Origin of the sequence: Mycolicibacterium austroafricanum, from assembly GCF_902705885.1 — a bacterium.
GTDB classification, from domain to species: Bacteria; Actinomycetota; Actinomycetes; order Mycobacteriales; family Mycobacteriaceae; genus Mycobacterium; species Mycobacterium vanbaalenii_A.
In genome coordinates, this window is sequence record NZ_CACSIP010000036.1 from 1 (window position 1) to 55,882 (window position 55,882).

Genomic DNA, 55,882 nt, shown 5'->3' on the forward strand with positions numbered 1-55,882 from the left:
CTCGGCGATGTGAAACACCGACAGGCATCAGGTGGCGGTGGGGTCACCGCGGCTGCGACGGGCGCGGCGTGCACAGGGGCGAAGGTCAGCGCCGCCACGGTCAGCAGACGGCAGACCCGTGCGGTGGCGCTCATGACAAGCTCAGCCCCCGGACCATGCTGTACACGCCGGTCAACCAGGCGGCCAGGGGCACCACCGCGACAAGCGCCAGGTATTCCGCAACCTGAACACCCTGTCGAACAATGGGATTCGATGGCGCACGGCCCACCTGGCAGTACAGTACGGTCACGCCGGCGATGACGGCGGCCGCGCCGAGCCAATAGGTGTGCTCGGTCACGGTACGCAGTGCCACAATGTGGGCGGCGAGCAGTGCGCACAGCCCGGCGGCACTGGATACCACCCGTCGTCTGGGATCGACGTGGGACCGTTGACGCAGCAGCAGCAGGATTCCGACGTCGGCGGCGAACGCGACAACTACGGCGGGCGAGGTCTGTGGCTGAGCGGTGACCGCGGCGACCCCGGTGGCGGCTGCGCAAGACCACCCCGCGACCAGGCCGGTCAGGACGAGGTGTGCGAGTGCCGCCCGCGAGGCGGTGACATCCGAGCGCGCCGGGCCCAGGCCGGCCGCCACGATCGTCAGCTTCGGCGCGAGGGACAGGCCGGCCAGCGACAGCACGGTCAGCGCGACGCCACCCTCCGCCAGCGTGGCCGCAGTGGCCAGGGTGATCGCCCCGACCGCGGCGACCGTCGCCGTCGCCGCCGCGAGTGCCGTCAGCACGGCGATGTCGCCACACGCCAGGCGCAGCAGCAGGATCGAGGCGGCGAATCCACAGGACGCGGCGAGCAGCACTGCGGCCGGCCATGGCGCGTCGGGCACCGCGAGAAATCCGGACGTCACCGCCAGCGCAACCACGCCCGGGCTCAACACGGTGACCGCCCAGGACGTGATGGGCGAATCCGCCGCGGCGTTCTCGACGGCCATCCGGGCCACGACGCCGCCGGGATCACCCACGGTCCTGCAGGGCGCAGGCGGTGCCTCGGTGCTGAGCAGGATCAAGTCGCCGTCCTCAACGGCGTTCTGCTGCAGGGACATCGAAGTATCGACCCGGGTGCCTCCTATGCGGGTCAGATACCAGTGCGCTGCGTCCGTCGTCGCGACCTTCTCGCCGACAGCGGCGTCGACGATCGACGGGAGCAACACGCCGACCGGGCAGTCGGCGGGCAGCATCAGGTCGACCGTCGTCGGTTGCTGCAGTCCCGTGACGTGGACGGCCAACCTGCACAACGTATCCGGCACACCGTCAACGTAACCCGGTCCGCGGCCGCGGCTGCGCAGAACTTCGTCGCCTGTGGATGGAACGAAGTCGTCACCCGGTGCGTCTATTCGTCAATGGATCCGCACGCCACGTCGCCTCCGCGGCCTCCGGTCATGCCGGGAGGTCAGATCGTCCTGGACGCACCTCCGGAGCTGCCGAACCCGACACCGGTGAGCCCGATGGCGCGGCTGATGCCCGTGGTGATGCTCGCAGCGATGGCGGGGATGAGCGTGCTGTACCTGACATCCGGCCACTCCGCGGCGCGCAATCCGATGTTCCTGTTCTTTCCGGCGATGATGCTCGTCTCGGTGATCGGCACCCTCGCCTACAGTGCCCGTGGGACGGGTCGTATCACCGAGATCAACGTCCAGCGCGCCCAGTACCTGCGTTACCTGGTCACCCTCGATGACACCTTGGCGGACTGCGCGCAGCATCAACACCTGACTCTGTACCGAATCCACCCCGACCCCGGGGCGCTGTGGACGCTGGCCGGCACCGAGCGGATGTGGGAACGGACCCCAGAGCACCCGCAGTTCGGTTCGGTGCGGGTCGGGGTGGGAGAGCAACCGTCGGCCACCACCGTGGTGGCACCCGAACTCGACTCCGATGACAGTGCAGACCCGGTCACCACCGGCGCGGCTCGCCGGTTGGTGAGCCGCCGAGCGACCGTCGGTGGGGTCCCTGTCACGGTGCAGCTGCGGTCGACCGCCGTCGTCGCCGTCGCGGGTCCGGCCGCGCACGCCCGTGCGGTGGTGCGTGCCCTGGTGTGCCAGGTCGCGGTGCTGCACCACCCGTGCCTGATCGGCATCGCCGTGATGTCCGGACCGGGGGCGCGCGCAGCCTGGGACTGGCTGAAGTGGCTCCCGCACCACAGCGCGACCGCCACCGGCAGGCATCGCGTGGTGGTCGTCGACGGTTGTGAGGCGCCGGCACCGGCCGACGGGCTGACCGTCGTCGAGATCGACGCCGACGACGGCGGGGCGGCGGTCGCCATGACTGCGGATGCCGACGGACTGGCCGTCGCATGTGACGTGTTGTCCCTTCCGGATGCGCTGGCGTGTGCCCGGCGGTTGGCGCGTCACCTCCCGTCGACAGCCACCGCGCACCATCAACGGGGCGCGGCAGACTGGTTGGGATTGCTCGGCATCGACGACGCCGAGCGGATCGATGCGGACCGGATGTGGTCCGCCGCCCGTGGGCAGCCGCCACTGCGCGTGCCCATCGGCACCGCGGAGGACGGCACCGTCGTCGAGTTGGACATCAGGGAGGCGGCCGCGGGTGGAGTCGGACCACATGGGCTGTGCGTGGGCGCTACCGGCTCGGGCAAGTCGGAGTTCTTGCGCACCCTGACGCTGGGCATGATCGCCACGCACTCTCCAGAGGTGCTCAACCTCGTTCTGGTCGACTTCAAGGGTGGCGCCACCTTCCTCGGCATGGAGCAGGCCCGGCACGTCTCTGCGGTGATCACCAATCTCGCCGACGAGGCGCCACTGGTGTCCCGGATGCGCGAGGCGCTCTCCGGTGAGGTCCATCGTCGCCAGGAGATACTCAGGGCTGCCGGAAATCTCGCCAACATCAGCGAGTACGACAACGCCCGCGCCCGGAACCGGGGCCTGCCCGCGCTGCCCGCCTTGTTCGTCGTGGTCGACGAGTTCTCCGAACTGCTCAGCCAGCACCCGGATTTCGCAGAGCTGTTCGTGGCGATCGGTCGGTTGGGCCGATCGCTGGGCATGCATCTGTTGCTGGCGAGCCAGCGTCTCGACGAGGGCAGGCTGCGCGGACTGGAAACTCACCTGTCCTACCGGGTGTGCCTGAAGACGTTCTCGGCGAGCGAATCCCGCGCGGTCCTCGGTGTGGCCGACGCCTACCATCTGCCGTCGCAGCCGGGAGCGGCGTACCTGAAAACCGCCTCCGGGGCGGTGACCCGGTTCCAGGCCGCGTTCGTATCAGGAGGGTACACACCCCGGCGTCCACCGGGCGGGACCGTCGACCGGCCGGCGGCGGTGCTCTTCACGCCGTCGACCGCGGCGCCTCCGCGCCACCCGGCCACGCCTGCGGACACCGCGCTCCCGCAGCGGTCGGTACTGGACACGGTGCTGTGCGGGCTGGCCGGTCAGGGCCCCGCCGCGCACCAGGTGTGGTTGCCGCCGCTCGGCCGGTCTCCCCGTCTCGGGGAACTGTTGCAGTGCGCACCCGCGGCGCACCTGCGGGTACCGATCGGGTTGGTGGACCGCCCGTACGAACAGCGCCACGAGCAACTGGTCGTCGACCTCTCGGGCGCGGCAGGCAACGTCGCGGTCGTCGGTGCGCCACGGTCGGGCAAGTCGACGACGCTGCGGACTGTGCTCAGTGCGCTGGCCGCCACCCATGACGCCGGCGACGTTCAGTTCTACTGCCTGGACTTCGGTGGCGGGGCGCTGGCTGCGCTCGCCGGACTTCCGCACGTCGGTTCGGTCGCCGGCCGTCGTGAGCCCGACCGGTGCCGGCGCACGGTGGCCGCGTTGGAGGCGGTGCTGCGCCGCCGGGAGGCGGCTTTCCAGCGTCTGGGTGTCGACTCATACGCCGAGTACCGCCGGACCCGCGAATCGGCCGACGACCCCTACGGCGAGGTGTTCCTGGTGATCGACGGGTGGGCTGTGGTGCGTCAGGAGTTCGACGCGCTGGAGGCGCCGGTCACCGCCCTTGCCGCACAGGGGTTGTCGTACGGCCTGCATGTGATGATCGCCGCGGGCCGCTGGGCGGACCTACGGCCGGCGTTGAAGGACCAGATCGCGACGCGGATCGAGCTGCGGCTCGGTGATCCCGCAGAATCCGAGATGGATCGCCGGCGCGCCCGCGAGCTGGCCGAGCGCGCGCCGGGGCGGGGGATCACCCGTGAGGGACGTGAGTTCGCGATCGCGCTGCCGCACCTCGACCCGGTCGGTTGCCGGGCCGGCGGGGCCGCCCCGCCGGTCGAACTGCTGCCCACACTGGTGGAGCACCGCAGCCTGGTCGGCGCAGCGGCCCCGCACCGGGCGCTGGAAGTTCTGCTGGGAGTCGGCGAACGCGACCTCGCGCCGGTGCTGCTGGACTTCGCCGAACACCCCCATCTGCTCGTGCTCGGCGAAGGGGAATGTGGCAAGACGGCGGTGCTGCGACTGCTGTGCACCGAGCTGGTCCGCACCCGTACCCCGAGCCAGATGCAGCTCGAGATCGTCGATTTCCGTCGCACCCTGCTCGGGGTCATCGAGTCGGAACACCTGCGCGGTTATTCGGTGTCGAGCACGGCGCTGACGTCGCGGATGACGGCGCTGACCGACCAACTGACCGAGCGGATGCCCGACGAGCACGTCACGCAGCAACAGCTGCGGGACCGCTCCTGGTGGGCCGGACCGGAGATCTACGTCGTCGTCGACGACTACGACCTGGTCGCGGGTGCCACCGGCAACCCGTTGACGCCGCTGGCCGACTTCTTGCCGCACGCAAAGGATCTCGGTCTGCACGTCGTCGTCGCCCGCCGTTCCGGTGGGGCCGCTCGGGCGATGTTCGATCCCGTCCTGGCCCGGCTACGCGACATGGGATGCTCCGGGCTGATGATGAGCGCCGCGCCCGACGAGGGGGTGCTGCTCGGCACCTCCCGGCCCGGCCCGCTGCCCCCGGGACGTGGCACGGTCACCGCCCGCGGCAGACCCGAGGAACTGCTCCAGGTGGGCTGGGTGCCGCCACCATGACGACGACCGTGATCGAGATCGGTCCGCAGACCGTCCGCGGGTCCGACGCCGACGCACCGCAGGAATGGGCCACGGTCGCTATCGAGTGCATCGACGACCGGTTGGCGCTGCTCGGCGAGCGCCTCGTCGAGGTCCGGTCGCTGTGGTCGCAGGTGCTCGACGTCGTCGCCGCCGAGTGCACCGGGACACTGGTGCTGATCTTCCCGACCTGGTGGTCCTCGGCGCGCATCGAACTCGTCACTGATTCGGCATCCCGCGGTGCGACCGAAGTGGTGGTGTTGAAACGGTCTTCGATTCTGGCGCTGGACGGTGCAGCCGTAGTCGAGTTCGCCGAGGACTTCGTGGTGATCACCTCCGGCGCAACCACCACGGTGTTGCCGCGCGCCGGGAGCGACGTCGCGCCTTACCTTCGCGCGTCGAGTGCGGTTGTGTTCGATGTGCCCGCGGGCGTGGCACCGCCGGAGCCGGTGTTCACCGCGTGCCTGCATACCGCGGCGGTCACGGTGGAACACAGCGACCGACAGCGTGTACTGGCCGCGGCGAATACCGCAGTGCCACATCCTGCCCCGGACCGCCCGGTGGGCATGACGCTCCACCACAGGCGGCGACTCGTCGCGGTGCTGGCCGGGGCCGCCGTGTCGGTGGCCGCGGCCGGCGGGGGATGGGCAGCGCAGGCGCTGTCGGGTCAGCAGCCCGCCGGCTCCGCCACCGCGCTGATTGTCGAGGGCCGGGTAGCGGTTCGGGTGCCCGCACGGTGGACAGTCGAACGCATCACTTCCGGCCCCGGGTCGGCCCGGGTACGGGTGGCGGCACCCACCGGTGACCCGACCGCCCTGCACATCACCCAGTCTGTCGGCCAGGTGTCCGAGACACTGCACGATCTGGCCGAATCGCTGAGTCGGGCAGTGCAATACGAGACACCCGGGGTGTTCACCGACTTCGATCCGGACGGCAGTGTCGGCAGCAGGCCGGCGGTGACGTATCGCGAACGGCGAGTGGGCAGTGAGACCGCCTGGTCGGTGGTGATCGACGGCGCGACCCGTATCGCCATCGGATGCCAGGGATCTCCGGCGCAGCGCGACGTGATCGACACCGTGTGCGTCCAGGCCGTCGAGTCCGCACGGGTGTTGCCCTGAGAACGCGGGAACCGAACCGGCCTCCGTCGCGTCGTAACTACATACCGTTCGTCACATCACGAAAGGACCGCCATGACCAGCCTCTCAGGCCCCTCGAGTACCTCGGGTTCCGCGCTCACCACCGACTTCGACCTGATGGTCTCGGTTGCCGGCAAGACCGATGCCCGCAACGAGGAGATCCGGGCCATGCTGAAGTCCTTCATCGGCAGGATGAACAGCGTGCCGCCGTCGGTGTGGGGCGGTGTCGCCGCCGGCCGCTTCCATGACGTGATCCAGCGTTGGGACGCCGAGTCACTTCGGCTGCACACGGCGCTGCAGCGGATCTCGGAGACCATCCGGGACAACGAGCGGCTGCTGCGGGAGGCCACCGACAGTCACGCGCAGCGCATCGGCGCCGTCGCCGGAAACCTCTGAGGAGCATCCCTGTGAACCCGATGCTGTCCTATGACTTCGGCGAGATCGAATACACCGTCCGCCAGGAGATCCACTCCACCTCGGCCCGACTGAACGCGGCGCTCGACGACCTACGTGCCCAGATCGCGCCGCTGCAGGCCACCTGGACGCGGGAGGCGGCTGACGCCTACCGCATCGAGCAGGGACGCTGGGAGCAGGCCGCGGCGGCGCTCAACGACATCCTGCTGAGTCTGGGCAATGCAGTACGCGACGGCGCCGACGAGGTGGCCGCCGTCGATCGCAGTGCGGCCAGGGCCTGGGGCATCTGAGTCCGGCCACGGATTTCTGTGCGGCCCCCGGGCGGAGGAGAGCCGGTCGGGGGCCGCACAGTACTGCCGGCGGCCGGTGTGGACTATGGTGGCGGCACAGCCGACGGTGAGGAGCGTGGACGCCGGTGGCAACTCCGGACACGGCGCACGAACAGACCGGCGCGAGGCTGACGCCTTCGCCGTCGCGGCTGCGTGCGGTCCACGAGTTGTTCGTCGCCGGTGAGGTCGACGCGAGCTACCTGAACTCGAACGCGGTGCGGCCGATCGTTGCCCAGAGCTGGCAGCGCAGTCTGGCCGGGGGTGTCGATCCCGATCTCGGCGGAGCGCGCCCGTCGCCCGCCGTCACCGCGGTGGACCGGTTACGCGAGACGCACCCGCTGGCACCCGCGATCCCGGTCATCCGCCGGTTACTCGTCGACGAAGCCGTCGACTCCGGTGTTGTGGTGGCCGTCAGCGGCGCCGACGGGACGCTGTTGTGGGTCGAGGGAGACCCGACCGCCTGTCGCAGGGCCGAGGCGATGAACTTCGTGCCCGGCGCCGACTGGAGTGAATCGGGCACCGGCACCAACGCTCCGGGGACGGCGCTGGCTCTGGACACCGAACTGCAGATCCGGGGTTCAGAGCATTTCTCGCGCGTCGTGCAGACCTGGAGTTGCACTGCCGCGCCGGTGCACGACCCCACGACCGGCGCGCTGCTGGGCGCCATCGACCTGACCGGAGGTCCCGCGGTGGCGACCTCGCAGACGCTGGCGCTGGTGCGCGCGACGGCGGTGGCCGTCGAGAACCACCTCGGACTGCTGCGGCTGGCCGGCGCCGGCGCCCAAACCGCGGCCCGTAGGCCACATCTCGTCGTCCTCGGTGGTGATCGGCCGCGCTGGGTGACCACCGACAGCTACGGACACCTGCGGACCAGCCCGCTCACCGGCCGCCACGCCGACATCCTGGTCCTGCTCAGCAGGCATCCGGAAGGACTGTCCGCCGACCATCTGGCTGTGCTGCTCGACGACAAGGACCTCGACGTCGTCACGGTGCGTGCCGAGATGTCGCGGTTGCGCAAGGTCATCGGAGCCGAGAATCTCGGCTCCCGCCCCTACCGGCTGCTGGCGCCCATCACCAGCGATGTCGCCGAGGTCTTCGACGCGCTCGACGGCGGCGACGTGGAGTCGGCGCTGACCCGCTACCCCGGTCCGTTGCTGGCGCACTCGGTGTCTCCGGCGATCGCGCGGCTGCGCACCCAGCTGTCGGCGACGCTGCGCGGCGCGGTGCTCGCCGAGAGCGCCCGGGGGCGTGCGGACCTGCTGCGGCGCTGGCTCGATCTCCCCGAAGGCCGCGACGACCGGGACGGCTGGCAGGCGCTGTGCGACAACGCCGGACTCGACGCGTTGGCCCGGGCCCAGGCCGACGGGCATCTCGCAGGCCTGGACTTCGAGCTGGGCGGAACCTGAGCAACTCCCGGTACGGCGCCCGTGAGCTGCGAACACTCCGGGTGTAAACGCGAGTTGTCAAGAGCGACAACCTGTTCGAGGATCGGAGTATGGACTTCCGGACCTATGCCGAGTTCCTCCCGTCGGCCTACACCGCCGACATGACGGCGCCGGCCAGCACCTGGTGGCAGTGGCGCCAGACGCGGGTGCACATCGCCCGGGCCGCGGTGCCCGGGGCGGCGGTGCGCGCGATGGTGATCCACGGGGGCGGCGGGTACAGCGGCGCCCTCTGGCCCGCGGCAGCGGTCGCGGCCGGCGCCGGCGTCGACGTCCTCGCCCCGGACCTGCCGCTCTACGGCGACACCATCGAACCCGACCCGGCCCGGGTCCGATACGACGACTGGATCGACCTGCTCTGCGATCTGGTGCGCGCCGAACGCGCTGCCGACCCCCGGCCGCTGATCCTGTTCGGCGCCAGCATGGGCGGGATGCTCGCCTACGAGGTCGCGGCGCGAACCCGGGAGGTGGCCGCGGTGGTGGCGACCTGTCTGCTCGACTTGTCCGACGCGCGAGCACGTGCCGCCGCCACCCGGTTCCCCTGGATGGGACGCTCGGCGCCGGCTTTGCTGCGCACGATCGATCCCCTGCTCGGTCGGGTCCGGCTACCCATCCGATGGCTGGCCGACATGGCCGCCATGAGCACCGACCCGCGGCTGTCGCGGCTGTGTGCGACGGATCCACGCGGTGGCGGGGTGAGCGTTCCACTGGGCTTTCTGTCCAGCTGGATGAACTACCCGCACACCACCCCGGAGTCGTTCGACGCGGCGCCGGTCACGCTGGTCGCGCCCGCCGCGGATACCTGGACCCCGCCGGCGCTGAGCATCCGCTTCCTGCGCCGCATCGGCGCACCGACCCGGTTGGTCATGCTGGACAACTGCGGACACTTCCCGATCGAAGAACCGGGCCTGGCACAGCTGCGCGCCACGATGTCGGAAACGGTCACCGCGGTGGCGGCGCAAGCCGATCGACCGTGAGCACCAGCGCCTCGACGTCGAAACCGTGCCGGGTCATCACCCGATGCACCTGCGCGTCGATCGTGTGGACCAGCATCCGGGCCGTGCCCTCCACGTCGTCGCCTCCGCGGTCGCAGCGCTTCAGATGGAACGCCACCTCGTCAGCGATCCGGTCCTCGAAGACGCGTAGCTGCTCGAGTTGACCGGCGGTCTGCGGCGCCATGCGGTGCAGTAGGGCGTGCAGCCGGGGCCGCTCGCTGTGTAGTCCGACAATCGTCTCGAGCAACGTGCGCATGGTGGCGTCGAATGGGCCGGCGTCGTCACGAAGCTGTGCGAACACCTCGGTCAAGCGGCGGTCCGCGTCGCGCACATGACGCTCGGCCACCGCGTGCAACAGCGAGAGCTTGTCGGGAAAGTACTGGTAGAGCGTCCCGATCGACATTCCTGCACGCTCGGCGATCCGGTTGGTCGTCGCCGCCAAGCCTTCCCGCGAGAACACCTGCGCGGCCGCCTCCACGAGCGTGTTCACGGTTTCCCGAGAGCGCTGCTGGCGGGGCTTGCGGCGTGGTTCGGCGATACCTCGAATTCTGCTCGACGATGCAACCGTGGTGCAACGGTTGTCGGCGTAGGTTCAGTGACACACGACACACACTGTGTGTGACGACCGGACACGTCGACGAAGACATCGACCAAAACCAGGGAGATTCACCATGACCGTGTACGCACGCCCCGGCGCCGAGGGCTCACTGATGTCGTTCAAGCCCCGCTACGAGAACTTCATCGGCGGCGAGTGGGTGGCGCCGACCGCCGGACGGTACTTCGAGAACCCGACACCGATCACCGGCCAGACGTTCTGCGAGATCCCGCGCTCCGACGAATCCGATGTCGAGAAGGCCCTCGACGCCGCCCACGCCGCCGCCCCGGCCTGGGGCAAGACGTCGGCCGCCGAGCGTGCGGTGATGCTCAACAAGATCGCCGACCGCATCGAGGAGAACCTCGAATCGATCGCGCTCGCCGAGGCCTGGGACAACGGCAAGCCGATCCGCGAGACGCTCAACGCCGACATCCCGTTGGCAGTGGATCACTTCCGGTACTTCGCCGGGGCGATCCGGGCGCAGGAAGGTTCGCTGTCGGAGATCGACGGCGACACCGTCGCCTACCACTTCCACGAGCCGCTCGGCGTGGTCGGGCAGATCATCCCGTGGAACTTCCCGATCCTGATGGCCGTCTGGAAGCTGGCGCCGGCGCTGGCCGCGGGCAATGCGATCGTGCTCAAGCCCGCCGAGCAGACCCCGGCTTCCATCCTGTATCTGCTCGAGGTGATCGGTGACCTGCTGCCCGCAGGTGTGCTCAACGTGGTCAACGGATTCGGCGTCGAAACGGGCAAGCCGCTGGCGTCGAGCAACCGCATCGCCAAGATCGCGTTCACCGGCGAGACCACCACCGGCCGGCTGATCATGCAGTACGCATCCCAGAACCTGATCCCGGTCACGCTGGAGCTGGGCGGCAAGAGCCCGAACATCTTCTTCAACGACGTGCTGGCTGCGGCCGACAACTATCAGGACAAGGCGCTCGAGGGCTTCACGATGTTCGCCCTCAACCAGGGCGAGGTGTGCACCTGCCCGTCGCGTTCGCTGATCCAGGCCGACATCTACGACGAGTTCCTCGAGCTGGCGGCGATCCGCACCAAGGCGGTGCGCCAGGGCGACCCGCTGGACACCGAGACGATGATCGGCGCCCAGGCGTCCAATGATCAGCTCGAGAAGATCCTGTCCTACATCGAGATCGGCAAGAGTGAGGGCGCCAAGGTGGTCACCGGTGGTGAGCGCGCACAGCTCGGCGGTGACCTCAACGGCGGTTACTACGTCGCCCCGACGATCTTCACCGGCAACAACAAGATGCGGGTGTTCCAGGAGGAGATCTTCGGACCGGTGGTGGCGGTGACGTCGTTCACCGACTACGAAGACGCGATCGGCATCGCCAACGACACCCTGTACGGTCTCGGTGCCGGTGTGTGGAGCCGTGACGGCAACACCGCCTACCGCGCCGGCCGTGACATCAAGGCCGGCCGCGTGTGGACCAACTGCTACCACCAGTACCCCGCGCACGCCGCGTTCGGCGGATACAAGCAGTCCGGCATCGGCCGCGAGAATCACAAGATGATGCTCGACCATTACCAGCAGACGAAGAACCTGCTGGTGAGCTACAGCGACAAGGCCCAGGGATTTTTCTGACCCCTGACCCCCGCGGGACCCGAATCGAAGTAGAGGAGCAGCGTGGCCGAATTCGTCGTGTCCATTGACCAGGGCACCACCAGTACTCGGGCAATGGTCTTCGACCACGCCGGCGCGGAAGTCGGCCGTCATCAGCTCGAACACGAGCAGATCCTGCCGCGGGCGGGCTGGGTGGAGCACAATCCGGTCGAGATCTGGGAGCGCACCGCGTCGGTGCTGACCTCGGTGCTCAACAACACCAACCTGCAGCCGAGCGACCTTGCGGCACTGGGTATCACCAATCAGCGTGAGACGGCTCTGGTGTGGAACAAGCGCACCGGGCGGCCCTACTACAACGCGATCGTCTGGCAGGACACCCGTACCGATCGGATCGCGACCGCGTTGGACCGGGACGGCAGGGGTGATGTCATTCGCCGAAAGGCCGGCCTGCCGCCGGCCACGTACTTCTCCGCCGGCAAGGTGCAGTGGATCCTGGAGAATGTCGACGGGGTCCGCGAGGCCGCGGAGAAAGGTGACGCGATCTTCGGCAACAGCGACACCTGGGTGGTTTGGAACCTCACCGGGGGTCCGCGCGGCGGGGTGCACGTCACCGATGTCACCAATGCCAGCCGCACGATGCTGATGGATCTCGAGACGCTGGACTGGGACGACGAACTGTTGTCGTTCTTCGGTATTCCGCGCCAGATGCTTCCCCGTATCGCGCCTTCGTCCTCGCCGGAGCCGTACGGGATGACGTTGGCCACCGGACCGCTCGGTGGCGAGGTCTCGGTGTCGGGGATCCTCGGCGACCAGCAGGCTGCGATGGTCGGGCAGGTATGTCTGGCACCCGGGGAGGCCAAGAACACCTATGGCACCGGCAATTTCCTGCTGCTGAACACCGGCGAGAAGATCGTGCGTTCGGAGAACGGCTTGCTGACCACGCTGTGCTACCAGTTCGGCGACGCGAAACCGGTTTACGCCCTTGAGGGTTCGATCGCCGTGACCGGTTCTGCGGTGCAATGGCTGCGAGATCAGCTGGGAATCATCAGCGGGGCTGCACAGAGTGAGGCACTGGCCCGTCAGGTCGAGGACAACGGTGGGGTGTACTTCGTGCCGGCGTTCTCCGGACTGTTCGCGCCGTACTGGCGCTCCGATGCCCGGGGTGCGATCGTCGGGTTGTCGCGCTTCAACACCAACGCCCACGTGGCCCGGGCGACACTGGAGGCGATCTGCTACCAGAGCCGTGATGTCGTCGATGCGATGGAAGCCGACTCCGGGGTGCATCTGGAGGTGCTCAAGGTCGACGGCGGGATCACGGCCAACGACCTGTGTATGCAGATTCAAGCCGATGTGCTCGGTGTTGATGTCGTGAAACCTGTTGTGGCGGAGACGACCGCACTGGGCGCGGCGTACGCGGCAGGTCTGGCCGTGGGGTTCTGGTCGGATCCAGACGAGTTGCGGGAGAACTGGCAGGAGGACAAGCGCTGGTCACCCCAGTGGTCCGAGGATCAGCGCGCCGATGGATACGCGGGCTGGAAAAAGGCTGTGCAACGCACCCTGGATTGGGTCGACGTGTCCTGATCAGAGCGCTGCGGCGCCGGCCTCGGCGACAGATACATCCTGCTCGACGCTACCCGCGCTGACCCCGATCGCCCCGATCACGACACCGTCGACCGTCAACGGGATGCCGCCGCCGAAGATCACCATGCCGCCGGATGTCTGTTCCAGGCCGTACAACTCGGCGCCCGGCTGCACCAGCGGCATCAGTGCGCTGGTAGGGGCATTCATCAGGATCGAGGTGCGGGCCTTGCGGATCGAGATGTCGATGCTGGCCTTGATCGCACCATCCATCCGGACGAACGCCACCAGATGGCCACCGTCATCGACCACGGCGATATTCATCGGCTGTGCGATCTCACCGGCCTTCGCGGTCGCGGCGTCGATCACGTCCGAGGCGACGGACAGGGAGATGGCACTCATGGTCGGACCTTTCGAATAGGGTTAGAGGCAACATTTTTCGCGATCTCTTGCGTACCACCATGATAGTGCCCGCGGGCGGGACCTCGACGGGGTTTCCTCTCAGCCGCCGCTTCGTGCCGCTCGAGCCTAGCCAAAAGCTCACCTCTGGACCAGTTTTCACCGATCTTCTGGGGAGTAAGTAGCGGGGACGTCCTCGGAACGGCACACCGCTGCTCGTCATGGAAAACACTTGACGAGTACCCGTCAGAGAGGTTGTGGCCAGTGTCGAACATCGACATCTTCGTCTGGGAGTTCCTGGGCACTGCGATTCTGTGCCTGCTCGGCAGCGGTTCGGTGGCGTCGGTGGCGCTGAAGAACTCGTTCTCCCACGGGGGTGGCGGTGACTGGTTGATCATCGTGCTGGGCTGGGGCTTCGGTGTCTTCGCCGGCGCGAGCGTCGCTGCCCCCGCGGGTGGGCACATCAATCCGGCTGTGACTCTGGCAGTGGCCATCTCCGGTGGCGTGCCGTGGATGTCGGTGCCGGTGTTCTGGGCGGGTCAGCTGCTCGGGGCATTCGTGGGTGCGTGGCTGGCTTGGGCGGCGTTCAAATTGCAGTTCGACAAGAGTGAGGACAACGCCGGAACCCGCGCGATTTTCTGTACCTCGCCGGCCGTGCCGCACACACCGTGGAACTTGGTGACCGAGGCCATCGCCACGTTCGTGTTGATCATATGGGTGCTGACGAACCCGGAGGCGAACTCGACGCTCGGCTTTGCGGCGGTGGCTTTCGTGGTGATCACCATCGGCTTCGCGCTCGGCGGACCGACCGGCTATGCCATCAACCCCGCTCGCGACCTCGGACCGAGGATCGCCTACGCGCTGCTGCCGATCAAGGGCAAAGCCGGCCCCGACTGGGGGTATTCCTGGGTGCCGGTCGTCGGGCCGCTGATCGGCGCGACGTTGGCCGCAGGATTGGCGCTGGGGTTGCCATGATCAACCGGATCTGGCCGTCGTCGGCTGCTGCGGTGCGGCATGACCGGGGACAAAGCCCGCCACCGCGCCGATCACCGTCGTCGCCGGGGGACCGATACCGGCTGCGTGGGCCGCAGCGGCGATCGTGTCCAGGCTGCCGCGGACCACGCGCTGGTGGGGCAGGCTTCCGTCGGCGACCACGGCTGCCGGCGTTCGGGCGTCCAGACCGCCGCAGACCAACGCCTGGGCGATCGCGTCCAGGTTCGCGACGGCCATCATCAAGATGATTGTCGTGTTCGCCTGTGCCAGTGCGGCATAGTTCACCGCCGACTGCGGATGCCCGGGCGGGACGTGGCCTGAAATCACCGTGAATCCCTGGGTGAGGCCGCGGTGGGTGGCGGGGATCATCGCCGAGGCCGGCGCCGCGATCGCGGAACTGACCCCGGGTATCACGTCGACGGGCACACCGGCCCGCACGCATTCGTCGACCTCCTCGCCACCGCGACCGAAGACGAAGCCGTCGCCACCTTTGAGGCGTACCACCGTTCTGCCTTCCAGCGCGTGGTCGATCAGCAACGCGTTGATCTGACGCTGCTCGGTGCGGTGTCCCCCGGGAATCTTCGAGACGTCGATGATGTGTGCATGCGGCGCGAGTTCGGTGAGTGCGGCCACCGGGGCAAGCCGGTCGGTGACGATGACGTCCGCACCGGCGATCGCGTCCCGGCCCGCCACGGTCAACAACCCTGGGTCTCCGGGGCCACCTCCGACCAGGGTCACGCTGCCGGCGTCGGTGGCGTGGGCGCGCGGCTGATCGTGGTGAATGCAGAACACCCCGTGATCGCCGGCTGTTTCGGCGATCCAGGCATCCACCGCACGTTCCCCGGTGCATGCGAAAATCAGGTCAGCCGAACCGATATCGGCCGGGGTGAAGTCCCGACGACGGAGGGTGATCATCTCCCGGTCCGCCAGGTCGCACAGATAGGCGGTCGGTGCGGGGCAGGTCACGGTCACCACCGCACCTGCCCGAATCGACGATGCCGTCGCCGTCATCGCCTGCCCGGACGAACCGACTACCGCCACTCGGCGGCCGGCGACCGGCAGGTCCACCGACATGGTCAGCGCCGCAGCATCACCCATCGTGTACAGCGGAGAGGTAGTCGGCGGTTCCCCGGTGATTGCCCCGAAGAACGGTGGCGACCAGCGCGGCGCGCCTGCGCACCCCGAACTTGTCCATGATGTTGTGCAGGTGGAACTTCACGGTTGCCTCCGAGATGAACAGCTTGGTCGCTATCGCCCGGTTGTCGAGTCCCTCGGTGAGCAGGCCCAGCACCTCTCGTTCTCGTCGCGTCAGGATCGGTGAGTAGTCGGTCGCAGAATCGGCGCGCTGGGAGCGCAGTTCCGAGATGAGCGCGTCGGCGCTGTGTGCGTCGAGCGCCCTCTGACCGTTGATCACTCGCAGCACCGTGTGGAGCAACTCCGTCGAGGGTGATGTGCGATGCACCAGAGCATCGGCGCCGGCTTTGATCAGATCCAGCGCCTGGGTAGACGTGCCGTCACCGTCGATGATGACGACGACCTTCGGCACCGGCTCCAGCTCTGCCAGCAGCGCTGAAAGGGGTAGGCCAGGATCGACACCCACCACGAGTAGGTCCGGTCGCAATGAGCGTAAGTGGTCCAGCAACCCGGGCCCATACCGCAACTCGCCGGCGAATTCGGCGCCGCGGGCCTGCGCCACCACGTGCATCAGCCCGTGACGCAGCAGCTCGTCGTTCATCACGAACACCGTGCGCAGTCGTGCAGGATCAGCGAAACCAGCACGCGCATCGGTGATTCCGCGCGGGTGGCGCGTCTGCGGCCAACCCATGATTGACTCCGTCCTGCCGGTCAGCGGGGCGCAATGTTATCGCGGGTTTCGTTGCACCAACGTTGCAAAGTGTCCTATTCGGCGAGCACGCAGTCGCCGCAGAGTCCGGATCGAGGCGCCAGATAGAACAGGCAGCAGCTTCGCCGGACGAACCGGCCGTGGGCATACGTGGCGGTCCCGGTGAGCAGTTCGGTATCGAGTAGTGCCCGCACCAGGTCGCGACCTGCGCTCTCGCGGTGCGGTTGCGACATCGACAGCACGGTCACCGCGCCGTTGGCTGCCGAGATCACATTTCCCCAGCTCACTTGCGGCGGCAGCGACACCAGGCCGTCCAGTGCGGCATTGAGCGGGCCGAGGACGCCACGCACCAGTGAGTCTGCGATCAGCGTCGCCGCACGTGCTGGTGTGGCGGCGTCGACCCAATCGATATCGGTGGCGGCGAAGTGCGGAACGTGCTTCGGTGTGGGTCGCCAGGTCAGCGACTCGGGACCGAGCGACGGCACCACCCCGAAACAGCTCGCGGCCCCGACGGCCGGGGACAGCAGTCGCGCGGTGATACCCAGCTGAAACGATGACGCGGCCGATTTGACGGGGATCTCGCTGCGTCCGCAACCCACCGAGTCCGCGATGGCCGCGCGGGTCCGCTCCACCAAGTCGCGCAACACGGTCTCATCGAGCAACTTTGGCAGAGCCCGCCATTCACCGTCGTCCTGCGCAGGCAACACGAAGTACTCCCCGAGCCCAGCGATCTCCGCGCGCAGTGCCGCGCGGTCGGCCGGATCGCGGGCAGGGGCGTTCATGGGGTCCCACGCTAACCGCCTGAAGCACTGCAACGTTGCTGCAACGTGATGCGAGCCACAATTGGTCCACGCGCGACCGAACTCACCCTTTGGAGAAGTGCATGACGCAACCGACCCTCGACCCCGCGGTGGACTACCCGCTCAGCCTCCACCGCAGGGATCTGCTGTTCACCCCCACCGGCAAAACGATCGATGACATCACCATCGACTCGGTGGTGTCCGGCGACGTCCAGGCCGCCGATCTGCGCATCACCCCTGACACGCTGCGGTTGCAGGCGCAGATCGCCGAGAAGGACGGCCGCAGGCAATTGGGAGCCAACCTGCATCGCGCCGCCGAGATGACCGCGATCAGCGACGAGCGCGTGTTGGAGATCTACAACGCGTTGCGTCCGAATGCGTCGACGAAAGCCGAACTCGAAGCCATCGCCGAGGAACTTCACACCGAGTACCACGCGACATTTCTCGCGGAACTGGTCCGCGAGGCAGCCGACGTGTACGAGCGTCGCGACATTCTGGCCACCGGAGAATAGGACACGAGGATGACGGCAGAGACAATCCACCAGCCGGCCGGCAGCGGAGACGGCGTCCGGCATTCCGCACGAACCGAGGTTCTCGAAGGCCGCCCGGTCAATCTCGACGGCTTCGTCGAGGAGTGGCCCGAAGTGGGCATGGTCGCCATGGACAGCGCCTTCGATCCCGAACCCGGCGTCAGGGTTCACAACGGCGTGATCGTGGAGATGGATGGCGTCTCCCGCGCCGACTTCGACTTCATCGACCAGTTCATCGCCGACAAGGCGCTCGACGTCGAGACCACCGAGGAGTCGATGGCGTTGCCCACCGACGAGATCGCCCGCATGCTCGTGGACCCGAGCGTGTCCCGTAAAGAGGTCATCGCTGTCACCAACGGACTGACGCCGGCGAAGCTGCTCGAGGTGGCTAAGAAGCTCAACATCGTCGAGATCATGATGGGCATGCAGAAGATGCGTGCCCGGCGTACCCCCGCCAACCAGGCGCACTGCACCAGCGCCCGAGACAATCCGCTGCAGGTGGCATGCGAGGCCGCTGAAGCCGCCATCCGCGGATTCGCAGAGGTGGAAACGACTTTGGGTGTCGTTCGATACGCACCGCTGGTCGCCATGGCGCTGCAGATCGGCAGCCAGGTCAGCCCGGGTGGCCCGCTGACCCAGTGTGCGCTGGAGGAGGCGACGGAGCTCGAGCTCGGGATGCGGGGTATCACCGGCTACGCGGAGACCATCTCGGTGTACGGCACCGAACCGGTCTTCGTCGACGGCGACGACACCCCGTGGTCGAAGGCGTTTCTGGCCGCGGCCTACGCTTCACGCGGTATCAAGATGCGCTTCACCTCTGGCACGGGATCGGAGGTGCAGATGGGTAACGCGCAGGGAAAGTCCATGCTGTACCTGGAGATTCGCTGCATTCTGGTCGCGAAGGGCGCCGGCGTGCAGGGGCTGCAGAACGGCTCGATCTCCTGTATCGGTGTCCCGGGCGCGGTGCCTGCCGGCATCCGTGCGGTCGCCGCCGAGAACCTGATCGCCTCTGCGGTCGACCTCGAGTGTGCCTCAGGCAATGATCAGTCGTTCTCTCATTCGGCGATGCGCAGGACCGCCCGGTTGATGCCGCAGATGATGCCGGGGACCGACTTCGTGTGCTCCGGCTACTCCGCGACCCCCAACTACGACAACATGTTCGCGGGGTCGAACGTCGACAGCGACGATTTCGACGATTTCAACACCATCCAGCGAGATCTCCAGATCGACGGTGGACTGCGTCATGTGAAGGAATCCGACATCCTCGCGGTGCGCACCCGGGCGGCCAAAGCGCTGCAGGCAGTGTTCGGCTATCTGGACCTCCCGCCGATCACCGACGCGGAGATCGAGGCAGCGGTGTACGCCAACGGAAGTCGTGATCTGGTTCCGCGTGACGTGCTCGAGGATCTCAAGGGCGCTCAGCGGGTGATGGACCGCAACATCACCGGTCTGGATCTGGTGAAGGCCCTGGAGTCGACGGGCTTCACCGACATGGCCGAGAATCTGCTGGCCGTTCTGCGGCAGCGGGTGTCAGGTGATCTGCTGCAGACATCGGCGATCATGACCCCGTCTCTGGAACCGCTCTCTGCGGTCAACGATGCCAATGACTACGCCGGGCCCGGGACGGGATATCGACCGACTGGCGCGCGCTGGGAAGAAATGAAGAAGTTGCGCCACGTGACCAGCGCATCCAACCCCGAAATGGAGGTGGAATGACCGTACCAACCGATCTGCAGGAAGGGCAGCGGACGATCTCGTTCAGCGAGATCGGTCCGGCCGAGCGGGGCGACCGTCCCGACGAGGTGGTGCTGGCGATCTCGCCGGCCTTCGGCAGCTTGTTCACCCAGACGATCATCGGACTGCCGCACGCCGAGGTGATCCGTCAGATTCTCGCCGGTATCGAGGAACAGGAAGTGAGCGCGCGAATCATCCGGGTGCAGAGCAGTTCTGACCTCGCGCAGATGGCGCACACCGCTGCCAAGCTGTCGGGTTCGGGCATCGGCATCGGCATACTGGCCCGTGGCACCTCGATGATCCACCAGCGTGACTTGCCCCGGCTGTCCAGCCTGGAACTGTTTCCGCAGTGCCCGCTGCTGACCCTCGAGACCTACCGCAATATCGGCTCCAATGCCGCTCAATACGCCAAAGGTGAATCACCGGAGCCGGTTCCGACCCTCAACGACCAGATGGCCCGGCCACGCTGGCAGGCGAAGGCGGCGCTGCTTCACCTCAAGGAGACCGAGCTGATACGTAAGGGTGCGCGTCCGGTCGAGGTGGTCCCGGAGTTCTCCGCGGCGACGATCGCTCAGTAGGAGCAGCCTTGGTGCATCGGACGGTCGTGGGGGTCGACATCGGCAACTCGACCACCGAGGCGAGTCTTGCCACGATAGGTGCGGCCGGCTCCGTCGAATACGTCGGCGCGGCACTGACCCGCACCACGGGCGTCAAAGGCACGGTCAACAACGTCGAGGGCGTCGCCACATCGGTGATGCGGTCCCTGGCGACTGCGCGGATCCCGCCGGCCGAACTCGACCTGGTGCTCCTCAACGAGGCCACACCGGTGATCAGTGGGCTTTCCATGGAGACCATCACCGAGACGATCATCACCGAGTCGACCATGATCGGTCACGATCCGCGGACGCCCGGAGGGCGGGGACTGGGAGTCGGCACCATTGTCGGCGTCGGGGCCCTGGCCGACACCGGACCCGGGAAACCGGTGATAGTCCTGGTGTCCGCGGGCGCCGACTTCGACGCCACCGCCGCGGCAATCAACACCGCGGTCGGACGCGGAGTGGACGTGACTGCAGCGATCCTGGGCAACGACGACGCCGTGCTGGTGGCCAACCGTCTGACTGCCGCGATCCCGATCGTCGACGAGGTCTCGCGCATCGACCTGGTACCGGTGGGGATGGTCGCCGCCGTCGAGGTCGCCGGTCCCGGTCAGTCCATCCGCACGTTGTCGAATGCGTACGGGCTGGCCACCATCTTCGGACTCGACCCCGGCCAGACCAAAGCGGTGTCGCCCGTCGCACGGGCACTGACCGGCAACAGGTCGGCCGTCGTTGTACGAACCCCGTCCGGTGACGTCGAGGACCGCGTCATCCCGGCCGGCTCGCTGGACCTGCTCGGTGAGAACAGGCGCGCGAGGGTGGATGTGTCACGGGGCGCCGCCGACATCATGACCGAGGTGGCCCGGGTGGGCCCGCTGCGAGACGTCGTCGGGGAGTCCGGCACCAACACCGGCGGGATGATCGCCACTGTCCGCCAGAGCATGGCCGACCTGACCGAGCACGCCCCTGCCGATGTGCACATCGGCGACCTGCTGGCCATCGACACGATGGTGCCGCAGGAGGTCCGAGGTGGAGTCGCGGGCGAGGTCGCACTGGAGAACGCCGTCGCACTGGCGGCGATGGTCCGCACCAGGGAAAGCGGAATGCAGGCCGTCGCGGACGCTGTTGCCACCGAGCTGCGCCACGCGGGGGCCACCCGGGTCGAGGTAGTCGTCGGCGGTGTCGAGGCAGAGATGGCGGTGCGCGGCGCGCTCACCACGCCGGGCACCGACAAGCCGCTGGTGGTTCTCGATCTCGGCGGTGGGTCCACCGATGCGGCGGTGCTGGAGGCCGACGACCACACCGGCGCCAGCCATCTGGCGGGCGCGGGTGATCTGGTCACCAAGCTCATCGACGCCGAGTTGGGGCTCGACAACCTGGAGCTGGCCGAAGAGATCAAGCGCTGCCCACTGGGCAAGGCGGAGAGCTTCTTTCATATCCGGCTGGAGAACGGCACCGCCCAGTTCTTCGACACGCCGTTGCCGTCGACGGCGTTCGCGCGGGTCGTCGCGCTGGGCGAATCCGGGATGACCCCGATACCCACCCGGCATTCGATGGACCGGATCAGGACGGTACGCCGGACGGCCAAAACGCGGGTGTTCGTGGTGAACGCGCTGCGGGCGTTGCGCGCCATCACACCGGGCGCGGACCTGCGACAGATCGGCTTCGTGGTGCTGCTCGGCGGTTCCGCGCTCGATTTCGAGATACCCGAGCTCATCGCCGACGCGGTGGCGCCCTTCGGCATAGTCTGCGGCACCGGGAATGTCCGGGGCACCGAAGGGCCGCGCAATGCGGTGGCGTCCGGCCTTGTTGCGGCCCACGTTTCAGCGCTGAGCAATGACGGTGTCCGAGTCCATGGCTGACGGGGGTCAGCCGGACAGGCCGGCCATCCTGGTGCTCAGTTGCACCCGTGGGCCGGTCGAACGCGAGGTGCTGGCCGGAATCGAGGAGGAGGGGGTGCCGTTCGTGGTCGAGCGTTGCGGCGGTGCTGAGGACGCGAACATTCTCGGCCGGCGCGCCGCCGGCCGTTCCACGCTCGGCGTCGGAGTGGGCATCGACGGCCACGGCCGCGTCTCGGTCCGGCACCAGAAGTTGGCCGAGTCGCCGTCCGGGCTGTCCACCGACGAGGTCACGGATCCGCAGGCCGCCCGCACCCTCGGCCACAATGCGGCCCGCCTCGTGGTGGGTATCCCGCTGCGCACCGAAGAATTTCCGTGAGTCGCGCACCGGAAAGTCCGCTAGCGCAACATGATCAAACTCGTAGCGTGGGGACGCAGCGATGTCCGGGGCGGCGTCGCGGCGGCCCCCGCGACGAGGTTCCGCCGCCACAGGGCTGCTTGGGCTAGTGTGGCGGTAATAGCAGCGGGCCGACAGTTCGGCTCTAGCCGAGGCTGCTGCGCGAGGAGTGTGATCGCGAGTGGGAGCGCCGAAGACCATCAGTAGCCGGGCGTCGGCCCGGGCGGGATCTTCGGCTGTGCGCGCCCTTCACGAACTCTTTGTCGCCGGGCACGTCGACGCGTCCTACCTCGACTCCGCTCCGATCCGACCGGTGGTGGCCGAGAGCTGGCGACGCAGCCTCGCTACCGGCGTCGACCCGGATCGTGACGGAGCGTTGTGCTCCGCGATGACACTGAGCCTGGCGCGGATGCGCGAGACGCACCCGCTGGCCCCGGCGCTTCCCTTGATCCGGCGGCTGCTCGTGGATGACGCCGTCGACTCCGGCGTGTTGGTCGCCGTCACCGCAGCCGACGGCACCGTGCTGTGGGTCGAGGGCGATCGGAAGGCGGTTCGCAAGGCCGAGGCAATGGATTTTGTGCCCGGCGCCGACTGGAGTGAACGCAATGCGGGCACCAACGCACCGGGCACTGCGCTGGCACTCGACCGTGAGCTGCAGATCCGTAGCTCTGAGCACTTTTCCCGGATCGTCCAGCCCTGGAGTTGCAGTGCTGTGCCGGTCCACGATCCGACGACCGGTGTTCTTCTCGGTTGCATCGACCTCACCGGCGGTGCCGACGCCGCCACCCCGCAGACCCTTGCGCTGGTGCGGGCCACGGCGGTCGCGGTGGAGAACCACCTCGCCCTGCTACGGGTGACCGAGCCGGATGGCCGTGCCGATGGTGCCGCCGGGAGGGCACAGCTGCGGGTGCTCGGAGCGCGACGAGCCCGGTGGCAGTTCACCGACCAGAACGGCAGTCTGCGCACCGCGACCCTCACCCCGCGCCACGCCGACATCCTGGTGTTGCTGCACCGTCACCCCGAAGGCCTGACTGCCGACCACCTCGCGTTGCTGCTCGACGACAAGGAACTCGACGTCGTCACCGTCCGCGCGGAGATGTCACGGCTGCGGCGCGTCATCGATCCCGCGGTGGTGTTGTCTCGGCCGTACCGATTGTTGCAGCCGGTCGACAGCGATCTGGGTTCGGTGTTCAGCCATCTGCATGCCGGCGATGTCGAGGCGGCTCTGAACAGCTACGCGGGGTCTCTGCTGCCACAGTCGATGTCCCCCGCGATAGGCCGCCTCCGCGCCGAACTGAGCGCCAGTGTGCGTGGCGCCGTCATGGCGACGGGTGACGTGTCGTTGCTTCGACGCTGGCTGGAGCTGCCGGAAGGACGCGACGACCGCGACGGCTGGCGCCTTCTGCACGACCGCGCCCAGGTCGGGTCGGTCGGCCGGGCACAGGCCCGCGGGCATCTGCTCGGGCTGGATTTGGACTTGGGTTGAGCTGGTCGCCCTTTGGTCTGGAGATGGCGTTTTGACCTGCGGTGACGCTCGCGGGTAAGCTCCGTCGTTGGCGTGCGCTGGCCTTCGGGCCGCCGGTCGCCTCGGGTCCCCGCCGGTCGCCGAGGCAGTCCACAGCCCACGCTTGACCGGCACTCCGGGTCACCGGGGATCCAACCCTAGAGAAGAAGGTAAGCGCTGTGCCTACGTACACGCCGAAGGCGGGTGACACCACACGCACGTGGTATGTCATCGACGCCACGGACGTGGTGCTCGGCCGGCTCGCCGTCGAAGCAGCGAAGCTGCTGCGCGGCAAGCACAAGCCGACGTTCACGCCCAATGTCGACGGCGGTGACTTCGTCATCGTCATCAACGCAGACAAGGTCGCCATCAGCGGCGACAAGCTCCAGAAGAAGTTCGCTTACCGTCACTCGGGCTATCCGGGTGGGCTGCGCAGGCGGGCCCTCGGCGACGAGATGGAAAAGCACGCCGACCGCGTCGTCGAGCGGGCCATCGTCGGCATGATCCCGCACACCAAGCTCGGACGTCAGATTCAGAAGAAGTTGAAGGTCTACGTCGGTGCCGATCATCCGCACACCGCTCAGCAGCCGGTTCCGTACGAGATCAAGCAGGTGGCCCAGTGACCGAGACCCCCGAGATGACCTCTGACATCGCCGCGACCAGCGAGACCGAGGTGGCCGCCGGAGCCGAGGCGGCTCCCCGCGAGCCCGTCGTGATGGATCGTCCGATCCAGACCGTCGGCCGCCGCAAGGAAGCCGTGGTGCGGGTGCGCCTGGTGCCCGGCACCGGCCAGTTCAACCTCGACGGCCGTTCGTTGGAGAACTATTTCCCCAACAAGGTGCATCAGCAGCTGATCAAGGCCCCGCTGGTGACCGTCGACCGGTTGGAGAGCTTCGACGTCTACGCCCACCTCGATGGTGGCGGTCCGTCCGGGCAGGCCGGCGCGCTGCGCCTGGCGATCGCCCGCGCACTCATCATCGTGCAGCCTGAGGACCGGCCGGCGCTGAAGAAGGCCGGATTCCTCACCCGTGATCCGCGTGCCATCGAGCGCAAGAAGTACGGACTCAAGAAGGCCCGTAAGGCGCCTCAGTACAGCAAGCGCTGATCGATCCACGGTATGGCGCCCGGCCAACTCGCACTGCGAGTGGCCGGGCGTCATTCGTCTCCGGGGTGGGTACTCGCCTGGACGGAAGGAGACACCGATGATGAACGTGGTCAAGAATGCCGCGGCCATGCCGAAGGAGAAGGTGAGTAGGGTCCCCGCCGTCACGGTGTGGGTCCCCGCCGTCACGGTGTGAGGTCTCGCCCGGATATCGATTCGGCGCCGGCACGGACGTCGACAGCCGCGGTTGGCCCTCAAACCACTATTTGTGAGAGGTTGTCTCCCATGGCTCGACTGTTCGGCACCGATGGAGTGCGCGGGGTCGCCAACCAGGAACTGACCGCCGAGTTGGCGGTGGCACTGGGTGGCGCAGCGGCTCGTCGGCTGCTCCGAACCGGCGAGACCCGCAGACGGGTCGCCGTGGTCGGACGTGATCCGCGTGCCAGCGGTGAGATGCTCGAGGCGGCGGTGATCGCCGGTCTGACGAGCGAGGGCGTGGACGCACTGCGGGTCGGCGTGCTGCCGACACCGGCGGTGGCGTATCTGACCAGCGCTTACGACGCCGATTTCGGGGTCATGATCTCCGCGTCGCACAACCCGATGCCCGACAACGGCATCAAGATCTTCGGCCCCGGCGGGCACAAGCTCGACGACGCGACCGAGGACCGCATCGAGGACCTGGTCCGTCAGGGGCCCGGAACGCGACCGACCGGCGCCGGTATCGGCCGCGTCGTCAGGGCTGATGACGCGTTGGAGCGGTACTTGCGCCACGCCGGCAAGGCCGCGACCACCCGGCTCGAGGAGCTCACCGTCGTCGTCGACTGTGCCCACGGCGCGGCGTGGGACGCGGCGCCGCGTGCCTACCGGGCCGCCGGCGCCAACGTGATCCCGATCCATGCCGAGCCCGATGGCCTGAACATCAACGACGGATGCGGGTCCACCCACATGGAGGCGCTGCGCTCTGCCGTGGTGTCCTACGGCGCCGACCTGGGCCTGGCCCACGACGGTGACGCCGACCGCTGCCTTGCCGTCGACAGCCACGGTCGTGTCATCGACGGCGACGCGATCATGGTGGTGCTGGCGCTGGCCATGCACGAGGCGGGGGAACTCGCCTCCGACACCCTGGTTGCCACCGTGATGAGCAACCTCGGCCTGCACATGGCGATGCGCTCCGCGGGTATCCACGTCCGCACCACCGGTGTCGGTGACCGCTACGTGCTCGAAGAACTGCGGGCGGGTCAATACTCGATCGGCGGGGAGCAGTCCGGCCATCTGGTGATGCCGGCGTTCGGCACCACCGGAGACGGCATCGTCACCGGCCTGCGGTTGATGTCGCGGATGGCGCAGACCCGTCGCAGCCTGGCCGACCTCGCGGCGCCGATGAAGACGTTGCCGCAGGTGCTGATCAACGTCGGCGTGACGGACAAGGCCACGGTTGCCGACGCTCCGGCGGTCCGGGAAGCCGTCGCCCGGGTGACCGCCGAACTCGGCGACACAGGGCGGATCCTGTTGCGCCCGTCCGGAACCGAACAGGTGGTCCGCGTCATGGTGGAAGCCGTCGACGAGGACACCGCCCGACAGATGGCGGTGCGTGTCGCGGAATCGGTCAGCGCGCAGGGGTAGTCCGCCGAATCCGGGGGAACCGACTGGGCCTCACCGACGTCCAAACCCATATGGGCTATGCAGACGCGACGCGCGTCGACGTGGAGGCGGTGCACGCGATCGCGCGCGAATACGAGACAGCCGCGGCGATCGTCGATGCGGCCGTGCGAACACATCTCGGCGAACTCGCTTTCGGCGCGGCCTCCGCGGGACGTGCTCATCTGGCCCATGGGGACACGCTCCGCACGGCCCTCGCCGACCTGGTCACGGCGCTGCGGCAGTGGTCACGGGCAGCCGAAGAGATCGCCGCGGCGTTGCGCTCGTCGGCAGACCGCTACCGGGACGCGGACGCGCGGGTCGCCGGACGGGTGGGGTAGGCGGCAGCGATGGCCGAGGTGTTCGATGTCGCGTCACGGCTGGCCGACGGCAGACCTGCCGTCGAGAACCTGCAGCACTACGTGTGGGCCTGCCGGCAGCTCGGCTACCAGCATCCCGACCTGACGCTGCACCCCGGCCAGCTACGGGACTGGTACAGCACCGAGGACGGCATGGACCTTGTTGTGCTGCAGGGAGACTGGCTGGCACTCGAGGCGGCTGCCGGGGCCTCGCAGGACGCGCTGACGGTTCAGGACCGGCAGCTCACGGCGCTCGCGGCAGCGTGGCAGGGTAGCGGCGCGCAAGCCTCTCGTGATTTTCTGCGTCGCCACCGCGAAGCGGCCGCGGCCGCGGCGGCGGCGGTGCGCACCGCCGCCGAAGCCGTGGGGGCGCTGCGAGAGAGCTTGTGGCGAGCGGTCGACACGAAGGTGCAGGCCGTTGTCGCGATCGAGGGTTCCGTCCAGGCCCAGCGTGCGGATTGGCTGGCAGCCGCCAGCACTGTGACAACCGGCGCGGGGGACCGGGCAGCAGCCACCGAGTTGATCGATCAGGCCGTCAGGCCGTTCGTGGACAACGGCGTTCGCGTTGAAGCGCTCACTGCGATGCGTGCCGCGATGTCCTCGGTCACCGACGCCTACCAGCGTGCGGCCGCCGAGATCGCAGCGCAGCTTCGGCCGGTGTTCGAAGTGCCGGGAGACCTCGGTCCAGGGTGGAGTGCACCGCCCGCGGCCGTCTGCGAGGACGAGGCCCGATGTGAGGACGAGGCCCGATGTGAGGAGAGCGGTTCCCCCAGCGTGGTCGCCGGCCCCGGACCAGGCCCCGTGGCCGCAGTGCCGCCTGCTCCCGCCGCATGGACCGGACCGTCCCCTGCTACCGTGCCCGCCTCGGCCATCCCGGCGCCGGACGCTGCTGCAGAACAACCAGTTCCGTCGCTGCCGCAGGCGCCGTCGCTGGGCGGCATGGGCTCCGGCATGCCGGACCTCGGCGGTGGTCTGTCGGGGCTCGGGCAGCCATTCGCCGACATGCTCGGCGGGCTGGTGGGAGGTGGCGGGCTGGACGGCGCTGTCCCGGAACCGCCGGAACTCGACGTCCCTGAGCTCGATGACACCGTCGAAGACGAGGCTCCCCACGAGAAGCCCGAGGAGGAGGAGCCCGACGAGGAGCCTGACGAGGAGCCTGAAGTGGAAGCCGAAGGGGACGCCACGGTTGAACTCGCGGCGGACGAATGCGCCGAACCCGAACTGATACCCGCCGAACCGGCGCCGGCCCCGACACCTGCGCCGCCGCCTGCGGAACCATTGCCACCGGTCGACATCGCGCCGGCCGACCCGGTGGCCTCCGAGCAGACACCGTGTGCCATCGCCGCAGACGAACTGCCCCAGGTCGGAGATCCGCCGGAGTAGCCTGCCCGACGTGAGGCCCGGCGCAGGGCTTCGGCTGCGACGGTCAACGAGCCAGGTGCCGGCTGATCACCAACCGCTGAATCTGGTTGGTGCCCTCGAAGATCTGCATGATCTTGGCTTCCCTCATGTAGCGCTCGACGCGGTAGTCGCGGGTGTAGCCGGCGCCACCGAACACCTGAACCGCATCGGTGGTCACCTTCATGGCCGCGTCGGTGGCGACCAGCTTGGCAACCGATGCCTGGCGCGAGTACGGCATGCCCGCGTCGCGTCGGCGGGCGGCGTCGAGATAGGTGGCCCGCGCGGAGTCCACGGCCGCGGCCATGTCGGCAAGCACGAACGCCAGCCCCTGATGGTCGATGATCTTGCGACCGAAGGTGGTTCGTTCCTGGCTGTAGTTCACCGCCTCGTCGAGGGCTGCCTGGGCGAGGCCGGTGGCCACCGCGGCGATCCCGAGGCGACCGGAATCCAATGCACTGAAGGCGATCTGGAGACCTTGGCCCTCCGCGCCGATGCGCCTGTCGGCGGCGACGAATGCATCTTCGTAGTGTGCCGTGGTGGTCGGGACCGCGTGCAGCCCCATCTTCTCCTCGGGTTTGCCGAACGTCAGACCCGGGGTGTCCTTCGGGACCAGGAAGCAGGAAATGCCTGCGGACCCTTCTCCGGTGCGGGCGAACAGGTTGTAGAAGTCTGCGATTCCGCCGTGGGTGATCCAGGCCTTGGCCCCGGTGATGCGGTAGCCGTCCTCGACCCCGGTGGCTTTGCAGGAGAGAGCGGCGGCATCAGAACCCGCCTGGGGTTCGGACAGACTGTAGGCGCCGACCGTGGACCCGCCGAGCATGTCGGGCAGCCAGCGTTGCTGTTGTTCGTCGCTGCCGAAGGCGAAGAGCGGATGACACGACAGGCTGTGCACACTGACCGCGACCGCGACCGCCGCCCAGCGTGCCGCGAGCTCCTCGAGCACCTGCAGGTACACCTCGTAGGGTTGACCGCCGCCGCCCCACTGTTCGGGGTACGGCAGGCTCAGCAGCCCGGCAGCACCGAGCGTGCTGAAGACGCCGACCGGGTACGTTTCTTCCTTCTCATGCTGATCGACGACCGGTTCGAGCGCCTTGTCGGCGATCTGCCGAGCGAGCTCGATCAGCTCATGTGATTCGTCGGTGGGGAGCAGGCGGTCCACGGCCATACCAGGAACAGTACTACAGGATTATTTGCAGTACTATTCGGTCATGGCCAGGCCGACGTTCGCTACCAGGCGGCGCACCGAGCTGTTCGACTCGCTGGTGGCGCTGCTGCTGGCCGAGGGGTTTGCGCATCTGACGCTCGACGACATTGCGGCGAGGCTGCGTTGTTCGAAGTCCACGCTCTACACGCTGGCCGGGAGCAAAGAGCAGTTGGTGCAGGCGGCCACCGTGCATTTCTTCCGTTCGGCGACCGAGTTCGTCGAGGCACAGGTCGCTGAGGCATCGGGGGCCCGCGCCCGCATCGCCGCTTACCTGTCGGCGGTCGGGACTGCGCTCGATCCCGCGTCCGACCAGTTCATGGTCGACCTCAATGCCTTCGCCCCGGCGCGCGCGGTGTACGAGCGCAACACCAGTGCCGCCGCGGGCCGGGTGCAGGAGTTGATCGCCGAAGGTGTTGTGGCAGGCGATTTCCGGGACGTGCACGCAGCGTTCGCCGCCGACTTGGTGGCCACCGTGATGGTGCGGATCCAGCAGCGTGCGGTGCGGGAGAACACCGGACTCGACGACGCGGACGCCTACCGGGAGCTGGCCGCGATCCTCACCGGCGGGATCGAGGCCTGAGCCGCTATTTGGTTCTGCGCATCGATCCCAGCACCAGGCGGTCGGCCGCCAACTCGTAGGCCTGCCCCGGGGTCAGGGACTCCACCGACCGCAGCATCTTCCGGATCTCGGTGTGGACGCGCGGCTGTGCTCGCACCAGCGACTGCACCCGCCGCCCAATCGCCTCGTCCAGCGCCGCGACGTCGTCGGTGACCTCGTTGAGCAGCCCGAGTCGTACCGCCTCGTCTCCCGACACCGGCTCGCCGGTCGCGGTGAGCCAGAACGCTTCCCGGCGTCCCACGATGGCGGGTAGCCAGGCCAACACCAGTGCGGGTGCCAGGTCGATCCGCACCTCCGGAAAGTTCAGCCGGGCAGCTCGCGTGGCCACCGCCACATCGCACAGCGCTGCGAGGCCGACACCAAAACCGGCGGCGTCGCCGTGGACGCGCGCCACCGTCACAAGTCGGGTGGCGGCGAGTGCCTCGTTGAGCGCGATCAGGCGCTGAACCTCTACCGGGAGGTCGTCTGGTGTCGCGGCCGTGCGTTCGCGGCCGAGGCAGAAGTGCTCGCCGGCAGCGCTCAACACCAGCACGTGCACTTCCGGAGGCGGGTCGGCCAAGACCGCCGCGAGGGCGTCGCACATGGCCATGGTCATCAGGTTGCCGTCAGGCGCGTCGAGCATTGCTGTCAATACCGCACCGTCGTGCTCGAAGGACAGTCCGTCGGCGACGGGTAGATCCGTGAGTGAGATCGTCATCAGTTCAACCGCTCCAATGCCACGTCGCCATACCAGTCCACATCGCTGTCGGCAGTGCGTATCGTCACCGCCCGCACATGGGTGAAGTCATCGAAGGATTCCCAGCCGCCTTCCCGGCCGTGACCGCTTTCCCGCACGCCTCCCCACGGGGAGCACGGATCCAGCCGGTGGTGGTCGTTGACCCACACGATGCCCTGCTCGAGCTTGGAGGCCACGCGGTGCGCTCTGGCCACGTCGCGCGTCCAGATCGATGAGCCGAGTCCATACGGAGAGTCGTTCGCGATGCTCACCGCCTCGGACTCGTCGCTGAAGGGGATCACCACCAGCACCGGTCCGAAGATCTCCTCACGGGCAACCCGCATCTGGTTGTTGACACCGGAAAGTACGGTCGGGGCAACAAAATAGCCGTCGAGGTCTTCGATCTCAGGCGCGTACCCACCGGTGGCCACGGTGGCGCCCTCGGAGCGGCCGATCTCCACATAGTCGAGGATGCGGGTCCGCGCCCGATCCGAGATCACCGGCCCGAGTTGAGTTCCGGGCTGGCTCGGGTCACCGATGCGAATGCGCTCGGCCTGCTCGACGAGTGCCGCGACGAACTCGTCGTAGATCGTCTCCTGGACCAGGATACGGGTGCCGGCAATACATGTCTGGCCGGCTCCGATGAAACCGCCGAACGCGGCGCCCCGCGCAGCCACCGAAACGGGGACGTCGTCGAACACCAGAACCGGTGTCTTGCCGCCCAGTTCAACTGTCGATTTCGCGAAGCGGCGGGCGGTCGCCATCGAAATCGATCTGCCGACCTCGGTGCCGCCCGTGAATACCACCTTGTCGACCAGCGGATGCTCGGCCAGCCTCGCGCCGGTGACCGGGCCCAGACCCGGTACCACGTTGAGCACCCCGGGTGGGATACCGGCTTCCAGGGCCAGCGAACCCACGAGCAGTGCGGTCAGTGGCGTCTGCTCCGACGGCTTGAGGACGACGCTGTTCCCGGTCGCCAGCGCCGGTGCCACGCTCTTTGACGCAATCATCAGGGGATGGTTGAACGACGACAGCGTGGCGACGACGCCCAGCGGGAAGCGTGAAGTGTAGGAATGGTATTCGCCGGACATCGGTACCACGGCAGTGCGCGAGGCGAGGAGCAGAGCGGCGTTGTACCGGTACCACTCCGGCAGCCGGGTGATCTGAGCTTTCGTCTCGGTGATCGGCCTCCCGTTGTTGACCGTCTCCAGCCGGTACAGCTCCTGCATGTCGCGCTCGAGCAGGTCACCGAACCGGTGCAGGATCCGCGACCGCTCCTGAATCGACAACTGGGACCAGACGCCGGCGTCGAAGGCTGACCGCGCCGAGGACACCGCGTCGTCGGTGTCCTCGACGCTGGCGCTGTGGCAGCGTGCAAACACCTTCGCGGTGGCGGGATTGATCAGTTCGAGTAGGTCGCCACCGCCGGACCGGTGTTCGCCGTTGATCAGCAGTGCGTGTGCCGATTCACCGTTTGTGCCCAGAAGCATCGGTGCTGCCGAGGACGTGGACTGTTCAGGCATGAGGTGGCCTCTTCTTCGTTGAGGGTCAGGCGTGTGCGGGGGCGGGAACCGGCTTCGCGGCGGACTCGAGGTCCTCGAATCGCCGCAGGATCGATGACTCCAGTACTGCGACCTTCTCGTTGGAGGCCTTGCGCGGTCTGGGCAGATCGACCGGGATGTCCTCGTGGATGGTCCCGCCGGGAGCGAGCATCAGGATGCGGTCGGACAATTCGGCGGCCTCACTGACGTCGTGCGTGACGAACACAACCGTCTTGCGTGTCGCTGCCCAGAGTTCCTGCAAATGTCCGCGCAGGCCCCGGGCGGTGAGGGCGTCGAGGTGGCTGAACGGCTCGTCCATCAGGAGCACGTCGGGTTCGACCGAGAGCGCTCGGGCGATGCCGACCCGCTGTTGCTGGCCGCCCGAGAGCTGACCCGGCCACTTCTTCTCGGCGTGGCCGAGGCCGACGCGCCGCAGTGCCTCGTGCACCCGCTCTTTGGCCGCATCGTCGTGGGTGCGTTGGACATACATCAGGTTGTCGAAGATCGAACGCCAGGGGAGCAGTCGGGGCTCCTGGAACACGTAGGCCAGCTTGCCCGGCCGATCGGAGGACCCGATCGACACCGAACCTCCGGACGCCGTCTCGATTCCCGCGATGATGTTGAGCAGAGTGGTCTTCCCGCAACCCGATGGGCCGACCAGAGAGACGAACGAACGGTCGGCGATCTCGAAGTCGATGCCGTCGATGACGGTCTGGGGTCCGGTCGGGGTGGTGAACACCTTGACCAGATTCTTCACGTGGACTGTGGCCATGATGAGGCTCTTTTCTGTTCGGGTGTCAGGCGGCCGGTGCCGCAGCGGGGGTGGTATTCGCGGATTCGGCGTCACGCCAACGGAACGCGCGGCGTGACAATCGCTCGAGCACAACCCGGTCGGTGAGGACCATGAAGAGGATGAAGAAGGCGATCCAGGCGACGAAGCCTGGCATCTGATTGGCGTCGTACCAGTACCTGGCCTGATGACCGACACCGTCCGCCGACCCGAACCACTCCGACAGCAGCAGCCCGTTCCAGCCGGACATGACGCCGAATCGGATGCCGGCGACGGTGTATCCGGTGACCGCCGGAAGGACCACGTGGCGCAGCCGCCGGGCCGGCGTCACGCCGTAGGAGTTCGACATGTCCAGCAGCGCGGGCGGTATGGAGCGTGCTCCGGCTGCCACGTTGACGACCACGAACGGTACCGCCGAGAGCACCACGGTGACGATCGGTGCGGTGTCGGAGAAGCCGAACCACATGGCGCACAGCAGCGCCCAGATCACCGCTGGGATCGCCAGGCCGACCAAGTTGACGTCGCCGAACATGTCGTCGAAGAGCCGCGATGACCCGATGGCGAGGCCGATGGCGATGCCGATGGCGATCGAGATGGCCATGCCGATCCCGAAGCGCTGCATGCTGATCGCGAAGTTGAAGAAGAACTCCCCGCGCTCGACCTCTCTGATCGCGGCCGCGATGACGGGCGCGGGCCCCGGGATGCGGTCGCCGTACATGCCGGCCACCTGCCACAGCAGCAGGAAGACGACTGCGGCGGCCACGCTGGCGCCGAACGGTCCGGTGAGCCAGTGCGTCTGCGACGCGCGATCAGGTGTGGTGCGCTCGGTGGTGGGTGCGGTCATGTCAGCGACCCCCTCTCCATGCGAAGAACCGGCGTTCGAGGCCGGCGAGGAACACCCGCTCGATCAGCAGGATGAACAGGACGAAGAATCCGGTCCACGCCAACACGCCGGCGACCGAGAACTCCTGGTAGGACTGGCGAATCATGAATCCGATCCCGCTTCGCCCGCCGAACACCTCGGTGAGCGCCTCCACCTTCCACGCCATCGCGAAGCCGTACCGCAGCGCGGCGAACAGGAACGGCATGATCGAGGGCAGGAACACCGAGCGCAGGATGGCGCCGCGGTTCAGGCCGTATACCGCGCTCATGTCGATCAGGTTCCGGTCGACCTCCTCGACGCCCTGCGCCACGTTGAGCGCCACGTAGGGGAGTGCGACGAAGGCCACGACGACGATCGGACCGATGGCGCCGATCCCGAACAGGATCAGGGCGAACACCGCGAACGCCAGACCGGGCACGTTGCCCAGGACGAGCAGCGGTTGTTGAAAGAAGTAATTCCAATACCGCATGCGCCCCATCAGAAGTCCCAGGGGGACGCCCACCACTGTGCCGATGGCGAAGCCCACGGCGATCTTGACGATGCTGGAGCCGAACTGGACGAACGCGGTGCCGTCAGCGGCGAGGTGCCACATCTCGGCGCCGACCGTCCAGGGCGCCGGCAGCACGTACGGGGTGAAGAAGAACAGCGAGCACGCCGACCAGACGGCGAACAGGGCGACGTATCCAGTCAGTGCCAGGCCGGTACGTCGCAGGTTTCTGCTGATCGCGCCGGGGGGTGCATCCCCGGCGGCCGGGGGTGCACCTCCCTCGGCGCGCTCGGCGGTGGTGGCGGTCATGACCCGTTGCCACCCTCAGAAACCCGGAAGTTGGGCAGCGCCTGGTCCTGCTCCATGAAGCCCGTCTCCTTCAGCAGCGGGAAGACCTGGGATTCACCGTCGGCCCACTGTTGGTCGAAACGCACGTTGCGGACGAACCAGTCGTTTTCGTCGACGTACTCCTGGACGAAAGCGACGTCCTCGGGTGCCTCGACGGCGAAGTGCTGCGGATAGGTCTCGATGATCTCGGTCTTGTTCTGCTCCCACTCCTGCAGTCCGCGCTGCCAGACGTCGAGGAAGAACTCCACCTGCTCAGGATTCTCCTCGGCCCATTCGGCGCCGGCGAGGAACACGTTGATCATCGGACCTTCGTGGCCTTCGACGACCAGGTCGGCATACATGTCCTTGGAGGCCTTGCCGTCGTAGAGCACCTTGAGCTCGCCGGAGCGCAGGCCCGGGGTGGCGAATTCGGGGAGGCACACGCACGCTGCGACCTCACCGCGTTGGACCAGGTCGGCCTGCTGCTGCGGGTCGGCCACGATGATGTTGTAATCCCCTCCGCCGGCGCGGAAGTCGACATCATGGAGCTTTTTCGCGTAGGCGCCCCATACCAGCGTCGCCGACACCGAGGTGAAGGCCGAGATGTCCTCGCCCTGCAGGTCGGCCAAGGTGTTGGCGGGATTGTCGGCCCGGGCGATGATCACGCTGCGGTCCATGTTGTACTTGCCGATCACCACGGTGTTGCGCCCGGTCTCCTCCTCGATGACGGGCACCTCGTAGCTCGCGGACGATACGATGTCGGCGTGGCCGCCGGCGAATACGCCGAACTCGTCCCAGGTCGACGACGCCTCGATGTTGATGCCCGACTCGGCCTCCATCTCGTTGAGGATCCCCTGGTCGGTGATGTAGTCCCACACCGGATCCGGCGCGAAGGTGAATCGAATGGTGCCACCGTCACCGCCGGCGTTCTGGTCGGGTCTGGAGACACAGGCCGAGAGGGCCACCGCGGTGGTCGCCGCCAGGACTGCGGCTGTGAGTCGTCGTGCGAGACCGTTCACTGGTTCGTTCCCTTCAACTGAGCGTGAGGCGCCGATGCCTCTGACGCGGACAATGGCACTGCATCGTGCAGCGTGACGAAATCGTCTCCGCCTGTGGCAGTGGGATTTTCGAGAAGATAGGTGAGGATGTAGTCGTGTGAGGTCGCGAGGTGCTCGCGGGTGAGCCGGGCAGCGAGGGCGGCATCGCCACCCTCGACGGCGGCCATGATGGCGACGTGCTCGGCATGCAGGTGCTCGGTATGGCCGATGACCTCGAGATGGACGTACAGGTACCGGTCGGTGAGCCGGCGAAGCTGCTCAACGAGCTCGATCATCCGTGGTCTGTTGGCCCGCATGTACACGGCGGCGTGGAAGTCCGCGTTGGCGGCCAACCAGGCGCGGGCGTCGACGTTCTCTTCCATGATCACCAATTGCTTGCGCATGGTGAGGATGTCGGCACGGCCGACGTTGGGCACCGCGATCTGGGTGGCGACCGGTTCGACGGCCTCCCGGAGTTCATAGAGCTCCTGCAGTTCGGGCACCGACATGCCGGTGACGACTGCCGTGGCGTTCGACGTCGGGTGCACCAGCCCTTCGCCCGCGAGCAGTTGAAGGGCATCGCGCACCGGGATCCGGCTGACGCCGAAGCGCTCTGCGAGGCGCAACTGGGACAGCCGCGATCCGGGGGCGATCTCACCGTGGAGAATCCCGCTGCGCAGCTCGGAGGCGACCCGACCGGCGGCATTTTGGTATGCCATCTTCTCTCCTTGTCTACCGAATGACTGAACTGTATACAGCAGATGCTGTGGCGTCAATCACTTCGTTGACAGGAAATGGCGGTCGTCACATATGACGGTGGGGCGCGGCGAAGGCGATTCACTCGCCCGCGCCGTCAGTCGGCGACGTTGAACGAGAACGGCGCGCGGTCGTCCAAACGCGACGTGTCCCAGCTTGGCTTGGTACGGGTGCCTTAAATAGGCACCGAGACGAACGCGACGTCGTCGGTGAACTCGGTCATAGCAGCGACTGTAATTCCTCCACGAACGCCACGGTCTCGCGTCGGTCCCCTGAAAGCGGATGGACCAGCAGCGTTGTCACCCCGGCCTCGGCGAACGCCGCGACCCGTTCCTTGACGAAGCCACGCGGCCCCACCAACGACACCTGGCGAACGAGCTCATCAGGTACCGCGTCGATCGCTTCGGCCTTCTTGCCCGCCAGGTACAGATCCTGAATGTGGTCGGCAACCTCGCCGAAGCCGTAGCGCGTCGCGAGGTTGTGATAGAAGTTTCGCCCTCGGGCACCCATCCCGCCGATGTAGAGCGCCAATTGTGGTTTCGCCCAAGCCAATCGGTCGTCCACATCGTCGCCGATCGCCAGACTCGCGCTCACCATGACGTCCAGCGGGCCCAGCGCGGGGTCGCGTTTGGCGGCGCCTGCGCGCAGCGCCGCGCCCCAGACCTCGTCGGCTTTCTCGGGGTAGAAGAACACCGGCTGCCAGCCCTCGGCGATCTCGGCGGTGAGCTCGACGTTCTTCGGGCCCAGCGCGGCGATGGTGATCGGGATCCGTTCCCGCACCGGATGGTTGATCAGCTTGAGGGGCTTTCCCAGTCCGGTGCCGCGCTCGGCCGGCAGCGGAACCTGGTAGTACCTGCCGTCGTAGGTGACCCGCTCGCGCCGCCACACCTGCCGGCAGATCTCGACGACCTCGCGGGTGCGGCCCAGCGGCGCGTCGAACGGCACTCCGTGGAAGCCCTCCACGACCTGCGGGCCCGACGTTCCGAGCCCGAGCCGGAACCGGCCGTCGGAGACGTAGTCGAGTCCGGCGGCCGTCATCGCCATCAACGCGGGCGTGCGTGAGTAGATCGGGACGACGCCCGTGCCCAGCTCGATCCGCGAGGTTCGGGCCGCCAGAAAGCCCAGTTGGCTGACCGCGTCGTAGGAGTACGCCTCGGCGACCAGGGCGATGTCCACACCGATCTTCTCGAGCTCGACCACCTCGTCGACCGCATCGAGGAAGCCGCCGGCGTAACTGAGAAAGATGCCCGTCCGCATTGCCTTCTGCATTTGTCAGGTATACACCCAACCAACCGGTTGGGCGCAGCGGGCCCCGGGCTGGCTCAGGGCTTCAGCAGCGCGACGACCTTGTTCTCGAGGTCGACGGGGTCGTCGGCGAACGGGTCCATCACCTGCGTCTTCGGCAGGTCGGCCTCGGGATCGGCGAAGGACTTGTAGTCCTTGTCGTCGGTCAGCATGTGAAGCAGGTAGCCGGTCATCAGCGCGCGGACAATCTTCTGCGTCCCTCTGTCGGCGCCCGGCAGTCCGACCGCCGGGGCAAGGCGGCGGCCTTCGACGAGGCCACCGGCCTTGGTCTTGGAGGTGGTGCGCAGAGTGGCTGTCTTCCACGAACGGGCCAGTTCGACGGCGTTGGAACGCAGTGACATCGGGTCGCTGGGGTCCACCAGGATCAGCCCCGGAACCGCCAACCCCGCCGCAGGCTCCTCCGCGGACGGTTTGGTGAGCAGCGGATACGCCGCGAACACCGCGCGGGGTTTGGCGGCCATGCCCGCGGCGGCGAACACCGCAGCCGAGGCGCCGAACCCGTGGCCCGCGACGCCCAGCTTCGCTGGGTGCACGCTGATCTCGCCGGTGCCCAGTCGCACACCGGCAATGATGTCCAGCGCGGTGCCGAGGTCATAGGCCAGGTTGAGCACCGACGGCACCAGCCCGGTCTCGGTGTTGGGCGCGGCGGCCACGATTCCCCACGACGCCAGATGTTCCAGCGTTCCGTGGTACCGATCAGCCGATGTGATCCAGTCGTGCCCGAACGCGACCCCGGGCAGATTCTTGCCGGCAACCGGGGTGTACACGACGCCCGGGAGTCCGGCAAAGGCCAGGTCACCGCGCATGACGCGGTGTGGGCCACGGCGGGTCAACGCGCCAAAGAGCTTCTTCGTGCGGGCCACCCGATGACCGTATCCCACCGGGGGGAGCGGCGTTCCTGCACTACCCTGGACGGCTATGTGCGGAATCGTCGGCTACGTCGGGCAGCGTCCTGCCTGCGCCATCGTCGTCGACGCGCTACGGCGCATGGAGTACCGGGGCTACGACTCGGCCGGCGTCGCGCTCCTCGACGGCCACGGGGGTCTCACCGTCCGTCGCAAGGCGGGCCGCCTGGCCAACCTCGAAGGTGCTCTCGGCGAGGCCGGGGCCGATCAGCTCGTCGGTGCCACCGGTCTCGGCCACACCCGGTGGGCCACCCACGGCAGGCCGACCGATCGCAATGCGCACCCGCATCGGGATGCCTCAGGCAAGGTCGCCGTGGTGCACAACGGCATCATCGAGAACCACGCCGCGCTGCGTGCCGAGCTCGAGGGCTACGGGGTGGAGTTCGCCAGCGACACCGACACCGAGGTGGCGGTCCACATGGTCGCGCGTGAATTCGCCGGTGGTGAGCACGCCGGGGACTTCGCCGCATCGGCGCTGGCGGTGCTTCGCCGGCTCGAAGGGCATTTCACGCTGGTGTTCGCGCACGCCGACGAGCCGGGCACGATCGTGGCCGCCCGCCGGTCGACGCCGCTGGTTCTCGGCGTCGGCGACGGTGAGATGTTCGTCGGCTCGGACGTCTCGGCGTTCATCGAGCACACCCGCGAGGCCGTCGAACTCGGCCAGGATCAGGCGGTCGTGGTCACCGCCGACGGTTACCGCATCACGAACTTCGAGGGTGTGCCGGCGGATCCCGTGACCGACTACCGAACCTTCCACATCGACTGGGACACGTCGGCCGCCGAAAAGGGCGGCTACGAGTACTTCATGCTCAAGGAGATCGCCGAGCAGCCCGCCGCGGTGTCCGACACCCTGCTCGGTCACTTCATCGACAACCGCATCGTCCTCGACGAGCAGCGCCTGTCCGACCAGGAACTGCGCGAGATCGACAAGGTCTTCATCGTCGCCTGCGGAACTGCGTTCCACTCCGGGCTGCTGGCCAAGTACGCGATCGAACACTGGACCCGGCTGCCCGTGGAGGTCGAGCTCGCCAGCGAGTTCCGTTACCGCGACCCGGTTCTGGACAGCCACACACTGGTGGTGGCCATTTCGCAGTCCGGCGAGACGGCCGACACGCTCGAGGCGGTGCGGCACGCCAAGGAGCAGAAGGCCAAGGTGCTCGCGATCTGCAACACCAACGGCAGCCAGATCCCGCGGGAATGTGATGCGGTGCTCTACACCCGTGCGGGTCCGGAGATCGGCGTGGCGTCGACGAAGACGTTCCTGGCGCAGATCGCCGCCAGTTATCTTGTCGGACTGGCACTTGCGCAGGCTCGCGGCACCAAGTACCCGGATGAGGTGGCCCGTGAGTATCACGATCTGGAGGCGATGCCGGACTTGATCTCGCGGGTGCTGGCCACCACAGATCCCGTCGTGGCGCTCGCTCACCGTTTCGCCCCGTCGCAGACCGTGCTGTTCCTCGGTCGCCATGTGGGATACCCGGTCGCCCTCGAAGGTGCGTTAAAGCTCAAGGAACTGGCCTACATGCACGCCGAGGGATTCGCCGCCGGTGAGCTCAAGCACGGCCCGATCGCGCTGATCGAGGACGACCTGCCGGTCATCGTCGTGATGCCGTCGCCGAAGAACGCGGCGATGCTGCACTCGAAGCTGCTGTCCAACATCCGGGAGATCCAGGCGCGCGGCGCCGTCACGATCGTCATCGCCGAGGAAGGCGACGAGACGGTGCGACCGTACGCCGATCATCTGATCGAAATCCCTTCCGTGCCAACGCTCTATCAGCCTCTGCTGTCGACGATCCCGCTGCAGGTGTTCGCCGCCGGTGTCGCCCAGGCCCGGGGATACGACGTCGACAAGCCGCGGAACCTGGCGAAGTCGGTCACCGTCGAATAGTGCCCGTGGCCGACGTCGGGTACTTCCGCAGCAGTGTTGCGCGCGCGCACTTCCTGACCGCGTACGACGCCGGCATGGCTCGGTTGCCCGCCTTCGACGCCGAGTTCGACATTGCCACGTCGTTCGGAACGGTACGTGCGTACCGGTTCGGTGACAGGTCCGGGTCGACGCCGGTGGTGCTGTTGCCGGGACGCAACGCCGCCACCCCGATGTGGCGCGCCAACCTGCCCGGACTGGTGACCCGTCGCACGGTCTACTCGCTCGACCTGCTCGGGGAGGCGGGCTGCAGTGTGCAGACCGCACCGATCACCACCGCCCAGGATCAGGCCCGGTGGCTCGAGGAGGCGCTCGCCGGCCTCGACCTCCCGCGTGTCCACATGCTCGGGGCGTCGATCGGTGGTTGGGCCGTCACCAACCACGCATGCCGGTTCCCGGACCGGGTGGCGTCGGTGACGCTGCTCGATCCGGTGTGCACCTTCGCGCGCATTCCTTTTCGCACTCTCGCGTTCTCGGCGGTGATGGCGTTGCCCGCAGTGCCGGAGAAAGCACGCAGGTGGTTCCTGAGTTGGATCTCCGGCGGGGAGGCCGTCGACGATTCATTGCCCGAAGCGCGGCTCATCGCCGCGGCGATGGCGGACTTCGTGCTGCGACTGCCGCCGCCGGCAAGCATCACCGACGCACAGTTGCGCGGCCTGGATGTGCCGGTGTTGGCATTTTTCGGCGGACGCAGCGTGATGCTCGACGCTGACAGCGCCGCCCACCGGGCGCGGTCGCTGGTGCCGCACGCCCAGGTCGAGGTGTATCAAGACGCCTCTCACGCGATCAACGGCGAGTACGCCGAGCAGATCGCCGAGCGGGCGCACCGTTTCTGGGACACGGTGGACAGCTGAGGCTGCAGTGACGGTGTCCGGGCTGTGTCGAAAAAGCGGCGTCTAAATAGAGTTGCACCTCCGCTGCGGCTGCGCCCGGTTGTTCTTTCCATGGAAGTCCCCGGGATGGATGAGGCCTGTGCTCGTCGACGACGCGGTGCGCGGCCGCGAGAGCTGACCCGAATCCGCTACGCGGGCAGCCGCAGCCCGCTGTCGGTATCGAAGCGGTGTACCTCCGACGCGGCGGCCGAGAGCGCCACCGTGGCGCCCACCGGGAGCTCGGGCAGGGCAGCCGCGCTGACGACGCTGGTGAGGATGTGTTCGCCGGCCCGCACGGTGACGATCGCGCGCGGTCCGAGCAATTCGACCAGCTCGACGGTCGCCGAACCGTCCTGGTCCGGCGAGAGCTCGAGGTCGTCCGGGCGGATCCCGATCGTCACCGCCGTTGCCTGGGGTCCGCCGACCGCGATCCGCAGACCCGACTGGGTGCGCAGTTCACCCGCGGCGACCGCACCGTCGATCAGGTTCATCTTCGGGCTGCCGACGAAGGCCGCGACGAACGTGTCCGCCGGGTGACGGTAGACGTCTTCAGGCGGGCCGGCCTGTGCGATGTGGCCGTCCCGCATCACCACGATGCGGTCTGACAGCGTCATCGCCTCCTCCTGGTCGTGGGTGACGTACAGCGACGTGACACCGAGGCGGCGCTGCAGCCGTAGCAGCTCGGTGCGAGTCTCCACCCGCAGCTTGGCGTCGAGGTTGCTCAGCGGCTCGTCGAACAGGAACACCGCCGGTTCGCGGATGATCGCGCGGCCGATCGCCACCCGCTGCTGCTGACCGCCGGAGAGGTCTTTGGGCTTGCGGCCCACCAGGTGGCCCAGCCCCAGCGAGGCAGCGATGTCGTCGGCCCGTCGCAACGCCTCGGGTCGCGGAGTTTTCTTGGCGCGCAACGGGAAGGCGATGTTCTCCCGGACCGTGAGATGCGGATAGAGCGCATAGTTCTGGAACACCATCGCGATGTCGCGTTGTTTGGGTTCCAGACGGGTGACGTCCTGGCCACCGATGCGGATGTTGCCCGAGGTCACCTCTTCCAGGCCGGCCAGCATGCGCAGTGAGGTCGTCTTGCCGCAACCCGAGGGGCCGACCAGCACCGTCATGCTGCCGTCGGCGAGTTCCAGGTCGAGGCCGGACACCACGGTGGTGGCGCCGTAGGACTTGGTGACCCCGGAGAAGCTGACTGTTGCCATGTATGAGACCTCGCTTATCAGTACTTGACCGCGCCGCCGCTGATGCCCTGCACCAGACGTCGCTGGATGAAGAAGCTCGCCACCACCACCGGGATGATGGCGATCATGATCGCGGCGCTCATCGCACCGATCTGCACGCCGCGGAACGTGTTGAAGCTCGAGATCGCGACGGGCAAGATGGCGGCGTTGCCTGGGGCGAGGATCAGTCCGTAGAACATGTCGTTCCAGGACAGGGTGAAGCCGAAGATCCCGGCGGCACCGATGCCCGGGAACACCTGTGGCAACACCACCAACCGGAACGCCTGCCACCGGGTGAACCCGTCGACGCGGGCCTGTTCCTCCAGCGAGGACGGTACGGCCTCGAAGAAGCCGATCAGGAACCAGGTCACAAGCGGCAGAACAAAACTCAGGTGCGCAAAGATCACCGGCAGCAGCGTGTCGGTCATCCGCAGCGCCTGCGCCATGGTCAGGAACGGAAACACCATGACGGCCGGCGGGACGACCTGGGCGGCGAGCATCCCGAAACGGGTCAACGATCCGCCGGCGCGGTACTTGGCGATCACGTAGGCGCCCATGCTCCCGACGACCAGACTCACCGACACGGTGACGACACCGACGATCAGGCTGCGTCCCGCGGCCGCGAAGATCCCCGAGTCCAGCACCGAGCGCCAGTTCTCCAGCGTCGGACTGAACGCCAGCAGGAACGGCTCGGCCATCTGGCCCGAGGTCTTGAAGCTCGCCAGCGCCACCCAGACGATGGGGAACAACACGAACACGAACGTCGCCGTCAGTACAGCGATCCGGATGATCTCCAGCCAGCGTGGTCGGGTCATCGTGCCTTGCTTCTCTCCATGGTCCGGAACGCCACCACGATCACGGCCAGCACCAGCACCAGCACGATGAACGCCATCGCGCTGGCCGCGGCGAGCCGGAAGAACTGGATGCCCTCCAGATACATGAAGTACTGCAGGGTTTCGGTCTCGGTGCCCGGCCCGCCGCGGGTGGTCGCGTAGACGTACTCGAACACCCGCAGCGCATCGAGGCCGCGCAGCAGCACGGCCACGGTCAGCACCGGTGCCAGCATCGGGATCAGCACCCGGCGCAGCTGGTAGACCGGGCCGGCGCCGTCCACCCGGGCGGCTTCCAGCGGCTGCTTGGGCATCGATTCGAGCCCCGCCAGGATGAGCAGCACCATGAACGGCGTCCACTGCCACACGTCGATGAACGCCAACGTCAGCAGTGCCCGTCCGGGGCCGAAGAAGTCGTAGCCGGCACCCACGGCGTGCAACAGAGCGGGCACCGCGCCGATCTGGTCGTTGAGCAGGAACCGGAAGATCAACCCGACCGCGATCGGCGTGATGAACATCGGCGCCAGCACGATCGCGCGTGCCAGGTCCTTGGCCCAGCGCTGCCGGTACAGCGCCAGCGCCACCGCGAAACCGAGGACGAGTTCCAGGCTCACCGCCACCACGACGTAGATCGCGGTGGTCGCGAAGGCATCCCAGAACGCCGAATTGTCCAGAGCGTCAGAGAAGTTGGCGACACCGACGATGTCCGGCGTGCCCCGGTCGGTCAGCTCGTAGTCGGTGACCGACAGGTACAGCGCATAACAGAGTGGGAATCCGACGGCCACGGCGAACAGCGTCAGCAGCGGCGCCAGCATGCCGTACTTGAACCTCATCGGCGCATACCTTCCGGCGCGACCGCCGGATTCCCGTTGCTCAACCCTGGATCCGCTCCACGGCCGCCTGTGCGTCGCGCAACGCGTCGGCGACGCTCTTGCTGCCGGCCGCCGCCTCGTTGAGTTCGGTGCCGACCGCCTGGATCATCTCCTCACCGCCGGGGCCCTGCGACAGCGGGGCCGCATCGGCCAGGATCTCACCGACGGCTTCGTAGTAGTCGGCTCCGTATCCGTCGGCCAGCACCATCTCGTTGGTCAGTGAACTCTCCCGGATCACCGCACCGCCCTCGGCGACACGTTCGGCATCGATGTCGGGGGAGGTGATCCACGAGATGAAGGCCCACGCGGCGTCGGGTGTCGCCGAGTTGGCCGGAATCGCCCAGCTCCACGACCCCAGTGCGGACTTGCCTCCGGGAATGGGCGCCAGCGCGAACTGCCCGGCGCGTTCGCCGGAGGCGCCCGCCGGATCGTTGAGCGCGGGCAGGTTCCAGTTGTATCCGACCATCGAGGCGGCCTGACCGCTCGACACCGAACGGAATGCCTCGTCGAAGGCCCAGTTGAGGCTATTGGGCGGTGCCGCGGTGTTGTAGGTCTCGATGTAGGCGTCCAGCGCGCGGGCGGCCTGCTCGGTGTTCAGCGTCGGCTTGCCGTCGGCGTCGTAGATGGACCCGCCCGCGGCGAACAGCCAGTTGGCCCACTCCTCGAAGATCTTGTACCCGCGTTGCGGCTGCATCGCGATGCCGGCGTGCGCGCCGGTGTTGAGCTGCTGCGACGTGCTCACCAGTGCGTCCAGATCGGTGGGCACCGACTGGCCGGCGGCGTCCATGTCGACGGTGTTGTAGATGTAGCCCAGCGCATAGTTGTAGAACGGCACGCCGTAGGTGGTGCCGTCGACATCGGTGATGTCCGTCAGTGACGCGAAGAAGTCACCGGGGTTGTAGTCGGGCGTCGAGTCGATCCGCTCGTTCAGCGGCTCCAGGAACCCAGCGTCGGCGAAGTCGTCCATCCAGGGGTTGTCCACCACGATCAGGTCGTAGGCCGGTTCGGCCGACTGGAACGACGACACCAGGCGATCCCGCATCTGGTCGAAAGTCATCGTCTCGATGTTGATCTCGATATCCGGGTAGTTCTCGTTGAACTCACCGACCAGCCCCTGGACGATGTCGGTGTCGGGCACGTTCTCCATCAGCACCCGCACGGTGCCCGATGTGTCGGTCGGGATGTCGCCGAGCCCGGAGGACTCCTGCTCGCCCGAACCGCCGCTGCCCGCGCATCCGGCGAGGGTCAGGCTCGTGGCCAGCACCAGCGCCGGCCACGCCTTGGGAATCTTCATCATGCGTTCTCACTTCCGGTTTTCGGTGGGTTGATCCAGGATGTTCGTGTCGTCACGCTCGGAGCTCAATCCATATAGGCACCGCCGTTGACCGAAAGTGCTTCACCGGTGATGAACCCGGCGTCATCGGAGACCAGGAACGCCACCGCGCGGGCCACATCCTCGGGGGTCTGCAGCCGTCCCAGCGGGGTGGCGTCGATCCATGATTGCCGGACCTGTTCCGGAGTGGATTCGGAAAGTGCTGCTTCCCAGTCTAATTCACGTGACTGCATCGGGGTGGCGACGAACCCGGGGCACACGCAGTTGACGGTGATCCGGTGCTCGGCCAGCTCGAAGGCCATCGCCTGGGTCAGCCCCAGCACGCCGAACTTGGAAGCCACGTAGTCGGCCAGGAACGGCACCCGGCCCTGCTTGGCCGCCATCGACGCGGTGTTGACGATGCTGCCCTGGCGGCCGGTGCGGATCATGGCCCGCGCGGCGGCCTGGCCGCAGAAGAACACCGCCTTGAGGTTGATCTCCAGCGACCGGTCGTACTGTTCGGGGGAGACGTCGACAAACCTCTGCATCGCCGACACCCCGGCGTTGTTGATCCAGGCGTCCAGCCCCAGTCGGTCGGCGACGTCGTCGGCGAGCGCGACCGCCGCCTCCCCGTCGGTGACGTCGAATCGCAGGTACTCGTGGCCACGCTCACCGCCGCCGGTCAGGCCGGCCGCGGTCTGGGCGGCGCCCTCGCCGTCGATGTCGGTGACCACCACCCGCCAGCCCCGCTCGGCCAGGGTGGTGGCGATCGCCCGGCCGATGCCGGAGCCGGCGCCGGTCACGACGGCGGTGCGCAGGGAGGTGTTCGGGGCGGTCATGGCCGGGCCTTTCGTGCGAGTCGGTGGGAGAACGGGGTGAGAGCGTCGCCGAGAGCGCGCCAGTCGGTGTACGCGTCCGCGTAGCGCTGCACGTGGCGGGTGTCGGGGACGACGGGCTCACCCAGCGTGCGGAAGCGGTCGGTGTCTTCCCAGTCGTCGATCATCCCGACGCCGACCCCGGCGATGATGGCCGCACCCAGCGACGCGCCCGGATGCCCGATGATCGGCCACAACTCGGTGTCCAGGACATCGGCCAGGATCTGTTTCCACAGCGTGGACTTGCTGCCGCCGTTGGTGACCATGGCACGCTGCAGTGGCACGCCGATCTCGGCGAAGACCTCGGTGTGGTGTTTGAAGCCGAATGCGACGGCTTCGAGCACCGAGCGGTACAGGTCCGCTCGGGTGTGGGCGAGGTCCAGTCCCACGAACGCCCCCCGCAGGTCGGGATCGTGCAGCGGACTCTTCTCACCGAGAAAGTAAGGCAGGCAGAGGATTTCTGCCGGGTTGCGCTGCACCGCCTCGGCGTCGAGGTCGAGCAGATCGAGTCCGCCCGACAGTGTCTGGAACCAGCGGATCAGGCTACCGCTGGTCGCCATGCAGCCGTTCGGGAGCCAGCGGCCCGGCACCGGGTGCGCATCGAGGTACAGCCGGGCGTCGGCCACCGGTGCGTCGCTGGCGGCAAGCACGTCACCGGCACCGCCGAGCTTGACCAACCAGTCGCCCGCCGCGTTGACCCCGGCGGCGTACGCCGACAGCACGTGATCGGCGCCGCCGACGATCAGTGGCAGGCCGGCGCGCAGACCCGTGGCCGCCGCCGCGTCGTCGCTGAGCACCCCGGCCTGTTCCCCGGGGACGAGGATGTCGGGCTGGAGGTCGTCGGCCAGGTCTGCCGCGTCGAACATGGGCTGGTAGGGCTGCCCGGCCAGGCTGCCCAGCCCGGATTCGATGGACCAGTTCAGTTCCACGTGCGGTGCCGCGCCGAGCGCCATCAGCACCCAGTCGTAGGAGCCCACCAGGCGTGCGGTCCGGCGCCAGTTGCCGGGTTCGTTGGTGCGCAGCCACATTGCCGTCGGCGCCACCGACTGCTGGGTGATGGCCGAACCGGTCGCGGCGAGCACGTCGGCGGCGTCCATCGCGGCCTGCAGACGGGTGATCTCGGTGGTGGCGCGTGAATCGTTCTGCAGGATCGCCGGGCGGACCGGCGACCCGGCCCGGTCGATCGCCACCACGGCGGGGACCATCCCGGTGGTCGCCAGCGCGCCGATGTCACCGGGGGTGGCGCCGGACGCGGCCAGTACGTCGCGAATCGTCGCGTGCACGTTGGCGATCCACTCGGCGGGGTCGGCCTCGGCCCGACCGGGTTGCTCGGCGAACAGTCGCGTCTCACGGGATGCCTGGGCGGCGATGCGGCCCGCAGTGACGTCGATCAGCACGGTTTTAGTTCCCGTGGTGCCGACATCGACACCGATCGTGAACTCCGGCATGCCGTCTCCTCCGCTGGGTTGGTTAGACGATACCAATCCGCCTGTTAGATTCTCACACGTTCTGTGTAACAATCACGTTATCGTGGCGGAATACCCCCCAGAAGCTGTTATCAAATAACACATGAGGATGCGATGACAACCCGAGAGGCTCCGATGACCACCTGGCTGGACGACGTATTCGGCGTGCGCAAACCCGTGATCGCGATGCTGCACCTGCTCGCCCTGCCGGGCGATCCGGGTTTCGATTCGGCCGGCGGCGTCCGCGCCGTTGTCGACCGGGCCAAGGCCGAACTGGCGCAGCTGCACGAGGGCGGCGTGGACGGGGTGATGATCTCCAACGAGTTCAGCCTGCCGTACCTGACCAAGACCGAGCCGATCACCGCCGTGACCATGGCGCGGGTGATCGGTGAGCTGCTCTCCGAGCTGTCGATGCCCTATGGCGTCAATGTGCTGTGGGACGGCCGGGCCTCGATCGATCTGGCCGTGGCGACCGGTGCGCAGTGGGTGCGGGAGATCTTCACCGGGGTCTACGCCAGTGATTTCGGGCTCTGGGACACCAATATCGGGGAGGTGGCGCGCCACCGGCACCGCATCGGCGGCTCCGAGGTCAAGTTGCTCTTCAACATCGTGCCCGAGTCGGCGGTCTACCTGGCCCACCGAGACCTGGCCTCGATCACCGCGACGACGGTGTTCGCCACCAAGCCGGACGCCATCTGCGTATCCGGCCTGACGGCGGGCGCCCCGACCGATGCGCAGGCTCTGGGAGTGGTCAAGGATTCGGCCGGATCCGTTCCGGTGTTCGTCAACACCGGCGTTCGGGCGGACAACGCCGCCGAACAGCTCACGGTCGCCGATGGCGCCATCGTCGGCACCTATTTCAAGCAGGACGGGGTGTTCGAAAATCGGGCGGTCGCGTCGCGCGTCACCGAGCTGATGGGGGCGGTCAGAGACTTCCGCAGCACGCTGTGAGCACCGCCGCCGGGCTGCGTGAACTCGCGGTCACCGCTGCGCGGTACGGGGCCGGCGTATGTCTGCGGCGGTCGACCGAAGGCGGCGACGTCGTCACCAAAGGCGCCGCCGGAGACCTCGTCACCGCGGTGGACCGTGCGGCCGAGGAAGCGGTGCGCCAGGTGCTGCTGGACGCGCGGCCCGACGATGCGCTGCTCGGTGAGGAACTCCCGGCGCACCCGGGAAGCTCCGGGCTGCAGTGGGTGATCGACCCACTCGACGGCACCACCAACTTCACCCGGCGGATCCCGTTCTACGGCACCTCGGTCGGGGTGCGCGACGGCGACGGGGTGTGGTTGGCCGCGGCGGTCTGCGCTCCGGTCCTGGACACCACCTGGAGCGCGGCGCGCGGAACCGGCGCGCAGGTCGAAACCGCCTCGGGTCGTGAGGATCTGCCGCTCGCACTGGCGACCTCATCGGCGTCCGTGCTCGGCACCGGGCTGTCCTACGACGCCACTCATCGGCGCCGCCAGCTGCGCGAGCTGGGCTGGCTGATGGTCGACTACACCGACATGCGCCGGTTCGGCGCGGCGGCCATCGACCTGTGCCTGGTGGCACAGGGCAGCCTGGACGCGTTCGTCGAGGACGATCTCGGCGTGCATGACTGGGCGGCGGGCGCGCTGATCGCCGAGGAGGCCGGCGCACAGGTTCACCGGCCCACTGATCGCGACGCCACCATGTCGGCGCACTGGCGCTGAGACCCGGCTCAGGCGTCCACGCAGCGCACGTCCACGCCCGCCGTGCGCAGCTGCGCCACGGTCGGATGGCTGGGCGAACCATCGGTCACCAACACCGATATCGCGGACACCGGAGCCACGTTGATCAGTTGCACCCGACCGAGTTTGGACGCGTCCGCCGCCACGATCACCCGGTCCGCCGAACGCATGGCCGCCTGTTTGACGTTGCCTTCCTCGCGGTGGTACTCCGAGGCCCCGCGACGGCCGTGTACCCCGGCGATGCCCATCACGTAGGTGTCGCAGTTGTAGCGCAGATAGAAGTCCTCGGCCTCGGCGCCGATCAGGCTCAGCTCGCCGGGGCGGACCTTTCCGCCGGTGAGCAGGATCGTGGTGTCCGGTTCGGCGGCGAGCTCCACCGCGACCAGAACGCTCGGTGTGATCACCGTCAGGCCGAGTGCCCGGCCCTTCAGCGCCCGCGCCACGGCGAGCACCGTGCTGCCGCTGTCCAGGATCACGGTTTCCTGCGGTGCCAGTAGATCGGCGACAGCACGGGCGATGTGGGCCTTGCCGCCGGCGGCCACAGCCGCGCGGGCGTCGAACGACGGTTCGGTGGCTTTACCGCCGAACGCGATGGCGCCACCGAGGACCCGCCGCGCGATCCCCTGTTCCTCGAGACGTTCGATGTCGCGGCGAATCGTCATCGCCGAGACGTCGTACTCCGCGGCGAGCGAGGTGAAATCCACCTCACGGTCGGAGTGGATGCGCGCGGCGATCGCGGCGCGCCGCGCGTGGGCATCCAGCGAGGGCACGGTGCTGAGCCTATCGTGAAACCTGTGAGTGGTTCACATTGATCACACGAAAATGACCTTGCGATGTCAAAGATGTGAGCGCACCACAATCACTGGGCACTAGCGTGGGGGCCATGCGGTACTACTACTCCGCCGAGGCGATCAGGGCTGCCGAGGAGCCGTTGCTCGCTGCGCTTCCCGAGGGTGTGCTGATGCGCCGCGCCGCCTACGGTCTGGCCACCGCGATCGCGCGGGAGTTGGGCGCCGTGGCCGGCAAGAACGTCTGCGCGGTCGTCGGCTCGGGCGACAACGGCGGCGACGCACTGTGGGCCGCGACATTCCTGCGTCGCCGCGGCGCAGGCGCGTCTGCGGTCCTGCTGAACCCGGACAAGGCGCACCGCAAAGCGCTCGCCGCGTTCCTGCGCGCCGGTGGGCGCATCGTCGAAACAGTTCCTGCGGCAACCGATCTGGTCATCGACGGGGTCGTCGGCATCTCCGGCTCCGGGCCGCTGCGGCCGAACGCCGCCGAAGTCTTCGACGCCGTCGACAAGGCGGGCATCCCGGTGGTCGCCGTCGACCTGCCCAGCGGGGTCGACGGCGGGACCGGCACCGCCGACGGGCCGCACGTGACCCCGGCGGTGACGGTCACGTTCGGCGGGCTCAAGCCGGTCCACGCGCTGCGGGACTGCGGCCGCGTCGAGTTGGTCGACATCGGGCTGGATCTGCCGCCCAGCCCGCTGGCGGCATTCGAGGCCCGCGACGTGGCCGCCCGCTGGCCGGTGCCGGGCCCCGATGACGACAAGTACAGCCAGGGCGTCACCGGTGTGATGGCGGGTTCGGCGACCTACCCGGGCGCCGCGGTGCTGTGCACCGGCGCCGCGGTGGCCGTCACCTCCGGTATGGTCCGTTACGCGGGCAGTGCTGCGCAGCAGGTGCTTTCGCAATGGCCCGAAGTGATCGCCACACCCGGACACGCCACCGCCGGCCGGGTCCAGGCCTGGGTGGTCGGGCCCGGTCTGGGCACCGACGAGACCGCCGCGGCCGCTCTGTGTTTCGCGCTGGAGACCGACGTTCCCGTCCTCGTCGACGCCGACGGGCTGACGATGCTGGCCGCGCACACCGACCTGGTTGCGGACCGCCGGGCCGCGACCGTCCTGACACCGCACGCGGGCGAGTTCGCCCGGCTGGCCGGATCTCCGCCCGGGCAGGACCGCATCGCCGACACCCGCAGGCTGGCCGATCGGCTGGGTGTCACGGTGTTGCTCAAGGGCAATGTCACCGTCATCGCCGAACCCGGGGGCCCGGTGTACCTGAACGTCGCCGGCCAGTCGTGGGCCGCCACCGCCGGTTCCGGCGACGTGCTGTCCGGGATCATGGGCGCACTTCTGGCGGCGGGATTGCCGTCAGGTGAGGCCGCCGCCGCCGCCGCGTTCGTCCACTCCCGCGCCGCCGAGATGTCCGCCCGCGACCCCGGACCGGCGCCGGTTCCGACGTCGTCGTCGCGGATCCTTGCCCATCTGCGCCCGGCGTTGGGTTCGATCCTCTAGAAAGAACCCCATGCCCAACGTTTCCCGTCATTCGTCGCTGACCCCTGCCTACACCGGCCGGCTGTCCACCTCGCCACTGCCGGCGCTTCGTCTGCCCGACGAGTCGATGGATCCCGACCAGACCTACCAGTTCATCCACGACGAGCTGATGCTCGACGGCAGCTCTCGGCTCAATCTGGCCACCTTCGTGACGACCTGGATGGATCCCGAGGCCGGCCGGCTGATGTCGGAGACGTTCGACAAGAACATGATCGACAAGGACGAGTACCCGGTCACCGCAGCCATCGAGCAACGCTGCGTGTGCATGGTCGCCGACCTGTTCCACGCCGAGGATCTGCGCGACGACGACCCGGCCACCGCGGTCGGGGTGTCCACGGTCGGGTCCAGCGAAGCGGTGATGCTGGCGGGGCTGGCGATGAAATGGCGGTGGCGCGACCGGGTCGGCGGGCAGAACGGTGATGGCTGGAAGACACGCACCCCCAACATGGTGATGGGCTCCAACGTCCAGGTGGTGTGGGAGAAGTTCTGCCGGTACTTCGACGTCGAGGCCCGCTATCTGCCGATGGAGGAGGGGCGCTACGTCATCACCCCCGAGCAGGTGCTCGCCGCGGTCGACGAGGACACCATCGGCGTGGTGGCCATCCTGGGCACCACGTTCACCGGCGAGCTCGAACCCGTCGCCGAGATCTGCGCGGCGCTCGACGATCTCGCCTCCCAGAAGGGAAAACCGGATGTGCCGGTGCACGTCGACGCCGCCAGCGGCGGTTTTGTGGTGCCGTTCCTGCACCCCGACGTGGTGTGGGACTTCCGGCTGCCCCGGGTGGTGTCGATCAACGTCAGCGGGCACAAGTACGGCCTGACGTATCCGGGCATCGGCTTCGTGGTGTGGCGCAACGCCGAACACCTACCGGAAGACCTGGTCTTCCGGGTGAACTATCTGGGCGGCGACATGCCCACCTTCACGTTGAATTTCTCCCGTCCCGGCAACCAGGTGGTCGGTCAGTACTACAACTTCCTGCGCCTGGGCCGGGAGGGGTTCATCCAGGTGATGCGCTGCCTGTCCGACACCGCGCAGTGGTTCGCCCGGGAACTGGCCGGCATGCCCGAATTCGAGGTGATCTCCGACGGGTCGGCCATCCCGGTGGTGTCATTCAAGCTGGTGAAGGGCACCAAGTACACGGTGTTCGATGTCTCGGCGCTGCTCCGCAGCTACGGCTGGCAGGTGCCCGCCTACACGATGCCGGACGACGCCACCGATGTCGCGGTGCTGCGCGTGGTGGTGCGCGAGGGTTTCTCGGCGAACCTCGCCCGCGCACTGCGCGATGACCTGCGCAAAGTGCTGGCCAAGCTGGACCAGGTGGAGCTCGGCGGCTTCGCCGACGAGGCCCACTTCGCCCACTGAGCCGGCGACGGGGCGAGCCTGGGACAATCGGGGGCAGTGATCACCACCGTCAACACCCCCACCGCGGTCGTCGACCTCGACGCCATCGCCCACAACGTGGCCACGCTGCGCGAGCACGCGGGTGCCGCGGCGGTGATGGCTGTCGTCAAGGCCGACGGCTACGGTCACGGCGCCGCCCCGGTGGCCCGGGCGGCGCTCGCCGCCGGTGCCTCGGAGCTGGGCGTCGCGACGCTCGACGAGGCGCTCGCGCTGCGCCGGGCCGGCATCACCGCACCCGTCCTTGCCTGGTTGCACACCCCGCAGGCCGATTTCGCGCCCGCGCTTCAGGCCGACATCCAGGTGGCGGTGTCCTCCGAACGACAGGTCGACGACGTCGTCGCCGCCGTCCGTCGCACCGGCGTCACCGCGACGGTCACCGTCAAGGCCGACACCGGCCTGAACCGCAACGGGGTCGGGCCGGACGCCGTTCCCGCGTTACTCGACGCACTGCGGCGTGCCCAGGCCGAGGACACGGTGCGGGTCCGCGGGATCATGTCGCACCTGGCGCACGGCGACGACCCGCAGAACCCCTTCAACGACGTGCAGGCGCAGCGGCTCACCGATCTCGCGGCGACGGCCCGCGCCCTCGGCCTGCGGTTCGACGCGGTGCACCTGTGCAACTCCCCGGCGGTCCTGACGCGTCCCGATCTCGCGTTCGACATGGTGCGTCCCGGCATCGCGGTCTACGGCCAGAACCCGGTCCCACACCTCGGTGACTTCGGGCTGCGTGGGGCGATGACGGTGAAATGCCCGGTGGCAATGGTCCGGTCGCTCAGGGCGGGCGACGGCGTGTCCTACGGGCACACCTGGACCGCGGACCGCGACACCACGGTTGCGCTGCTCCCCGTCGGGTACGCCGACGGGGTCTTCCGGCCGCTGAGCAATCGCTTCGAGGTGTTGATCAACGGCAGGCGGTACCCGAACGTCGGCCGTGTCTGCATGGATCAGTTCGTGGTGGATCTCGGTCCCGACCCGACCGGCGTCGCGGAGGGTGACGACGCCATCCTGTTCGGCCCGGGCACCGACGGCGAACCGACCGCACAGGACTGGGCGGACCTGCTCGGCACCATCAACTACGAGGTCGTCACCAGCCCACGGGGACGCATCGTGCGCAGCTATCAGGGTGGTCCACGGTGAGCGCACGCGCGGGATGGTTCGCCGGCGCGGCGGGGATGTCCGCCGTCGGCACCGCCGCAGGGGTTTCGATGGCCCGGTCGCTGCGGCGCCGCGTCACCAGTGAAGATCCGCATGTCGACGAGGACTTCGAGTTGCTCGACGCCGACCGCGGCTGTGTGGTGACCACACCCGACGGGGTGCCGCTGACGGTGCGCGAGGTCGGCCCGAAGGACGCCCCGCTGACCGTGGTGTTCGCCCATGGGTTCTGTCTGCGGATGGGGTCGTTTCATTTCCAGCGCGCACGGCTCAGCGACCAGTGGGGAGCCCAGGTCCGCATGGTCTTCTACGACCAGCGCGGTCACGGTCAGTCGGGTGAGGCGCCGCCGGACACCTACACCGTCGAACAACTCGGACAGGACCTCGAGAGCGTGCTGGCCGTGATGGCGCCGCGCGGCCCTGTGGTCCTGGTCGGTCACTCGATGGGTGGTATGACCGTGCTCTCCCACGCCCGGCAGTACCCGCAGCGTTACCCGACCCGGATCGTGGGGGCCGCACTGATCGCGTCTGCCGCGGAAGGGGTTTCGCGGTCCCCGCTCGGGGAGATACTGCGGAACCCGGCGCTCGAGGCGGTGCGCTTCACGGCGCGCTACGCCCCGAAGCTGGTGCACCGGGGCCGCGGCGCCGCGCGCCGGGTGATCGGGCCCATCCTGCGTGCGGCCTCCTACGGGGACCAGAAGATCAGCCCCAGCGTGGTGGCGTTCTCCGAGGAGATGATGCACGACACCCCGATCGCCACCCTGGTGGAGTTCCTGCACGCCTTGGAGGTGCACGACGAGACCGAGGGGTTGGAGACGCTGAGCAAGGTTCCGACCCTGGTCGCCTGCGGTGACCGTGACCTGTTGACGCCGATGGAGTACTCGGAGGAAATGGCTGGCGCTTTGGCCAAAGCCGAGCTCGTGATCGTCTGCGGTGCAGGGCATCTGGTTCAGCTCGAGCGCCCGGAGGTGATCGACGATGCGCTGGTCCGGCTGGTGGAACGGGCCACACCGTCCAAACTCGTCGCGCTGACCCGTCGGGTGCGGGAGCGGGTACGGGCCAATGGATGAGAGTTCGGGCACCGCGGAACTGTTGACC

Annotated in this window: 53 protein-coding genes (1 of these 53 cut by a window edge); 30 read left to right on the forward strand and 23 right to left on the reverse strand. The window is 68.0% G+C overall.

Going from position 1 to position 55,882, the window contains the following annotated elements:
* Positions 1-130: 130 nt before the first annotated feature.
* Positions 131-1,297 (reverse strand): type VII secretion integral membrane protein EccD, encoded by a 1,167-nt coding sequence (gene eccD, locus BEMPMBAN_RS22595; protein WP_159233503.1) that lies wholly within the window; start codon positions 1,295-1,297, stop codon positions 131-133.
* Between the two features lie 132 nt (positions 1,298-1,429).
* On the opposite strand from eccD, the gene eccCa reads away from it, so the two are divergent.
* The 6 genes from eccCa (at position 1,430) to BEMPMBAN_RS22625 (ending at position 9,342) form a co-directional block, all read left to right on the forward strand.
* Entirely contained in the window at positions 1,430-5,026 is a 3,597-nt protein-coding gene (eccCa, locus tag BEMPMBAN_RS22600) for a type VII secretion protein EccCa (protein WP_159233504.1), read from the forward strand.
* A complete protein-coding gene (locus tag BEMPMBAN_RS22605) occupies positions 5,023-6,162 on the forward strand; it encodes a type VII secretion-associated protein (RefSeq protein ID WP_159233505.1) in 1,140 nt (379 codons plus the stop codon). The genes eccCa and BEMPMBAN_RS22605 overlap by 4 nt, the downstream gene beginning before the upstream one ends.
* A gap of 72 nt (positions 6,163-6,234) precedes the next feature.
* Entirely contained in the window at positions 6,235-6,576 is a 342-nt protein-coding gene (locus tag BEMPMBAN_RS22610) for a WXG100 family type VII secretion target (RefSeq protein WP_159233506.1), read from the forward strand.
* Positions 6,577-6,587: 11 nt separating this feature from the next.
* Positions 6,588-6,884, forward strand: a complete 297-nt coding sequence (locus BEMPMBAN_RS22615; protein ID WP_159233507.1) for a WXG100 family type VII secretion target — start codon at positions 6,588-6,590, stop codon at positions 6,882-6,884.
* A gap of 125 nt (positions 6,885-7,009) precedes the next feature.
* Positions 7,010-8,329: a helix-turn-helix domain-containing protein gene (locus tag BEMPMBAN_RS22620; RefSeq protein ID WP_159233508.1), complete on the forward strand. Its 1,320-nt coding sequence runs from the start codon at positions 7,010-7,012 to the stop codon at positions 8,327-8,329.
* An 89-nt stretch (positions 8,330-8,418) separates the two neighbouring features.
* Positions 8,419-9,342 (forward strand): alpha/beta hydrolase, encoded by a 924-nt coding sequence (locus BEMPMBAN_RS22625; protein ID WP_159233509.1) that lies wholly within the window; start codon positions 8,419-8,421, stop codon positions 9,340-9,342.
* Here the strand turns inward: BEMPMBAN_RS22625 and BEMPMBAN_RS22630 are convergent.
* On the reverse strand, positions 9,308-9,850 hold the full coding sequence (locus BEMPMBAN_RS22630) for a TetR/AcrR family transcriptional regulator (RefSeq protein ID WP_159233510.1): 543 nt from the start codon (positions 9,848-9,850) through the stop codon (positions 9,308-9,310). The two genes, BEMPMBAN_RS22625 and BEMPMBAN_RS22630, sit on opposite strands and share 35 nt — an antisense overlap.
* A 181-nt stretch (positions 9,851-10,031) precedes the next feature.
* Between BEMPMBAN_RS22630 and adh the strand changes: the two genes are divergently transcribed.
* A complete protein-coding gene (gene adh / locus BEMPMBAN_RS22635; RefSeq protein ID WP_159233511.1) occupies positions 10,032-11,555 on the forward strand; it encodes an aldehyde dehydrogenase in 1,524 nt (507 codons plus the stop codon).
* A 42-nt stretch (positions 11,556-11,597) separates the two neighbouring features.
* A complete protein-coding gene (gene glpK / locus BEMPMBAN_RS22640; RefSeq protein WP_159233512.1) occupies positions 11,598-13,115 on the forward strand; it encodes a glycerol kinase GlpK in 1,518 nt (505 codons plus the stop codon).
* On the opposite strand, the gene BEMPMBAN_RS22645 is transcribed toward glpK, so the two are convergent.
* Positions 13,116-13,514 (reverse strand): GlcG/HbpS family heme-binding protein, encoded by a 399-nt coding sequence (locus BEMPMBAN_RS22645; RefSeq protein ID WP_159233513.1) that lies wholly within the window; start codon positions 13,512-13,514, stop codon positions 13,116-13,118.
* A 261-nt stretch (positions 13,515-13,775) separates the two neighbouring features.
* Between BEMPMBAN_RS22645 and BEMPMBAN_RS22650 the strand changes: the two genes are divergently transcribed.
* On the forward strand, positions 13,776-14,486 hold the full coding sequence (locus BEMPMBAN_RS22650; RefSeq protein ID WP_159233514.1) for an MIP/aquaporin family protein: 711 nt from the start codon (positions 13,776-13,778) through the stop codon (positions 14,484-14,486).
* Here BEMPMBAN_RS22650 and cobA read toward each other — a convergent pair whose 3' ends face one another.
* The 3 genes from cobA to BEMPMBAN_RS22665 all read right to left on the reverse strand — a co-directional run bounded on the left by cobA (position 14,487) and on the right by BEMPMBAN_RS22665 (position 17,129).
* Entirely contained in the window at positions 14,487-15,602 is a 1,116-nt protein-coding gene (cobA, locus tag BEMPMBAN_RS22655; RefSeq protein ID WP_159233515.1) for a uroporphyrinogen-III C-methyltransferase, read from the reverse strand.
* Positions 15,595-16,329: a response regulator transcription factor gene (locus BEMPMBAN_RS22660; RefSeq protein ID WP_200846087.1), complete on the reverse strand. Its 735-nt coding sequence runs from the start codon at positions 16,327-16,329 to the stop codon at positions 15,595-15,597. The genes cobA and BEMPMBAN_RS22660 overlap by 8 nt, the downstream gene beginning before the upstream one ends.
* A 74-nt stretch (positions 16,330-16,403) precedes the next feature.
* Positions 16,404-17,129 (reverse strand): (2Fe-2S)-binding protein, encoded by a 726-nt coding sequence (locus tag BEMPMBAN_RS22665; protein ID WP_159233516.1) that lies wholly within the window; start codon positions 17,127-17,129, stop codon positions 16,404-16,406.
* A 101-nt stretch (positions 17,130-17,230) separates the two neighbouring features.
* Between BEMPMBAN_RS22665 and BEMPMBAN_RS22670 the strand changes: the two genes are divergently transcribed.
* From BEMPMBAN_RS22670 to BEMPMBAN_RS22720, 11 genes are all read left to right on the forward strand, one after another.
* On the forward strand, positions 17,231-17,659 hold the full coding sequence (locus BEMPMBAN_RS22670; RefSeq protein WP_159233517.1) for a diol dehydratase small subunit: 429 nt from the start codon (positions 17,231-17,233) through the stop codon (positions 17,657-17,659).
* Positions 17,660-17,668: 9 nt separating this feature from the next.
* The gene (locus BEMPMBAN_RS22675; RefSeq protein WP_159233518.1) at positions 17,669-19,393 is read left to right on the forward strand and encodes a propanediol/glycerol family dehydratase large subunit; all 1,725 of its coding nucleotides are present in this window, start codon (positions 17,669-17,671) and stop codon (positions 19,391-19,393) included.
* Positions 19,390-19,989 (forward strand): propanediol/glycerol family dehydratase medium subunit, encoded by a 600-nt coding sequence (locus BEMPMBAN_RS22680; RefSeq protein WP_159233519.1) that lies wholly within the window; start codon positions 19,390-19,392, stop codon positions 19,987-19,989. Before BEMPMBAN_RS22675 ends, BEMPMBAN_RS22680 begins: the two co-directional genes overlap by 4 nt.
* Positions 19,990-20,000: 11 nt before the next feature.
* Entirely contained in the window at positions 20,001-21,869 is a 1,869-nt protein-coding gene (locus BEMPMBAN_RS22685; protein WP_159233520.1) for a diol dehydratase reactivase subunit alpha, read from the forward strand.
* The gene (locus BEMPMBAN_RS22690; protein WP_159233521.1) at positions 21,862-22,224 is read left to right on the forward strand and encodes a glycerol dehydratase reactivase beta/small subunit family protein; all 363 of its coding nucleotides are present in this window, start codon (positions 21,862-21,864) and stop codon (positions 22,222-22,224) included. The genes BEMPMBAN_RS22685 and BEMPMBAN_RS22690 overlap by 8 nt, the downstream gene beginning before the upstream one ends.
* Positions 22,225-22,423: 199 nt before the next feature.
* On the forward strand, positions 22,424-23,728 hold the full coding sequence (locus tag BEMPMBAN_RS22695; protein WP_200846088.1) for a helix-turn-helix domain-containing protein: 1,305 nt from the start codon (positions 22,424-22,426) through the stop codon (positions 23,726-23,728).
* Positions 23,729-23,925: 197 nt separating this feature from the next.
* Complete coding sequence (gene rplM, locus BEMPMBAN_RS22700) at positions 23,926-24,369, forward strand: 50S ribosomal protein L13 (RefSeq protein WP_159233522.1); 444 nt, start codon at positions 23,926-23,928, stop codon at positions 24,367-24,369.
* A 14-nt stretch (positions 24,370-24,383) separates the two neighbouring features.
* Positions 24,384-24,851 (forward strand): 30S ribosomal protein S9, encoded by a 468-nt coding sequence (gene rpsI / locus BEMPMBAN_RS22705; RefSeq protein WP_159233554.1) that lies wholly within the window; start codon positions 24,384-24,386, stop codon positions 24,849-24,851.
* Between the two features lie 282 nt (positions 24,852-25,133).
* Complete coding sequence (gene glmM, locus BEMPMBAN_RS22710) at positions 25,134-26,471, forward strand: phosphoglucosamine mutase (RefSeq protein ID WP_159233523.1); 1,338 nt, start codon at positions 25,134-25,136, stop codon at positions 26,469-26,471.
* A gap of 50 nt (positions 26,472-26,521) precedes the next feature.
* On the forward strand, positions 26,522-26,827 hold the full coding sequence (locus tag BEMPMBAN_RS22715; RefSeq protein WP_159233524.1) for a type VII secretion target: 306 nt from the start codon (positions 26,522-26,524) through the stop codon (positions 26,825-26,827).
* 9 nt (positions 26,828-26,836) lie between these two features.
* Complete coding sequence (locus BEMPMBAN_RS22720) at positions 26,837-28,228, forward strand: hypothetical protein (protein ID WP_159233525.1); 1,392 nt, start codon at positions 26,837-26,839, stop codon at positions 28,226-28,228.
* A gap of 43 nt (positions 28,229-28,271) precedes the next feature.
* Here BEMPMBAN_RS22720 and BEMPMBAN_RS22725 read toward each other — a convergent pair whose 3' ends face one another.
* Positions 28,272-29,411, reverse strand: coding sequence for an acyl-CoA dehydrogenase family protein (locus BEMPMBAN_RS22725; RefSeq protein WP_159233526.1), 1,140 nt, complete (start codon positions 29,409-29,411; stop codon positions 28,272-28,274).
* Between the two features lie 43 nt (positions 29,412-29,454).
* Between BEMPMBAN_RS22725 and BEMPMBAN_RS22730 the strand changes: the two genes are divergently transcribed.
* Positions 29,455-30,030: a TetR/AcrR family transcriptional regulator gene (locus tag BEMPMBAN_RS22730; RefSeq protein WP_159233527.1), complete on the forward strand. Its 576-nt coding sequence runs from the start codon at positions 29,455-29,457 to the stop codon at positions 30,028-30,030.
* A 4-nt stretch (positions 30,031-30,034) separates the two neighbouring features.
* Here BEMPMBAN_RS22730 and BEMPMBAN_RS22735 read toward each other — a convergent pair whose 3' ends face one another.
* From BEMPMBAN_RS22735 to BEMPMBAN_RS22775, 9 genes are all read right to left on the reverse strand, one after another.
* Entirely contained in the window at positions 30,035-30,766 is a 732-nt protein-coding gene (locus BEMPMBAN_RS22735) for an enoyl-CoA hydratase/isomerase family protein (RefSeq protein WP_159233528.1), read from the reverse strand.
* Positions 30,766-32,307, reverse strand: a complete 1,542-nt coding sequence (locus tag BEMPMBAN_RS22740) for an aldehyde dehydrogenase (RefSeq protein ID WP_234897645.1) — start codon at positions 32,305-32,307, stop codon at positions 30,766-30,768. Before BEMPMBAN_RS22740 ends, BEMPMBAN_RS22735 begins: the two co-directional genes overlap by 1 nt.
* Before the next feature lie 25 nt (positions 32,308-32,332).
* Positions 32,333-33,097 carry an ABC transporter ATP-binding protein gene (locus BEMPMBAN_RS22745; RefSeq protein WP_159233529.1) on the reverse strand — a complete coding sequence of 255 codons (765 nt, stop codon included), beginning with the start codon at positions 33,095-33,097 and terminating at the stop codon, positions 32,333-32,335.
* A 25-nt stretch (positions 33,098-33,122) separates the two neighbouring features.
* Positions 33,123-33,959 carry an ABC transporter permease gene (locus BEMPMBAN_RS22750; protein ID WP_159233530.1) on the reverse strand — a complete coding sequence of 279 codons (837 nt, stop codon included), beginning with the start codon at positions 33,957-33,959 and terminating at the stop codon, positions 33,123-33,125.
* A gap of 1 nt (position 33,960) precedes the next feature.
* Entirely contained in the window at positions 33,961-34,794 is an 834-nt protein-coding gene (locus BEMPMBAN_RS22755) for an ABC transporter permease (RefSeq protein ID WP_159233531.1), read from the reverse strand.
* Positions 34,791-35,831, reverse strand: a complete 1,041-nt coding sequence (locus tag BEMPMBAN_RS22760; RefSeq protein WP_159233532.1) for an ABC transporter substrate-binding protein — start codon at positions 35,829-35,831, stop codon at positions 34,791-34,793. Before BEMPMBAN_RS22760 ends, BEMPMBAN_RS22755 begins: the two co-directional genes overlap by 4 nt.
* On the reverse strand, positions 35,828-36,568 hold the full coding sequence (locus BEMPMBAN_RS22765) for a GntR family transcriptional regulator (protein ID WP_159233533.1): 741 nt from the start codon (positions 36,566-36,568) through the stop codon (positions 35,828-35,830). Before BEMPMBAN_RS22765 ends, BEMPMBAN_RS22760 begins: the two co-directional genes overlap by 4 nt.
* A 256-nt stretch (positions 36,569-36,824) precedes the next feature.
* A complete protein-coding gene (locus tag BEMPMBAN_RS22770) occupies positions 36,825-37,862 on the reverse strand; it encodes an LLM class F420-dependent oxidoreductase (protein WP_159233556.1) in 1,038 nt (345 codons plus the stop codon).
* Positions 37,863-37,927: 65 nt separating this feature from the next.
* Entirely contained in the window at positions 37,928-38,773 is an 846-nt protein-coding gene (locus BEMPMBAN_RS22775; RefSeq protein ID WP_159233534.1) for a dienelactone hydrolase family protein, read from the reverse strand.
* A gap of 55 nt (positions 38,774-38,828) precedes the next feature.
* On the opposite strand from BEMPMBAN_RS22775, the gene glmS reads away from it, so the two are divergent.
* Both glmS and BEMPMBAN_RS22785 read left to right on the forward strand, forming a co-directional pair.
* Positions 38,829-40,703, forward strand: coding sequence for a glutamine--fructose-6-phosphate transaminase (isomerizing) (glmS, locus tag BEMPMBAN_RS22780; protein ID WP_159233535.1), 1,875 nt, complete (start codon positions 38,829-38,831; stop codon positions 40,701-40,703).
* The gene (locus BEMPMBAN_RS22785; protein WP_425295003.1) at positions 40,703-41,593 is read left to right on the forward strand and encodes an alpha/beta fold hydrolase; all 891 of its coding nucleotides are present in this window, start codon (positions 40,703-40,705) and stop codon (positions 41,591-41,593) included. Before glmS ends, BEMPMBAN_RS22785 begins: the two co-directional genes overlap by 1 nt.
* Positions 41,594-41,760: 167 nt before the next feature.
* Here the strand turns inward: BEMPMBAN_RS22785 and BEMPMBAN_RS22790 are convergent, their stop codons facing one another.
* The 6 genes from BEMPMBAN_RS22790 to BEMPMBAN_RS22815 all read right to left on the reverse strand — a co-directional run bounded on the left by BEMPMBAN_RS22790 (position 41,761) and on the right by BEMPMBAN_RS22815 (position 48,171).
* Complete coding sequence (locus BEMPMBAN_RS22790) at positions 41,761-42,816, reverse strand: ABC transporter ATP-binding protein (protein WP_159233536.1); 1,056 nt, start codon at positions 42,814-42,816, stop codon at positions 41,761-41,763.
* 17 nt (positions 42,817-42,833) lie between these two features.
* Entirely contained in the window at positions 42,834-43,649 is an 816-nt protein-coding gene (locus BEMPMBAN_RS22795) for a carbohydrate ABC transporter permease (protein ID WP_159233537.1), read from the reverse strand.
* On the reverse strand, positions 43,646-44,497 hold the full coding sequence (locus BEMPMBAN_RS22800; protein WP_159233538.1) for a carbohydrate ABC transporter permease: 852 nt from the start codon (positions 44,495-44,497) through the stop codon (positions 43,646-43,648). Before BEMPMBAN_RS22800 ends, BEMPMBAN_RS22795 begins: the two co-directional genes overlap by 4 nt.
* Positions 44,498-44,537: 40 nt before the next feature.
* Positions 44,538-45,830: an extracellular solute-binding protein gene (locus tag BEMPMBAN_RS22805; RefSeq protein ID WP_200846090.1), complete on the reverse strand. Its 1,293-nt coding sequence runs from the start codon at positions 45,828-45,830 to the stop codon at positions 44,538-44,540.
* A gap of 65 nt (positions 45,831-45,895) precedes the next feature.
* Positions 45,896-46,687: an SDR family NAD(P)-dependent oxidoreductase gene (locus BEMPMBAN_RS22810; RefSeq protein WP_159233540.1), complete on the reverse strand. Its 792-nt coding sequence runs from the start codon at positions 46,685-46,687 to the stop codon at positions 45,896-45,898.
* Positions 46,684-48,171 (reverse strand): FGGY-family carbohydrate kinase, encoded by a 1,488-nt coding sequence (locus tag BEMPMBAN_RS22815; RefSeq protein WP_159233541.1) that lies wholly within the window; start codon positions 48,169-48,171, stop codon positions 46,684-46,686. Before BEMPMBAN_RS22815 ends, BEMPMBAN_RS22810 begins: the two co-directional genes overlap by 4 nt.
* Before the next feature lie 153 nt (positions 48,172-48,324).
* Here BEMPMBAN_RS22815 and BEMPMBAN_RS22820 point away from each other — a divergent pair, with 153 nt between their 5' ends.
* Together BEMPMBAN_RS22820 and BEMPMBAN_RS22825 are read left to right on the forward strand one after the other, a co-directional pair.
* A complete protein-coding gene (locus BEMPMBAN_RS22820) occupies positions 48,325-49,140 on the forward strand; it encodes a BtpA/SgcQ family protein (protein WP_159233558.1) in 816 nt (271 codons plus the stop codon).
* Entirely contained in the window at positions 49,137-49,877 is a 741-nt protein-coding gene (locus BEMPMBAN_RS22825) for an inositol monophosphatase family protein (protein WP_159233542.1), read from the forward strand. The genes BEMPMBAN_RS22820 and BEMPMBAN_RS22825 overlap by 4 nt, the downstream gene beginning before the upstream one ends.
* Positions 49,878-49,885: 8 nt before the next feature.
* On the opposite strand, the gene BEMPMBAN_RS22830 is transcribed toward BEMPMBAN_RS22825, so the two are convergent.
* The gene (locus tag BEMPMBAN_RS22830) at positions 49,886-50,665 is read right to left on the reverse strand and encodes a DeoR/GlpR family DNA-binding transcription regulator (protein ID WP_159233543.1); all 780 of its coding nucleotides are present in this window, start codon (positions 50,663-50,665) and stop codon (positions 49,886-49,888) included.
* A 113-nt stretch (positions 50,666-50,778) separates the two neighbouring features.
* Between BEMPMBAN_RS22830 and BEMPMBAN_RS22835 the strand changes: the two genes are divergently transcribed.
* The 5 genes in view from BEMPMBAN_RS22835 to tsaE are tightly spaced (at most 36 nt apart) and all read left to right on the forward strand, a layout consistent with a single transcriptional unit that may run on beyond the window.
* Positions 50,779-52,191 carry an NAD(P)H-hydrate dehydratase gene (locus BEMPMBAN_RS22835; protein WP_159233544.1) on the forward strand — a complete coding sequence of 471 codons (1,413 nt, stop codon included), beginning with the start codon at positions 50,779-50,781 and terminating at the stop codon, positions 52,189-52,191.
* A 10-nt stretch (positions 52,192-52,201) separates the two neighbouring features.
* Positions 52,202-53,593 carry a glutamate decarboxylase gene (gene gad, locus BEMPMBAN_RS22840; RefSeq protein WP_159233545.1) on the forward strand — a complete coding sequence of 464 codons (1,392 nt, stop codon included), beginning with the start codon at positions 52,202-52,204 and terminating at the stop codon, positions 53,591-53,593.
* Between the two features lie 36 nt (positions 53,594-53,629).
* Positions 53,630-54,769 (forward strand): alanine racemase, encoded by a 1,140-nt coding sequence (alr, locus tag BEMPMBAN_RS22845; protein ID WP_159233546.1) that lies wholly within the window; start codon positions 53,630-53,632, stop codon positions 54,767-54,769.
* A 35-nt stretch (positions 54,770-54,804) separates the two neighbouring features.
* Positions 54,805-55,854 carry an alpha/beta fold hydrolase gene (locus BEMPMBAN_RS22850; protein WP_200846091.1) on the forward strand — a complete coding sequence of 350 codons (1,050 nt, stop codon included), beginning with the start codon at positions 54,805-54,807 and terminating at the stop codon, positions 55,852-55,854.
* Positions 55,847-55,882, forward strand: partial view of a tRNA (adenosine(37)-N6)-threonylcarbamoyltransferase complex ATPase subunit type 1 TsaE gene (tsaE, locus tag BEMPMBAN_RS22855; RefSeq protein ID WP_159233548.1) — the 5' end (the start) only. The gene runs 429 nt beyond the window's last position; only the first 36 of its 465 coding nucleotides appear in the window; the start codon lies at positions 55,847-55,849; the stop codon falls past the right edge of the window. The genes BEMPMBAN_RS22850 and tsaE overlap by 8 nt, the downstream gene beginning before the upstream one ends.

What these genes read in the sequence shown, in the direction of transcription:
- glmS (WP_159233535.1), top strand. Translation starts at nt 38,829, where the DNA reads ATGTGCGGAATCGTCGGCTACGTCGGGCAGCGTCCTGCCTGCGCCATC.
- BEMPMBAN_RS22755 (WP_159233531.1), bottom strand. Translation starts at nt 34,794, where the DNA reads ATGACCGCCACCACCGCCGAGCGCGCCGAGGGAGGTGCACCCCCGGCC.
- BEMPMBAN_RS22645 (WP_159233513.1), bottom strand. Translation starts at nt 13,514, where the DNA reads ATGAGTGCCATCTCCCTGTCCGTCGCCTCGGACGTGATCGACGCCGCG.
- BEMPMBAN_RS22835 (WP_159233544.1), top strand. Translation starts at nt 50,779, where the DNA reads ATGCGGTACTACTACTCCGCCGAGGCGATCAGGGCTGCCGAGGAGCCG.
- BEMPMBAN_RS22815 (WP_159233541.1), bottom strand. Translation starts at nt 48,171, where the DNA reads ATGCCGGAGTTCACGATCGGTGTCGATGTCGGCACCACGGGAACTAAA.
- BEMPMBAN_RS22610 (WP_159233506.1), top strand. Translation starts at nt 6,235, where the DNA reads ATGACCAGCCTCTCAGGCCCCTCGAGTACCTCGGGTTCCGCGCTCACC.
- eccCa (WP_159233504.1), top strand. Translation starts at nt 1,430, where the DNA reads ATGCCGGGAGGTCAGATCGTCCTGGACGCACCTCCGGAGCTGCCGAAC.
- BEMPMBAN_RS22850 (WP_200846091.1), top strand. Translation starts at nt 54,805, where the DNA reads ATGTCCGCCGTCGGCACCGCCGCAGGGGTTTCGATGGCCCGGTCGCTG.
- BEMPMBAN_RS22730 (WP_159233527.1), top strand. Translation starts at nt 29,455, where the DNA reads ATGGCCAGGCCGACGTTCGCTACCAGGCGGCGCACCGAGCTGTTCGAC.
- BEMPMBAN_RS22770 (WP_159233556.1), bottom strand. Translation starts at nt 37,862, where the DNA reads ATGCGGACGGGCATCTTTCTCAGTTACGCCGGCGGCTTCCTCGATGCG.
- BEMPMBAN_RS22675 (WP_159233518.1), top strand. Translation starts at nt 17,669, where the DNA reads ATGACGGCAGAGACAATCCACCAGCCGGCCGGCAGCGGAGACGGCGTC.
- BEMPMBAN_RS22800 (WP_159233538.1), bottom strand. Translation starts at nt 44,497, where the DNA reads ATGAGGTTCAAGTACGGCATGCTGGCGCCGCTGCTGACGCTGTTCGCC.
- BEMPMBAN_RS22810 (WP_159233540.1), bottom strand. Translation starts at nt 46,687, where the DNA reads ATGACCGCCCCGAACACCTCCCTGCGCACCGCCGTCGTGACCGGCGCC.
- glmM (WP_159233523.1), top strand. Translation starts at nt 25,134, where the DNA reads ATGGCTCGACTGTTCGGCACCGATGGAGTGCGCGGGGTCGCCAACCAG.
- BEMPMBAN_RS22660 (WP_200846087.1), bottom strand. Translation starts at nt 16,329, where the DNA reads ATGGGTTGGCCGCAGACGCGCCACCCGCGCGGAATCACCGATGCGCGT.
- adh (WP_159233511.1), top strand. Translation starts at nt 10,032, where the DNA reads ATGACCGTGTACGCACGCCCCGGCGCCGAGGGCTCACTGATGTCGTTC.
- cobA (WP_159233515.1), bottom strand. Translation starts at nt 15,602, where the DNA reads ATGGGTGATGCTGCGGCGCTGACCATGTCGGTGGACCTGCCGGTCGCC.
- BEMPMBAN_RS22725 (WP_159233526.1), bottom strand. Translation starts at nt 29,411, where the DNA reads ATGGCCGTGGACCGCCTGCTCCCCACCGACGAATCACATGAGCTGATC.
- BEMPMBAN_RS22820 (WP_159233558.1), top strand. Translation starts at nt 48,325, where the DNA reads ATGACCACCTGGCTGGACGACGTATTCGGCGTGCGCAAACCCGTGATC.
- rpsI (WP_159233554.1), top strand. Translation starts at nt 24,384, where the DNA reads ATGACCTCTGACATCGCCGCGACCAGCGAGACCGAGGTGGCCGCCGGA.
- BEMPMBAN_RS22805 (WP_200846090.1), bottom strand. Translation starts at nt 45,830, where the DNA reads ATGAAGATTCCCAAGGCGTGGCCGGCGCTGGTGCTGGCCACGAGCCTG.
- gad (WP_159233545.1), top strand. Translation starts at nt 52,202, where the DNA reads ATGCCCAACGTTTCCCGTCATTCGTCGCTGACCCCTGCCTACACCGGC.
- BEMPMBAN_RS22790 (WP_159233536.1), bottom strand. Translation starts at nt 42,816, where the DNA reads ATGGCAACAGTCAGCTTCTCCGGGGTCACCAAGTCCTACGGCGCCACC.
- BEMPMBAN_RS22670 (WP_159233517.1), top strand. Translation starts at nt 17,231, where the DNA reads ATGACGCAACCGACCCTCGACCCCGCGGTGGACTACCCGCTCAGCCTC.
- BEMPMBAN_RS22690 (WP_159233521.1), top strand. Translation starts at nt 21,862, where the DNA reads ATGGCTGACGGGGGTCAGCCGGACAGGCCGGCCATCCTGGTGCTCAGT.
- BEMPMBAN_RS22795 (WP_159233537.1), bottom strand. Translation starts at nt 43,649, where the DNA reads ATGACCCGACCACGCTGGCTGGAGATCATCCGGATCGCTGTACTGACG.
- BEMPMBAN_RS22720 (WP_159233525.1), top strand. Translation starts at nt 26,837, where the DNA reads ATGGCCGAGGTGTTCGATGTCGCGTCACGGCTGGCCGACGGCAGACCT.
- BEMPMBAN_RS22765 (WP_159233533.1), bottom strand. Translation starts at nt 36,568, where the DNA reads ATGGCATACCAAAATGCCGCCGGTCGGGTCGCCTCCGAGCTGCGCAGC.
- BEMPMBAN_RS22625 (WP_159233509.1), top strand. Translation starts at nt 8,419, where the DNA reads ATGGACTTCCGGACCTATGCCGAGTTCCTCCCGTCGGCCTACACCGCC.
- BEMPMBAN_RS22735 (WP_159233528.1), bottom strand. Translation starts at nt 30,766, where the DNA reads ATGACGATCTCACTCACGGATCTACCCGTCGCCGACGGACTGTCCTTC.
- BEMPMBAN_RS22715 (WP_159233524.1), top strand. Translation starts at nt 26,522, where the DNA reads ATGGGCTATGCAGACGCGACGCGCGTCGACGTGGAGGCGGTGCACGCG.
- BEMPMBAN_RS22680 (WP_159233519.1), top strand. Translation starts at nt 19,390, where the DNA reads ATGACCGTACCAACCGATCTGCAGGAAGGGCAGCGGACGATCTCGTTC.
- BEMPMBAN_RS22665 (WP_159233516.1), bottom strand. Translation starts at nt 17,129, where the DNA reads ATGAACGCCCCTGCCCGCGATCCGGCCGACCGCGCGGCACTGCGCGCG.
- BEMPMBAN_RS22740 (WP_234897645.1), bottom strand. Translation starts at nt 32,307, where the DNA reads ATGCCTGAACAGTCCACGTCCTCGGCAGCACCGATGCTTCTGGGCACA.
- BEMPMBAN_RS22750 (WP_159233530.1), bottom strand. Translation starts at nt 33,959, where the DNA reads ATGACCGCACCCACCACCGAGCGCACCACACCTGATCGCGCGTCGCAG.
- BEMPMBAN_RS22745 (WP_159233529.1), bottom strand. Translation starts at nt 33,097, where the DNA reads ATGGCCACAGTCCACGTGAAGAATCTGGTCAAGGTGTTCACCACCCCG.
- BEMPMBAN_RS22605 (WP_159233505.1), top strand. Translation starts at nt 5,023, where the DNA reads ATGACGACGACCGTGATCGAGATCGGTCCGCAGACCGTCCGCGGGTCC.